The following is a 57,671-nucleotide window of genomic DNA, read 5'->3' as shown; positions in this document are numbered from 1 at the left end:
TCAACGCGATCTTTATGTCGCTGGGGGGGGACGCTCCGATCACCTGGCTGACTCTGCCGTTCTGGAACAGTTTCTTTCTGATGCTGGTGCTGATCTGGATCCAGACCGGTTTTGCCATGGTGATCCTGTCCGCAGCCCTGCGCGGCATTCCCGAGGAAACGGTCGAAGCCGCGATTGTCGACGGGGCCAGCCCGATGCAGATCTTTTTCAAGATCAAAGTGCCGCAGATCAAAACCACCATCCTTGTGGTCTGGACCACCATCACCATCACCGTGCTCAAGGTGTTTGACATCGTCTTCACCATGACCAACGGCCAGTGGGAAACGCAGGTTCTGGCCAATTACATGTTCGACAAGCTGTTTCGCGCCAATGACTGGGGCGTGGGGTCGGCCTCGGCCATTGTGATCATGATCCTGGTTCTGCCGATCCTGGTCTGGAATGTGCGCAATGCACGCAATGAAACGCGCTGAGGCAGGGAGAAAGATCATGGACAATATCGCCGGAACCAAATCCACCCTGACCTGGGTCACCCATATCTCGGTTGCGCTGCTTGTGGCGCTTTGGGTCTTCCCGACACTTGGGCTGTTTGTATCCTCCTTCCGCACCGCCGATCAGATTTCCACCAGTGGCTGGTGGAAGGCGATGTTTCCGTCTGAACAGACTTTGACCCTGCGTGCGGCCGCGGCAGATCAGCAGGTTCAGGAGGGCACCCTGTATGTGATAGAGGGCAACCTGCTCGCTGACACCCCCGACGCCACCATCCACAGCTGGGGCACCTCATCGCGGGCGGTGGATGCCTATCAGCCGGGGGACACCGCCGAGCTGCGCAAGGGCGGCACCATCACGCTGAACGCGGATGGCAGCTACCGCATGGAAAACACCGAAGCCTTTGGCGGATCGCGCGGCCAGCGGGTCTTTCTTGGCACCACCATCGCACCCGAACTGACCCTGCAGAACTATCGCAATGTTCTGTTCAACCCCGACAATATCGAAGGGATGAGCCAGGCCTTTTTCAGCACCCTGACCGTGACCATCCCGGCCACCATTATCCCGATCCTTGTGGCGGCCTTTGCGGCCTATGCGCTGGCGTGGATGGAGTTTCCGGGCCGCGCGCTATTGATTGCCATTATCGTGGGGCTATTGGTTGTGCCGCTGCAACTGGCGCTGATCCCCTTGCTGAAACTCCACCTCGGTATTGGCATCGGCAAAGGATACATGGGCGTCTGGCTGGCGCACACGGGGTTCGGCCTGCCGCTGGCGATCTATCTGTTGCGCAACTATATGGTTGGCCTGCCGCGTGACATTATCGAAAACGCCCGTGTGGATGGGGCGACCGAATATCAGATCTTCACCCGGATCATCCTGCCGCTCAGCTTCCCGGCACTGGCCTCCTTTGCCATCTTCCAGTTCCTGTGGACCTGGAACGATCTTCTGGTCGCCAAGGTCTTCCTGGTCGATGCCACCGGTGAAACCACGGTCATGACCCAGAAACTGGTTGAGCTTCTGGGCACCCGCGGCGGCAACTGGGAAATTCTTGCAACCTCCGCCTTTGTCTCCATCGCGGTGCCACTGGCGGTTTTCTTCACTCTCCAAAGATACCTGGTCCGCGGGCTTCTGGCCGGTTCCGTGAAATAGGAAACATCAATGAACATGCAAACATCCCTTCAAACGGCTCAGGACGTAGATTGGTGGCAGGGTGGTGTGATCTATCAGATCTATCCGCGCAGCTTTCAGGACAGCAATGGCGACGGCATCGGTGACCTGCGCGGCATTACCGAGCGCCTGCCGTATGTGGCTTCGCTTGGAGTGGACGCCATCTGGATTTCGCCCTTCTTCAAATCGCCGATGAAGGATTTTGGCTATGATGTCAGCGATTACCGCGATGTCGATCCGATGTTCGGCAGCCTTGGCGATTTTGACGCGCTCCTCAGTCGCGCCCATGAGCTGGGACTGAAAGTGATGATCGACCTCGTGCTGTCCCATACCTCGGACCAGCACCCGTGGTTTGCCGAAAGCCGGTCCAACCGCACCAACGCCAAATCCGACTGGTACGTCTGGGCGGATGCGCAGCCCGATGGCACGCCGCCTAACAACTGGTTGTCGATCTTTGGTGGCCCCGCCTGGCATTGGGATGCGCGTCGTCAGCAGTATTACCTGCACAACTTCCTGACCTCGCAACCGGATCTGAATTTCCACAATCTCGACGTCCAGCAAGAGCTGTTGGACACCGCGCGTTTCTGGCTGGAGCGCGGCGTCGACGGCTTCCGTCTGGACACCATCAATTTCTACTTCCACGATCAGGAACTGCGCAGCAACCCGCCGCTGCCGATCGAGGAACGTAATGGCAGCATTGCCCCGATGGTGAACCCCTACAACAATCAGAACCATCTCTATTCCAAGAGCCGTCCTGAAAACGTGGCCTTCCTGGAACGCCTGCGGGCCCTGACCGATGAATATGACGCCCGCGCCTGTCTGGGAGAGGTCGGCGATGCGCAGCGTGGTCTGGAAATCATGGGGGAATACACCCAGGGCGATAACCGGATGCACATGTGTTATGCCTTTGAATTTCTTGGCCCGGAACGCGCAACAGCCCCTTGGATCAAGGAGGTGTTCGACCGCCTGAATACCGTCGGCAAAGGGGCCTGGGCCTGCTGGGCATTCTCCAATCACGATGTTGTCCGCCACGGCACCCGCTGGCAGCTTAGCGATGCCGCACAGCGGGCTTATGTCGCGCTGCTGATGTGTCTGCGCGGCTCGGTGTGCCTTTATCAAGGCGAAGAGCTGTGCCTGCCCGAGGCCGATGTCGCCTTTGAGGATTTGCAGGACCCGTACGGCATTGAATTCTGGCCCGAATTCAAAGGCCGCGATGGCTGTCGGACCCCTATGGTTTGGACGTCTGCCGAAGACAATGCAGGTTTCAGCGATGCAAAACCCTGGTTGCCGGTAAGCGGTGAGCAGCGTGAACTGGCGGTGGACTGGCAGGAACAAGCGCCGGGTTCGGCCTTGCGCCACTATCGCAAGGCAATTGCCCTGCGCCACGCCCATCAGGCGCTGAAAACCGGAACGCAGGACCATGTTGATGTGGCCGAGGATCTGTTGACATTCCATCGCACCTCGGACGGTGAAGAGATTTTCTGTGCGTTTAACCTTGGGGATAATAACGTCATGCTGAACCTGCCGCAGGGCAGCTGGTCAGACGCGTCAAATGGTCTGGATGGTGCGGTGAAGCCATCCGGTGATCAAATCACGCTTGGCGCCTGGGAATATTGCATCGCGGTCCTGGGAGGGGACAAAGGGAATGGCTGAACTCAAACTGAGCGGCGTGGAAAAATCCTATGCCAACAGCGTCAATGTGCTGGAAAACATCAACCTTGAGATCGACAAAGGGGAGCTGATCGTCTTTGTCGGCCCCTCGGGATGTGGCAAATCCACGCTGTTGCGGATGATCGCGGGTCTGGAAAAGATCACCGGCGGCGAGCTGACAATTGATGGCCAGGTGATGAATGACACCCCGCCAGCACAGCGCGGGATTGCCATGGTGTTCCAGTCCTACGCGCTTTATCCCCACATGACCGTGCGCGACAACATGGCCTTTGCCCTCAAAATCGCCAAGAAATCCAAGGCGGAAATTGACGCAGCCGTGGAAAAAGCCGCCAAGGTCCTGCAACTCGACAGCTATCTGGACCGCCTGCCCAAGGAACTGTCCGGCGGGCAGCGCCAGCGTGTCGCCATTGGTCGCTCCATCGTGCGCGACCCCAAGGTCTATCTGTTTGACGAACCGCTCTCGAATTTGGACGCGGCCCTGCGTGTCGCCACCCGTATCGAGATCGCCCGGCTGAAAGAGGCGATGCCAGACCGCACCATGATCTATGTGACCCATGATCAGGTCGAAGCGATGACATTGGCCAGCCGCATCGTGGTCCTGGCCAACAAGGCCATTGCCCAGGTCGGCACTCCGCTGGATCTGTATGAGCGCCCGGAAAACGAGTTTGTGGCCCAATTCATCGGCTCACCGGCGATGAACCTCTTGCCGGGCAAGATCACGGCAACCGGTACACAGACAACCGTGACCCTTGAAGGGGGCGGGGTGGCGGTCTCTGACATTCCCACCAATGATGCAGACCTTGGTAAAACCGTGAATATCGGCGTTCGCCCCGAAGACCTGTTTGAAGCCGACAGTGAGGCCCTGTTCGAGGCCCGCGTCGACATCACCGAAGCCTTGGGAGAGGTCACGCTGCTCTATTTCGACACCGAGGCGGGCGCGACCTCACTGATTGGCAAACTCGCCGGTAACCGCAAGGAACTGCGCGGCCAGACCGTGCGCATGGCAGCCACCCCGGACAAGGTGCATCTGTTCCACAACGGCCTGTCAATGCGGCCTGCCCGGGGGTGAACACTGGCTGCTGATTTCAGCCTCAGAACCCATCGTCCAAGATCGTCTTTGACCCGTCGGTAAACCGGGACAAGCGGAAAACGCCTGCATCAACACAGGGTGCGGCGCCAGTGATCAGCTCTGCCATCAATCGCCCGGCAGCGGGTCCGATGCCAAACCCATGGCCGGAAAAACCGGTGGCAATAAAGAAACCCGGTGTGCTTTCGACGGGTGAAATCACCGGCAGCGCATCTGGGGTGACATCAATCATCCCCGCCCAGGTCTGGGCAATCGTGGCCTGTTCAAAGATCGGAAAATGTCTGGCCGCCGCCGCCTGGATCTTGCGCGCGGTGGCGGCGTGCGGCGTGGGGTCCAGAACCCGGTGACGTTCAAACGGTGTAATCTGGTCCAACGACCAGCGTCTTGCATAGCCTGCTTCTTCCACAAACCGAGGGCCGAGCCGCAGGCGCAGGTCCTGCCATTGATGGCGCAAGGCCGGTAAGAAGGGGCGTGCCAGACGGAAGCTGTCAGGCACGATATCTGCATGGCTGATGCTGCCATCCGCCAGCGTATAGCCGCCGTCCTGACGTTTACGCATGGCAAAGTCATCTGTGCCAAAGGTCACCTCGGGGCCTCCTTCCAGGGGAGCTGTGCGCAGCACAGTGTTCAGCACCCGCAGCTGTGGTAAGTCTATTCCCATATTGCCGGAGAACAGTCGGGACCACGCCCCGCCTGCCAGAACCACCGCATCACACCCAATCGAACCGCGCTCTGTCACCACTGCGCTGATGCGCCCAGCTGCAGTTTCCACGCCGCGCACCGCGCAGTGGGTCAGGATTGCAGCGCCATGGGTGCGTGCTCCTTCTGCAATGGCGGGGGTGGCTTTCTGCGGTTCGGCCCGACCGTCCATCGGCGTGTGAAACACCGCATGGGGCAGGGTGCGCGCGCCAGGAAACAGATCCGCCAGCGCCTCTCCTCGTACGATATGGCCGGGCAGTTGGAACGGGGTCAAATGCTCGGACCAGCGTTCAAACCGGGCAATCTTGGCGTCACTCGCACAGGCATAGGCAATGCCCGCCCGTGTATATCCCAGATCGTGCCCGGTGCGCTTTGCCAGGTCGGGCCAGATCCGCAGCGCTTCGGCCATCAACGGGATTTCGCGCCGGTCCCGCCGGGAAATCCGCACCCACCCCCAATTGCGAGAGCTCTGCTCGGCACCGATCTCTCCCTTTTCGCACAAGGCAACAGACTGGCCGCGTTCCGCCAGCTCCAAGGCCGTGCTGGCCCCGATAATACCGCCCCCGATAACAACCACATCCACACGGGGCGGCAGCTGCGCATCTCCGCGCACCGGGATTACAGAAGTACCAGGCATCGGCCTACCTCATATTGCTTGCAAGATCAGCACTCTGCCCATTCACGTGTCTGCAAATGGTCGACTGCGCCAAAGGCTTAGCGCGGCAGAAGCGAAGCCGACAAGAACGATGTGACCCCGTGCGGGGTGAAACTTGGTCGGAGCCTGAATTGACAGCAGCGACAAGAAGCAGGCAGCGGCGGAGATTACTCCCGCACTTCGTCGGGCGCGACGCCCCACAGCTTGTCCTTGCGGGCCCAGCCACGATAGCCACCGGCGGTCACTTGGCACCAGTCCAGATTGCATTCCCCCAGCCGGGCAATCACCCCAAGCTCAAAGGCGGCTGTGACCTGTGCGCGGGGATCGGGACGGGAAAAAACCTGCGTCATATCCTGTTCGATCAAAACAGTGCGCGCACCAGACAGCAGCGCGTAATGCACCCAGCCGCCGGCGCCATCACGGTCGCGCACCCGGCGCCAATGGCCATATTCCGCAGTGATTTCAAGCGGCATACCACGGCCTTTGAACACCCAGTCGATCCGGTGGGTCAGCGATGGCCCCCGGCGCACATTGCCTTCGGATGCTTTCATCGACACAAATCTGGGTAAGGGCAGGTTGGTGACCGGGCCGCGTTCCATTGCCGCACCCATGCCCGGCAGCGCTGCCAAAAAAATCACCACACACAAGAAAACAACCGCGAACCCACGCACCGCTGTGGGACGTCCAACTGTTGGTTTTGTCACTGCCTGCTCACTCTTTTTGGTGTTCTGCATTTGGCCTGCTTTGGCGCGCAGCATTCTGAACCGTCGCTTTGCCTGTCTTAGCCTATGACCTTCACATAAGCGATTTGGCGTAAAAGCTGCAACCAAAACAACTTGGGTTCTTGTGCCTGCCTGCGTCCTCGTTCACCATGCCACAGGAGGCCTGATGGTGGAAAGCGGAGGAGAGCTCAAAGTGCCCAGAGAACGACTGAGTGTTGTTGTTACGCGACGGTTACCAGAACCGGTGGAAACCCGACTAAGCGAGTTGTTCAATGTCACTCTGCGCGAAGATGACACGCCGATGACCCGGCCCGAGCTGATCGAGGCGGCGCAAACTGCCGACGTGCTGGTGCCAACGGTAACAGATGTGATTGACGCCGCTGTGCTGGGGCAGGCGGGAGACCAGCTGAAACTGATCGCGAATTATGGCGCGGGCGTTGACCATATTGACGTGGCCACGGCCCGCCAGCGCGGTATTCTGGTATCAAACACCCCAGGCGTTCTGACCGATGATACGGCCGATATGGCCATGGCGCTGATTATGGCCGTGGTGCGCCGCATTCCCGAAGGCCTTGCGCTGATGCAACAGGGCGATTGGGGGGGATGGGCACCCACCGCGCTTTTGGGCGGCCGCCTTGCGGGGCGCCGCATCGGCATTCTTGGTATGGGGGGCGTGGGGCAGGCCGTGGCCAAACGCGCCTCTGCCTTTGGGATGCAGATCCACTACCACAACCGCCGCCGCCTTCACGGCGATATCGAAGACCGGCTCGAGGCCACCTATTGGGACAGCCTTGACCAGATGGTTGCCCGGATGGATGTGATTTCGGTCAATTGCCCGGCGACGCCGTCGACCTATCACCTGATGAATGCGCGTCGTCTGAAGCTGATGAAACCGGACGCGGTGATCGTCAACACCTCTCGCGGCGAGGTCATCGACGAGAACGCCCTGACCCGTATGCTGCGCGCGCATGAGATCGCAGGCGCGGGGCTTGACGTTTATGAGAACGGCCACCAGATCAACCCGCGCCTGCGGGAGCTTTCCAACGTTGTCCTTCTGCCACACATGGGGTCCGCCACACGCGAAGGCCGGATCGAGATGGGAGAGAAGGTGCTGTTGAACATCAAAACGTTTGAGGACGGCCACCGCCCACCGGATCTGGTGGTGCCCGCAATGCTGTGAAACGGTAATCAACCGGACCGGCTGGTGAGAGTTTGCCTCACCAGCCGGTCCGTCATCTTTTCGCGAAGTGCAGCGGCTTGATCACGCGGCGTTTTGGGCCGCGATATCCTTGACGCTCATGCGCACCATCGTTTGGTTGAGCAGCACATAAGCGATTTCGCCAAAGGTCGCAGGACCGGTGAAGCCGCCTGTTTTCTTTCCTTCCAGCTCGCCGTACAGGTAGTTGAGAATACAATTGCAGCTGAATTCATCCGCACCGCCTTCGCCGACAAGGCCGGAGAATTCGGACGCATAATCACCCGGCGTTTTCGCAATACGATACTCTGCGCCTTCAATGACGGGTGCGTAAAAGTCCACCTTGTTCTGGTCTGCGTCAACAGCCTGGAACGAAACATTGATCATTGCGCCCGCATAATTCGCCACCAGCGGCATGCGGGTATCGACGCCTTTGTCGGTGAGATAGGCAGCAAAATCCACCTCTTCGCCGTTCACAAGCGCTTTGGTTGTGGAGAAACCGGTGGTCTTGAAGGTGATCAGATCGCCTGCGTCATCTTGTTTGAACAGGTTGATGATGTCGATGTCTGCCGCCTTATCGACGCCGACATCCAGGTGCATCAAAACCACACCATCCTCGTAGGACTGCCCAGATGCTCCGTCAAAAACCTTGGGGCTTTGTGTGCCAAGATTATCAAGGTGGACGCCGGTCACCCAGCCCATAAGCGGCTGATCAAAAAGCCCGTTGTAGCCAGCTCCGTCGATTGCAAAGGCCTGATGCGCTGCAGACATGGCGGGGATCAGAATAATGGATGCACCATTGTCTTGATACCCTTCCGCCAGGTGAGGCAAATCCTCGACAGAGAGATAGCGCGTATTGGCGCCTGCCATTGCTTCAAATTCCGTTACAAAAAGATTGTCCTGGTCAACCTTTCCGCCTGTTTCGGACAAAAAGTAAACGCTGGTGCCGCCGATCCAGTTTCCTTTGGGCAGTTTGCCCAATGCGCTTTCGTCCCCTGCGATTACATAAAATCCGCCATTCTCAATTGCAGCCGAAGTCTCGGACACCGTCATCATTTTGTTTTTCATGGTTTGATCTCCTAGATGCTTTTGAGGTCGTTTACAGCGAATGTGTTTTTCGCAAAAAAGGCTTGCAGCTCTGATACTGCCTTTGACAACGTCCCGGGATCACTCGCAAATTCCCGTCGAAGGCGAGAAACCAGGATCTTCGTGGCAAGACCCGCGCCGGACAGATCGCTTGATGATTTAACCACCCGTTCTAAGTCCGAAAGAGAAAGGCTCATAACTCGTAACTCCGCTTACACAACTGACTGTTCTTTAGATGTCAAACCTTAAGGCTCAGTGAAGATTGGCCCTTAATGGGCGATTAACGGGCATCTTGAGATACTCTGATCAAGATCCCCACCCAATTCTCGTGACAATTCTCTGCAAACGCGTGCGCATGTCGCGGATTGCCCGACAGAGGAAATGTCCCATGCGCTGTCTGCCCTTGGGCCGGTTGCGCTGTTGTTCGCCGTTTGAACCGTCCCTTTTGACCCTGCGAAGGTTAAGTTACGCCGGAAAAATCTCCACCTGTAAGTGTCCTGTAAGTGTCGCGCTCCAAAAAGGCCCGGATCGCAACTGGAATGGAGTTCATTATGCGTCTCTTTGGTTTGGCTGTCGGGTTTGTCGTCGCGTGCGCGGCCCCTGTCAGCGCCCTCTCGATCCCGTCCTCGGGCAGCCTGAGCTTTGATGTCATCCGCAAAGGGAAGGATATCGGCGATCACACCTATCGGTTTTCCGGCGAGGCGGGCTCTTTCACCGTTAAGGTCGCAACCGATATCGCCGTAAAGGTGCCGTTGATCCGCACCACAGCCTACAGCTTCAAACACGCAAGTGAAGAGCAGTGGAAAGGCGGAAACTTGCAGGAGATCAGCTCGAACACCAATGATGACGGGGAGCCGCATCAGCTGAAATCTGCGGGCAAAGGGACCTTGCCAGCCAGCCTTTGGAACGATGACATCGTGCGCAGTGGCAAGTTGATGAACACCATCGACGGCACAATTATGAATGTGCGGGTGGCGGATCTGGGCACTGAAACTGTGTCAACCAAACGCGGTTCCGTTGCGGCGCATCACTATCGGATCTCCGGTGATCTGGCCCGTGATCTTTGGTATGACGTTGATGGCAATCTTGCGCAGGTCGCCTTCAAGGCCGATGATGGGTCAACCGTCATGTACATTCGGAAATAGGACGTTTCGGCCAGATGCGGCTTTTATATATTGAAGACAACGAGAAGCTGGCGCTCAACACGAGCGCCAGTTTGCGTGATGCGGGGTTTGTGGTGGACGTGGTTCATACAGCCGGCGATGCGTTGCATGCGGCCAGAAGTTTTGACTATGACACGGTTATCCTTGACCTTGGCCTGCCGGACGGTGATGGGCTGGAATTGCTGCCCAGGATCAAGCAGATCAACAGCCAGACCCCGGTGATCATCTGCACGGCCCGCGATGCGCTGGAGGACCGGATCAAAGGTCTGAACACCGGCTCCGATGACTATCTTGTCAAACCCTTTGCGGTGTCGGAACTCGTCGCGCGGACCCATGCCGTGCTGCGCCGTCCGGGTGGGGCGCTTGGGATGACGCTGTCGCTGGGCAATGTGACCTTCGAGACGGCAGACCGCTCTGTTGCGATTGATGGGGTCGCCAACAGTTTTTCCAAACGTGAGCTTGCCTTGCTGGAGCTTTTCCTGCGCCGTTCAGACCGGGTTGTCACAAAGGACGCCATCGAAAACGCGCTGTATGGTTTTGATGATCCGGCAACCCCCAATGCCATCGAGGTGCTGACCCACCGGGTGCGCAAGAAACTGGCCGAAAAAGGCGCCTCTATCGAAATCCACAATCTGCGCGGCATCGGCTATATACTCAAGGAATGTGCGTCTTGAGGTTTTGGACCTTCCTGTTTGGTGCCAAACGCTCCCTGAAACGGGGGCTGCTGCTGAATATCATTACGGCGCTGATCCTGTGTATGGTGGCCGGTGGCGTGGTGTTGATCCGCGAGTTCAAAGAGCATCTCTCAGAAAATCTGGAAGAGGCGATGGTCGACGAGGCCCGGGAGGTCCTCGGACAGATCGACCCCACTCTGTCCGGGTTTGGCCTGGATCGGGAGGCGCTGCGTTTCAAGGGGGCAGAGGGCAACTTCCGCTATACCGTTTTTACCGCGGACGGCCGCCCTGTGGCGGGCGGCGAAACATCGGACCCTATCTGGCAGCAGCTTGCCCAGATGGAGCTTGGCACGCCCAGCCCCATCGCGTTGCCGGGGGATCGGATCGGCCTTGGTCTGCGGGCAATCATCATGGATCAGGACATCTATGTGCTGGTGTCGACGTTCCCAAAGTGGAGCAATGAGACGCAGTTTTCCAAACTTCTGCACGAAATCGAAGAAGAGATCTGGTGGGGCTTCCTTGGGGTTGTGATGGTTCTGGGCGCGGCCCTGTTTGCGACCCGCCGTTCGCTGGCTCCCCTGCGCGCCCTGTCCGAGCAGGCCCGCTCAATCGGTCCCCTTGCCGCAGGTCGCAGACTGGAAGCCGCCACCGTGCCAACCGAGTTTCTACCCTTGATCCAGGACGTCAACCAGGCCTTTGACCGTCTGGAACGTGGCTATCAGGCGCAGCGGGATTTTTCCTCTAATGTGGCCCATGAAATTCGCACGCCAATTGCGGTTTTGAAGTCCAGCATTGAACGGATTGATAATCCGGATCTGAAACACACATTGTCGCAAGACGCGGATCAGCTGGACCGGATATTCAGCCAGCTGATTGATCTTGCGCGCTCCGAGGCCGCGCCGATGACGGTTTTTGAGCCCGTGGATTTATACGCATTGGCCGCCGAAACCGCAGCCACATATGCCTGTGGCGCGGTGCGCCGTGGTCGCAGCCTTTCTGTCACCGGGGCAAAACACGCCCGGTTGAACGGCAACGCCGACCTTTTGAATATCGCGCTCAGCAATCTGATCCGCAATGCGCTTCACTACACTGCCGAACACAGCGAGGTGGAGATCGAGGTCCTGTCCGATCCCGTCGGCTGGCGGGTCCTTGATCGGGGACCGGGGGTGGCCGACAGTCTGAAACCGGCCCTGTTTGAACGCTTCAACCGAGGCAGCCAGGCCCATACAGGCGGCTCTGGTTCGGGGATTGGGCTGGCCATCGTGAAATCTGTTGCTGAATGCCACAATGCCTCGGTGCTGATCGAGGATCGCGCCGGCGGTGGCAGCGTATTTTCTTTCATTGCCAACAAGGTATCTTAAAACTCAGGTGATGTTTTCTGACTCTGTAAGTCTGTTGTAAGCCAGACCCGCGATGACACCTCAACACGTCAAACCATGGCAAGTTGAGGTCGAGTATGAAAATCGAATTTTTAAGCGGCACATGCGCCGGGCGCACCGGGGCGCAAACTCATATACAAAGTGTGTATTGGAACACCTACCGCGCCAGGATCACCGAATTTGCCCCGCTCCTGGTGGTTGCACGGCGACTTGACGGCGAAATCCTCTGTGCTGCGGGTATTCGCACTGCGCGTGACGGCTTTTTCTCGGACGCCTATCTGAACTCGGATTTTTCAACGGCCTTGCAACAGCGCGCCAATCTGGAGGTGCCCGCAGATCAGATCATGGAGGTTGTCTCTCTGGCCTCCAGGACACCGTTTCCGGTTCTGCCCATGCTTGATCGGATGATCGAATGGGGGCGGGCAAATGGCATGACCTGCGGTGTGTTTACCGCGACCAAGCCACTGCGCCAATTGCTGCGCCGCACCGGGCTTGCCTATACAGAACTGGCTCCCGCACAGGCTGCTGCACTGGCGTCCAGCGTGGCACCCCCCCAAGATTGGGGCAGTTATTACACGACCGACCCACGGGTCTGCGCCTTTAGCGAAGTCGGGGCGCAGCCTGCCAGATTGTCTCCGCGCGGACGTGGTGCGGAAATCGCAACGGTGGCCTCGTGATGAAACAGGTGTTTGATGCGCTGCGCCACCACGCCACCACGCGCCCCGATGATATCGCCTTTGAAGACGATGCGGGTCATATCAGCTGGCAGGACCTCGCCTCCCGTGTTGAACGTCTCGCCCGTGATCTGGATGAGGTGACCGGCACAGTTGCAATCGGTCTTGCGGGTGGCATTGACTACGTTGTGGCGGATCTGGCGCTGACACTCTGTGCCAAACGACAGGTTCCCCTGCCGTTCTTCTTTAGCTCGGCCCAGAATGCCCATGTTCTGATGGACGCCCAGGTGGCTGGCGTTGTGACAGACAATGCCGCACTCTTTGCGGATCTGCCTCACCTGCGGCTGGTGGATGTCGCAGAGACGCCGCCAAATCCTCTTGCCTTGCGCCCTTATGGTGGCGGGGCTGAGCGGGTCATCTACACCTCGGGGTCTTCCGGCACCCCAAAAGGGGTTGTTCTCGGGGACCGCCAGCTGAGCGCATCTGTTGCCGCGCTGAGCCGGGTTGTCAGCGCAGACGCGACGGACACACATCTGTCGATCTTACCACTCGCCCAATTGCTGGAACAGATCTGCGGTATTTTCCTGCCCATTGTGGCCGGAGCCAAAACCGTGTTCCGGTTCGACGCGACCAAGGCGATCTTTGGCGCACCAATCACGCCCTTGGTTGCAGCCTTTGAGGTGGTTCGCCCCACAACCAGCCTTTTGGCGCCTGCAGTTATGGGTCGTTGGGTGGAGGCGTTGGGCGCGCGGGCGGCCCCCGACAGCCTGCGTTTTGTCGCGGTTGGCGGGGCCTCCAGCGCGCCGGCCCTGATCCACAGAGCCATTGCCGCAGGCATCCCGGTATACGAAGGCTACGGGCTGTCCGAATGCTGCGCAGTTGTGGCGATGAACCGGCCCGGCGACAATTATCCCGGAACGGTGGGGGCGGTGCTTGACGGGTTGAAGGTCACTCTGGACGGTGGCGAAATTGTCGTTTCCGGCCCCACGGTTATGTGCGGCTATCTGAACGGCGCTGCGGCACCGGATGTCTGGCGAACCGGGGATATCGGGCATTTTGACAAGGGTCGGCTGGTTATCGATGGGCGCAAGGATGCGCTTCTGGTGACCGGTGCGGGGCGCAATATCTCACCCGAGTGGGTGGAGCAGCGCGTCAACGCCGACCCGCGTATCCTCTGCTCTGGCCTTGGATTGCGGGCGCAGGACGGTGCGCTGGTCTTGGTCGTGGTGGCGGCTGCCCCGATCGAATTGGCGGCCATTGAACACCACCTCGCGGATCTTCCGCCCTATGCCTACCCGAATGCCGTGATCCTCACCGATCCGTCGGAACCTGGACTGCTGTTTCCGGCCGGAACGCCCAACCGGGCCGTTGTCGCCCAGATTATCAATTCCCGTCCGGCCGTTACGCTGACCGCCCCGGCAGGATGGCCCGCGGAAAAGCCCCCAGAAAATCCCGCAGAAAGGATCTTGTCATGACAGATTCAAAAACCGTCCTGATTACCGGCGCCGGCAGCGGCATTGGCCGCGCGCTGGCAATCGAGGCCGCCTCCTTCGGGGCAAGCATGCTCCTTGCAGGCCGCACAGAGGCCACGCTGGAACAGACCAAATCGGCCTGCACCGGGACCGACGTGCGCTGTGTCGTGGCGGATGTGACCACATCCGAAGGTCGCGCTGCAATTGCAAAGACCGTTGGTGAGAGGCTGGACATTCTGATCAACAATGCAGGCGTGCTCAGTGTGGGACACATCGGCGATATGTCGGACGCGGAGCTTGAACGGATGACAACCACCAATCTGGTCGCACCCATGGCCCTTACCCGCGACCTGTTGCCCGCCTTGCGGCACGCAAAGGGGCGCATCGTCAATGTCGGCTCGGTCTTTGGGGATATCGCATACCCGTTCTTTGCCGGATATTCTGCCACAAAATTCGGCCTGCGCGGCTTCTCTGATGCGCTGCGTCGCGAATTGTCAGGCACAGGCGTCGGCGTCACATATGTTGCCCCGCGCGCCACACGGACCGCAGCCGAAAGCGCCTTTGGCACTTTGGTGGAGCCGATGCAGATGACACTGGACACCGCCGATGCGGTGGCCGCCCAGGCCTGGGATGCCATCCTCAAAGGCAAACGCGAGAGTTTCCCCAAAGGGGCCGAGCGGTTCTTTGTCAAAGTGCAGCGCCTGTTCCCATCGCTTGTTGACCGATCCGTCGGCGCACAGGCCCGCGATCCCAAAACACTGGCGGCGCTCAAACCGTCGACCTCCTCATAACGCCCCAAAATCACAGGACATCTCTTATGAGCTATAATGTTATCCGCGCCGCCGAGGCGGGCACAGCCTCCGTTACCCCGGCTATTCTGGACCAGGTCAAACAGCACCTTGCCAGTGATGGCTGGACACTTCTGCGCGGTTTCCAGATGGATATGCCCGCCTTCAGCGCCATCACCTCGCAGCTGTGCAAGACAATCACCTTTGATCCGGCCCGGCAGAATACCGACAAGACCACCCAAAAGGTCGACGCCGGTCTGGGGCCGATCGGATTGCATATTGAAAACGGCAACACACCCGTCTGCCCTGATATCGTGGCCTTTTACAGCACCAAAGCCGCCTTTGAGGGCTCACAAACCACGATCTGCGATGGTCGCCGCGTGTTTGAGGCCTTTTCTGATGCGCAGCAGCAACGCTGGTCACAACGGATGACCGTCACCCGCACACTCCCCGAGATCCTGTGGAAGCGCTACCTTGCAAACGAGCACCCGGCCATCAGTGAACCCGAAGAGGTCACGCATGACCATATCCTGCAATTCAAAGCCTCTGTCCCGGATCAGGAATTCACGCTGAATGAGGACGGGTCGCTGGAATACCGCATCAAAGTCTCACCTGTGCGCGGCTCTTCCCTGTCCGGTGGGCGCGCTTTTGCAAATGCGATCCTGGGGCCGTCGCATAATTATGAACCGCCGGTCTACACTCTGGATGACGGCAGCACTGTGTCCCCGGCTGAGGTCGAAGAGCTGCGCCACATCGCCGAGACATGCACGGTTGAGATCAACTGGCAGGATGGGGATGTCGCCGTCATAGACAACACCCGCGTAATGCACGGTCGCCGCGCCATCAAGGATCAGGACCGCCAGTTGTTTATCGGCATGGGGCGGCTTTGACGGGCATGTCCCAATCGCGCAAGGCGGGTCCGTCACCTCGTCCGGCTGTTTCCTGACAACCGGACCAAATCCCGCGTGACAATTCCCGTTTTCCGCGCTCTTCTGTGTGGACCACCCCAAAGAGGAGATTTTCCATGCGCCGTCTATCCATCAGCGCTTTTGCCTGCCTGCTGGCGGCTCCCGTCCTTGCGCAACAGGCAGCCGATGCGGTTGCGCCTGAGGCGGCAACGGACGGGAGCTTTGCCCATGCCTCTCCCGCCGTCCAAGCAGCCCTGGCGGCCAAACATGCAGGCGAAAACGTCACGGCTGAAAACTGGATGATCGCCGCCGCCAACCCGCTGGCGGTGGAGGCCGGGGCAGAGGTTCTGCGGGCGGGCGGCACGGCAGCGGATGCGATGGTGGCGGTGCAGACCGTTCTGGGGCTGGTTGAACCACAATCCTCGGGCCTGGGCGGCGGGGCGTTTCTGGTCTGGTATGATGCGGCCACCGGGGCGCTCACCACATTGGATGCGCGCGAAACAGCGCCTTTGGCCGCCACCCCGCGCCTGTTTCAGGATGAGGCGGGCGAGCCGTTGAAATTCTTTGATGCCGTTGTTGGGGGGCTTTCGGTTGGCACACCCGGCACGCCTGCGCTGTTGCAGGAAGCACACCGCCGTTGGGGGCGCGCCAATTGGCCGTCGTTGTTTGACGCCGCAACCGAACTGGCCAGCGACGGGTTCACCGTTTCCCCCCGTCTGGCGCAGCTGGTGGCCAAAGATGCGGACCGTCTGGCGCGCTTTCCCGCAACCGGGGATTACTTCCTGCCCGGTGGCGTCCCGATCGCCGCTGGCGCCACCCTGAAAAACCCCGATTACGCCGCCACGCTGCAGATGCTGGCCAGTGGCGGGGCGGATGCGTTCTATACCGGCCCCCTCGCAGCGCAAATCGTTGAAACCGTGACCAACGCCCCCGGTAACCCCGGTGTGCTGTCAGCCACAGATCTTGCGATCTACGCGGTCAAAGAACGCGCACCCGTTTGCGCCACCTACCGCGCTTTTGAGGTCTGCGGCATGGGTCCGCCGTCGTCGGGCGCGCTGACCGTGGGGCAGATCCTCGGCATGCTTGGCCAATATGATCTCGCGGAACTTGGGGCTGAAAACCCCGAAAGCTGGCGGCTGATCGGTGACGCCTCGCGTTTGGCCTTTGCCGACCGGGGGCGTTATATGGCCGACAGTGATTTTGTGCCTATGCCGACAGAGGGGCTGGTCGACCCCGCCTACCTGGCAGATCGCGCCAAACTGCTGGCAGGTGACGACGCGCTGCCCGAGGTTGCGCCGGGCCAACCGACATTCGACCATGCGCTTCTGTGGGCGGATGATGACGCAATCGAGTTCCCCTCGACCTCTCATATCTCCATTGTTGATGCCTATGGTAACGCCCTGTCGATGACCACAACCATTGAAAACGCCTTTGGCGCGCGCCTGATGGTGGGGGGCTTTCTGCTGAACAATGAGCTGACGGATTTCTCCTTCCGCAGTCACCGCGACGGTGTGGCGATTGCCAACCGGCTGGAACCCGGCAAACGGCCGCGTTCGTCGATGGCGCCGACCATTGTGATGCAGGACGGCAAACCTGCGCTGGTCATCGGCTCTCCGGGGGGCAGCCGCATCATCGGCTATGTGGCAAAATCCATCATTGCCTGGGCCGATTGGGACATGCCCCTGCAACAGGCGCTGTCCCTGCCGCATCTGGTGAACCGCTTTGGCACCTATGACGTGGAAGAGGGCACCGCAGCCACCGCGCTGGTCCCGGCCTTGGAAGCGCAGGGGTTTGAAGTCAGCGCCCGCAGCCTGAACTCGGGTCTGCACGCGATTGAGGTGGGGCAGACGCTCAAAGGGGCCGCCGATCCCCGCCGCGAGGGCATCGCGCTGGGGGAATAGCCCACAGAGGAGCCGAGGGGGAAATAGAACCTGACCCGCGCGCCTCCTATTGACACCGATGCTTAACATGCGATCTTTCCCGGACGTTCCAGACCCGGGGGAGATCCACATGGCCGACATCACCACATTACCGCGCAACGAGGTGGGCATTGCAGCGGTCATCTCTGCCCTGGCGGACCTGTTCCAGGATCGCCTGCAAACCGGCCAGTCCATTCGCGAACAGCATGGCCATACCACCACATGGCTGGAAAACCAGATCCCCGATGCCGTGGTCTTTGCCCGCAGCACCGAAGAGGTTTCAGCGGTTGTCAAACTCTGCGCCCAGCACAAGGTGCCGGTGATCCCCTTTGGCACCGGTTCCTCGCTCGAGGGGCATCTGAACGCACCCGCCGGCGGTATTTCTGTGGACCTAAGCCAGATGGATCAGATCAAGGCGGTTCATGCCGAAGACCTTGATGTGGTGGTCCAACCCGGCGTCACCCGCGAACAGCTGAACACCCACCTGCGCGATCAGGGGCTGTTCTTCCCCATTGATCCCGGTGCCAACGCGTCTTTGGGCGGCATGGCCGCCACGCGGGCCTCGGGCACCAATGCGGTGCGCTATGGCACGATGAAGGACAATATCCTCAGCCTGGAAGCCGTGATGGCCGATGGTACGATTATCCGGACAGGCGGGCGGGCCAAGAAATCATCGGCCGGCTACGACATGGCGCGGCTTCTGATCGGATCCGAGGGGACGTTGGGCATTATCACCGAGCTGACCCTGCGCTTACAGGGCATCCCCGAGGCAATCGGATCCGCGCGCTGTTCCTTCCCCACGGTTGAAGCTGCGTGTCAGGCGGTGATGATGACCATCCAATACGGTATCCCCGTCGCCCGGATCGAGCTGTTGGACACGCTGAGCGTTCGTGCCGTCAATTCCTATTCCAAACTGGACCTCCCCGAAACGCCGCTGTTGCTTCTGGAATTCCACGGCTCTGATGCAGGCGTGGCGGAGCAGGCCGACATGTTCGGCTCCATCGCCGAAGAATTCGGAGGCTGCGATTTTACCGCCACCTCTACGGCCGAAGAGCGCAGCAAACTCTGGCAGGCGCGCCATGATGCCTATTGGGCCAGCCATTCCCTGCGGCCGGGCTGTCAGGGCCTGTCCACAGATGTCTGCGTGCCCATCTCACGTCTGGCGGAATGTGTGGGTCTTGCCCGTGCCAAAGCAGAAGAGCTGAACCTTCTTGCGCCCATGGTTGGCCATGTGGGGGATGGTAACTTCCATGCGCTGTTGTTGCTGGAACCGGGCAACCGGGAAGAACAGGCGCGGGCGGATTCGTTCCTCAGCTGGCTTGCGGACACCGCAATTGCCATGGAAGGCACATGTACCGGTGAACATGGGGTCGGGCAGGGCAAACGCGCCTATGTCCAGCGCGAGTTGGGCGAAACCACACGTTTCATGGCAGCCCTGAAGGGCGCGTTGGACCCGGATAACATCATGAATCCGGGTAAGATAATTCCCGACTGATTTTGTTTTCGTGAATATATCGTCAAATTTCAGGAGGGGAAAACTTAATAATTTGACCGTATTATGCGCAAAGCATTGCGATATTTACTTATTTCATAGGCATCCTGAGGTTGTGTTTTGATGTAGCTTAACCTTCGCCCAACCTTTTTGAGGAAGGCTGGCGTGGCAAGATCAGCAACAGCCATCAATGACGAGTGTGACATGAAATTTTCCTCCTTCGCCTCCGCGGCAGCGATCGCCATTGCCGCGACCGCCTTTGCCGGCGCGGTACAAGCCAATGAATACGCCCCAGCAATGGAGCAGTTTCTGCAGTCTCAAATTCGCAATTGGGCACAGTCCGATGTGCTGGTTGCTGCCATTAACGCCCAGAATGCCACAACCAGCTCCTATGATCAGGCAATGATCGACCAGCTTGATACGCAATGGCGCGCTGAGGTTGGCATGAGCGACACGCCAACAATCACCCCGGTTCTGACCAACGATGCAGCAGGTTTCCTGCGTGAACAGGTTAATGCTGCAGCCGGCGTCATCACCGAAGTTTTCATCATGGATTCCCACGGTCTGAACGTGGCAGCCTCTGCCACCACATCGGATTACTGGCAGGGCGACGAAGCAAAATTTTCACAGACCTATGGCGTCGGCGCGGATGCCTATCACCTGGGTGATATTGAGCTTGATGAAAGCTCCGGCCACTACCAGGGGCAGATCTCTTTGACGATCACTGATCCAGCCACAGGTCAGTCCATCGGAGCCATGACCGTTGGCGTCAATGCTGAAGCCCTGATGTAAAACGTTTTCCATATCCCTCGGGCGGCGTTCGTATGTATTGTGTTTGCGTGTCCCCTCCGATCTTCCCTTTCAGGCGGAGGGTTGGCCCACGAAAGTGACCTTCCAAAGGAACGTCGTCCCACTTGGGGCACCCGCAGCAGCGGATGCCCCTTTTTCCTGTTGCCAGACTATTCACGGCCTATTCACGGCCTATTCACTGCCCGGCGAAATGATTGTCCGGACGCGGAGTCGCCCGGGTTTCAGCCGGCAAGATCGGATATGTCACCTCTGGCAGTTCACCGGTCAACGCGCCAAGGAAGGCCACCAGCTGATCCGCCGTCTCATCCGAGATTTCCTCGCCCAGTTGCGATTCCGCCATGATCTGCACGGCCACCTTCAGATCCCAGACCTTGCCGGAATGGAAATAGGGGGCCGTCAGCGCGATATTGCGCAAGGGGGCCGCGCGGAACACATATTCATCATCCACGGTCTGGGTCACAGCAAAACGGCCCTTGTCCCCGACCGGCAGAACCTCAGCCCCGGGTTTTTCAATCAGACCAAAGGGGTAATAGCCGTGGCCGCCAACATTGACGCCGGAATGGCAGGTGGAACATCCAAGCTCCATAAACTGTTCCAGCCCCGCCAGTTCCTGGGCATTCAGCGCATCGTCATCCCCGTTGAGCCAGGCATCAAAGGGGGCCGGTGTGATCAGCGTCGCCTCAAAAGCCTCAATTGCTTTGGCGAAATTGTCAAAGCTTACAGGCTCCGCCTCGCCCTCAAACGCCTCTTGGAACCAGCTTACATATTGCGGCATCGAATTCAGCGTTTTCAGCACATTCTCTGGTGTATTGGCCATCTCAACCCCTGCCTGCACCGGACCTTTGGCCTGTTCCGCCAGATCTGCAGCCCGCCCGTCCCAGAATTGCGCCTCGTTAAAGACCGAGTTCAGCGCAGTGGGCGCATTGCGCGGCCCATGCTGCCAGCCATGCCCAATTGAGGTTTCCAGATTATCGTCCCCGCCGGTGGCCAGATTGTGGCAGGAGTTGCAGGAAAACACACCTGAAGCTGACATGCGCGGGTCAAAGAACAGCGCCTTGCCCAGGGCGATCTTGGCCGGGGTAATCGGGTTTTCCTTCACCGCCGGAACGGTGGAGGGCAGGGCGCGGAACGTGTCCAACGCGTCTTCGCGCAGGTCAGCCCATGCGCTGCCCGCGCTTAGGGCCAGTACCGCGCAGGCCCATGTCAAATGCTGTGCCATATCAAATCTCTCCTAAGTGGCGCGCGCCTCTGCCCCCGCGCTACCAAGGTGGCAACACCTCTCCTTTGACTTAGATCAATTCTAAACTGGCGCTGAATGCCTGTCGTGAGACTTGACGTAAGTACATGAAAATGTGCTGGAAATACATGATTGCAAAGCGCCATGAAAATAAGGAGCGCAGGGCTGCCGCGGGTCTGTTCACTGCGCTGTTGCGTGCCCTGCGACCGGTGCGATCACATTCGCTTTACTGTGCTCAGATAGGCTGCCTTTTGATCGCGATCCGTGACGGGACTGACACCCCCGACACACCTGGAACAGGAGCCCGGCTGGCACCCGGGCCGCACAGAACGACTTCCATGCGCAGGGGAAACCCTGTCCAGCTCCGCCCGTGCGCGGGCCCGCCCACATTATGTCTTGTCCCTGCATGTCACAGCGTTCAGGGCAAACCAGACAGACAGCACATACAGGACGTCAACCCCCCATCGTCATCAGGCGGATGGGCCAAGCGCCGTGCCGGGTCCATTTCAGACCTGTGCGGTTCAATCCTGCTGCGACGCCAGTCTTGCGCTGCCTATCGGGGTTTTGTCCGGCCTTAATCCGCCGCCGGGCCAAGGTGTTCCGCGATCAGCTGCCAGCGATCCCCGGTCTTTACCAGAACCGAAGTCCCGCGCCCCGCACCGGAGGCCGGGCGGTCTGCGATCAGCCCTGACCATGAAAAGTCAAAGACAAAGGCCGCGCTTTCGGCTGCTTTCATCAGCCAATGGACGTTGGACAGTTTGTAATGCTCGTTCTGGATGGCGTTGAAATTCCGTTCAAACGCGGCCTGGACTGCGGCCTTTCCCTTGTGAACGGTCCCGTTGGAAAAGGTCACACAGGCCTCTTCATGTACCAGCGGCGCAACAGAAGACCAGGTCTGCGTGGCCAGGGCGGCTTCATAGGCTTTTACAAAATCATCTGGCTGCATCTGGGATCCTCGGGACAGCGGGACGGGTTTAACACCTGAAACGATACGGGCAACTATACGGACCAGAATGCGGATCTGTCGTCATGGCACAAGGCAGGAATTCATTCCCGCCCCCTCGCAAGGTCGGTTTTGTTCTCTGTTGCGTCGGATGGATTTGCGGCGTGGTCAGGGGAGTTTGCCATAAGATACATCAAAAGGATTCTCATATATCGCGGAGTGCGGCAGAATGAAGACGCAAGTCAAAGCCCTGGTTGTTGGCGGAGGTGCCGTCGGGACCTCAATCGCCTATCACCTGGCCAAAGCAGGCTGGGATGATGTTATGCTGATTGAACGGGATGAACTCACGTCCGGTTCCACCTGGCATGCGGCGGGGCTTTTGCCTTTGTTCAACATGTCTTATGCGACCACCCATATCCACAAATACTCGGTCGACTTCTACAAGACGCTTGAGGAAGAGACCGGCCTGAACGCAGGTTTTGCGGTTGTGGGCAACCTGCGCATGGCGCAGACGCAGGAGCGTATGGATGAGTTCATGCTCTATGCCTCCACAGCTGAAACCTGCGATGTCGCCTATGAATGGCTGACCCCGGATCAGATCAAGGAGCGCTGGCCGCTGATCGAAACATCCGACCTCAAAGGTGCGCTGTATCACACCGAAGACGGTTATATTAACCCCGCCGACGTGACCCAGGCGATGGCCAAAGGCGCGCGTCAACGCGGTGTTGAGATCGTGCGCAAGATGCAGGCCGATGCCTTCCACTGGACCGGCACCCATTGGGAAGTCACCTGCACCAAAATGGTCGAAAAAGGCGGCAACCTGGTACCATCAGACGAGCAGGTGGTGATCACCGCCGAACATGTTGTGACCGCCTCTGGTAACCACGCGCAGCGCACTGCCAAATTGCTGGGCATCAAAATGCCTGCGATTCCCGTGGAACATACGTTCATCGTCATGGACAAAGACCCCGCACTGGTCGAATGGCGCGCCGCTGGCAACCCGGAACACCCGGTCATCCGTGACGCGGACAAGGAATCCTATGCCCGCGAAGAAAGCGGCGGCTGGATCCTTGGGATCTATGAAAAAGGCGCACCCGCGCGCTTTGAACATGGTGTGCCCGACAGCTTCCGCGCCGATCTCTTCCCGCTGGATCTGGACCGGATCGCGGAACAATATATGGCGATGACTGAACGCGTGCCGTCCTGTGCGGAATCCGGTCTCAAGGATGATTTCAACGGCCCGATCTGCTATACGCCGGATGGCAACCCGCTGGTGGGTCCCGCACCGGGTCTGCGCAACATGTGGCTGGCCGAGGGCTTCTCGTTCGGGATCACCGCCGCGGGCGGCACCGGTTACTACCTCGCGCAGATGATGGTCGAGGGCGAGGCCGAAATCGACATGGCGTCGCTGGACCCGAAACGTTACAGTTCCAACTGGATGACTACCGAGTTCGCAGCCCGCAAAAACGAAGAGTGCTACGAACACGTCTACATCCTGCACCACCCGGACGAAGAGCGCCCGGCAGCCCGTCCCCTGCGCACCTCGCCTGCCTTCGACCGTCAAAAAGCGCGCGGCGCGCAATTTGGCTGGGTCAACGGTTGGGAACGTCCGAACTATTTCGGCCCGCTGGATGCGCCCGCGCATTTCGACGAGGAAAACCGCTCCTTCCGCCGCGGCGGCTGGTGGCAATATGCGGTGGATGAGGCCAAGGCGATCCGCAATGGTGTTGGTCTGATCGACGCCACCGCCTTTACCAAACATGTGGTCAAAGGCCCCGGTGCGACCCAGTTCCTCGACTGGTTCACCTGTAACAAACTGCCCAAGGTTGGTCGCATCAACCTGACCTATGCGCTGACCGCAGCAGGCACCACCCGGACCGAATACACCATCGTCCGCAATGGCGAGAACAATTACTACCTCGTCTCTGCCGGGGCCTGGACCGAATATGACGCAGACTTCCTGCGCAAAGCGGCCGAGGACAAGATGGAGGAGTTCGGCTATATCGAGATCCAGGATGTCACCACCCAATGGGGCGTCTTTGCCATCGCCGGACCCAAATCCCGCGACGTGCTGAAAGAGGTGATCGTGGATGCAGATCCCGAAACCGCCCTGTCGAACAAACGCTTCCCCTGGCTCTCGGCGCGTCAGATCGAACTGGGCATGTGCCCCGTCAACGCGATCCGCGTGGCCTATACCGGGGAACTGGGCTGGGAGTTGCACCACCCGATCGAGATGCAGAACTACCTGTTCGACCTCTTGGAAAAAGCCGGTGAGAAACACGGGATGAAGCTGGTCGGCGCGCGTGCGCAAAACTGGCTGCGTCAGGAGAAGTCCTATCGTGCGTTCGGCACTGAGCTGGGCCGTGACGCGACACCGCAAGAGGCTGATCTGCCGCGCTTTATCGATCTGGAAAAAGACTTCCACGGTAAGGCTGCCATGCTGGAAACCGGTGTGCGTTTCAAATGCTGCACCCTGCTGATCGACGGGCCGGACGATGCTGACCCCTGGGGGCGCGAGGCGCTCTATACGCTCGATGGCACCCGCGTGGGTCGTCTGACCTCGGGTGGCTATTCGGTGGCGTTTGGGAAATCCATCGGCATGGGCTACCTGCCGCCGGACCTGGCCGTCGAAGGCACCAAGCTGCAGGTCAAAATGCAGGACAAGCTCTGGGATGCGGTTGTCACCTGCGACAGCCCCTATGACCCGAAGAACGAAACCATCCGCCAAAACGGTTGATTTCGCTCCTGTTTCTGTGCGCTTCGGTTGAAGACAGTTGTTGCGCAATAGGAGCCTTTGTGAAACCCATTGAAGCGCGCCGATCTCGTATGAGGTTCGGCGCGTTTTCAATATTAAACGGACAAGACCATGAGATTGACTTACGTTGCCGCGCTCCCAGTGATTTTGGCGATGGGTGCCTGTAGCCCGTCGCACACAAAGGCCGTGGCTGCCGACAAAGTTTTAGTGGATATTCGTGATACGAATAGCATCAAAGGGCGTTATGACCCGGCCGGTTTCACGTCGCAGAATGTGCGTAAAATGGCTGCCTCGATTTGCAAAGGTGATAAACTGGGAACCTATGTCGAGACTGCAGTAGACGGGCAGATTGTGTTTGAGGTCGGTTGTACCAACGGCAATAAATTTGGCAAAACGGCCGGGGTATTCTTTCAACGCACCGGACCGAACGCCGTTCGCTTTGCTGCGACACACAGTGTAAATGATGTGTTGGTTCAGACCAGAGGTGATCTTTCGCTCTGACACTGTTGCAGATCCCAGCGACCTTTCAGATGCTGGCAGGTCACAGGCGATGGGCGGGCCGAATTCGCGGCAAGGCCGGTATGGGCAGGCCCGCCCCCTTCTTCTGAACTGGGCAGCTTATAAATTGGGCAGGTCTTCTGCCATTACATCATATCGCTCCATCACCTCAGCCACATGGGGCAGGGCGGCAGGGCCCGCGATCTGTACCATCAGCGACATCAATTCTTCGAGCTGATCCCGGTTGAACCCGCAATACTGCAGAACCCGCAGCTGCGGATCAAATAGATCGGGCTGGTCGGTTGCGACTGCAAGCGTCAGGACCGCCAGCGCCTGTTCATAGGGACCAATACCTGGAGGCGGCGCTGTCAGACTGGCATCCACAAGCTCTTGAATTGTTTTGTGCACGCTGTCTGTTGGCTCGGCAGGTGGCGTTAAGGTGCTGATCAACCGCAGATGCGCCCCGGGGGCGCCATTTGGCCGTTTCACAGTGATCTCCCGTCAAGTTTTAATCGTTATTTTCACAATATCGTGTGTGTATATGCTGGCTGGATCTTTGATCTGCATCAGCCTGTACGGAATTACGTTGGGTCAGCGCGTTCTGCCACCAGAAGCAGGTTGTTTGCCGGCATGTCGATGGGTTCCATCACCGCAAGGCCAAGTGTTTCGAGCAGAGCCCAGATGGCCATATCGTCCTTATAGCCAATCTCGGGGTCATGGGCGCGCAGGCCAGCGTCAAATTGCTGGTCGCCCTGGCTGGTGAGGCGACCGTGGCGGCGGAAGGGACCATACAACAGGATCCGCCCTCCCGGCGCCAGTGTTTGGCAGGCTTCGCGGATCAGGGTTTCGGCTTCATCGTCGCTGATCAGATGCAAGAGGTTGACCAGAAGGACCAGGTTATGGGCGGGCAGCTCAGCCGCCCAGCCGGCTGCTGTTGCATCGATCTGCAAGGGCGGCAGGATATTGTCGCTGCCTTTGGTCTTTGTATAGGCGCGGATACTGGCCAGACGGGCCGGGTCCACATCGCTCGGCTGCCAGCTGAGCTGGGGCAGGGCGGCGGCAAAGGTGATGATATGCTGGCCGGTGCCACTGGCCAATTCCAGCGCGCGCCCGCGCTGCGGGGCCAGACGCAGGATCTGGGTCAGCAGCGCTTCCTGGTTGCGGGCGGCGGCAGGGGCAAACATACGGCCCTCGGCGTCAATCTCCGCCACAGAGGCGGAGCCTGGTGCAGATCGAAAGGGCATCGCTCTGGGGTCCTCCAGTTGGGTTCGCAAAACATCTGCCTGGCAAGAAGCCAAACCGGCAGGCGCTCTCTTCTTGGGTGCCTTGCGGGGGGCAATGCGCCGCCGCGGCTTTGATGCTAAATAAAGTCCAGACGGATTTCGCCCTGTTTCATGCTGCCTGATAGTGCCACGGGTTCCTTGTTGTGCAAAGGGCGCAGGCATCACACTCTCGTTGTTGGCAAGCCTCAGCCTGAATTCTGCGCAATCGAGCTGTGTCACTTCCTGCAGGGGGCGCAAATACTCCCGCGCCCGAAAGGTGCCTTGCCTGTGGCAAGACTCCGTGTCGGTCTTGGGCCAGGCTCGGCGCTTTCGCGCCGAGCCTGGCCCAACGGGAGCGGAGCCGCCTTCTGGCAGATCGCGCGACGGGCGGGAGAACACCGCTTGTGACAGGGCTGGCAGCGGTGTTGCGCGCAGCAAAAAGCCCGCCAGAGGGGCGGGCTTTTCACGAAACATCAGGTCAGGACCGGCCTATTGCGGGATATCGCCGCTCAGACCTTCCACATAAAAACTCATACCGGCCAGAGTGCCGTCATCGGCCACTTCGCCCTCTGCCAGCCAGTCGCTGCCGTCTTGCTTTTTCAGCGGACCGGTGAACGGGTGGTAGTCGCCGGAAGCGATCGCCTCTTTCAGCGCCAAGGCTTCGGCTTTCACCTCTGCTGGAACCGCATCGGAGATCTCACCAATGCCGACCATGCCCGGCGCAATCCCGTCCCAGGTGTCAACGCTGGTCCAGCTGCCGTCGATCACAGCCTGGGTGCGCGCAATGTAATAGGGGGCCCAGTTGTCAATGATCGACGAAACCCGCGGCAGGGGGCCGTATTCCGCCATGTCAGAGGCCTGACCAAAGGTCACAACATTGCCCGCTGCTTGCGCCGCGGCCTGAGGCGCGGTGGAATCGGTGTGCTGCAGGATCACATCCGCGCCCTGTTCGATCAGCACCTTGGCCGCATCGGCCTCTTTTGCCGGATCAAACCAGGTAAAGGCCCAGACGATCTTGAATTCTACATCCGGGTTCACCTTCTTGGCGTGGATATAGGCCGAGTTGATGCCACGGATCACTTCCGGGATCGGGAAGGACCCGATATAGCCGATCACGTTGGATTTGGTCATATGACCCGCGATGGTGCCCTGTACGGCGCGCCCTTCATAAAAGCGCGCGGAATAAGTTGACACGTTGTCCGCGCGCTTGTAGCCGGTGGCGTGCTCGAATTTCACGTTGGGGAATTTCTTTGCCACATTGATGGTCGGATCCATATACCCAAACGATGTGGTAAAGATCAGATCCGCGCCTTCCAGCGCCATCTGGGTCATGACGCGCTCACTGTCGGGACCTTCGGCAACGCTCTCGACATAGACGGTTTCGACCGCATCACCGAAATGCGCCTCAACCGCCTTGCGGCCCTGATCGTGCTCATAGGTCCAGCCGCCATCGCCAACCGGGCCCACATAGACAAAGCCGACCTTGGTCTTGTCATCCGCGATTGCCCCCGTTGCCAGGCCCAGAGCCATGGCTGCGCTGGCCAGAATTGTATTGAGTTTCATCAAAGGGTTCCCCCGTGTTGTTGTGTCCCTGACTGGGCAGGGTTTGAGCGGTCCGCCACATGGCCGGACCCATTGAAAAATGCGCCCCTACCGCGACGCATGAAAGGCGCGGCCAAGGGCAGCGGGTGCGCTGCTCTTGTCCGCAGACAGAATAACCAGGACCACGATGGTGATCAGATAGGGCGACATTGCCAGATACTCGACCGGGATGGCAACGCCGGCTGCCTGCAGATTAAGCTGCACCACGGTGACACCGCCAAAAAGATAGGCACCCAGCAAGGCCCGCCAGGGTTTCCAGCTGGCAAAGACCACCAGCGCCAGCGCAATCCAGCCCACGCCCGCGGTCATGCCTTCGGTCCATTGGGGGACGCGAACGAGGCTGATATAGGCCCCGCCCAGACCCGCACAGGCGCCCCCAAAGAGGATCGCCAGAATGCGGATGCGCACCACTTTGTACCCCAAAGCATGGGCCGCATCATGGTTCTCGCCCACTGCACGCAGGACCAAGCCTGCGCGTGTGTATTTCAAAACCGCCCAGGTGGCGGCCACCAGTGCGATCCCGAAATAGACCATCAGATCATGGTTGAACAGGATCGGGCCAATCACCGGCAGATCGGTCAGAACCGGGATGTCGACCTTGGCCGTGGCCGGGGGTTTCACGCCCACATAGGTCTGCCCCATCAAAGCCGAAAGCCCAAGCCCAAACAACGTCAGCGCCAGTCCCGAGGCCACCTGATTGGCCAGGGCAAACTGCGTCAGCACCACAAACAGACAGGACAAAAGCGCCCCGGCAACGGCGGCGGCAAGGAACCCCACCGCAGGCGACCCCGTCTCAACCGTGGCGGCAAAGCCCGCGATCGCGCCGGTGATCATCATCCCCTCAACACCAAGGTTCAGAACGCCGGATTTTTCAACGATCAGCTCCCCAATGGCGGCCAACAGCACGGGCGTGGCTGCGACCATCAGAAAGGCGATCAGCTGGACCGGGTTAATTGCAGAAAGATCCATATTGGTCACCTCGCCAGATTTGAAAACACAAGCAAAGTGCTCGGTAGAAGGCCCAAGAAAAGCGGGAGTGCGCGCGTTAGTAAGCTGGAACCCGAATAGTTTGGGCCACTCAGTGCTTCTGCCATCTTGTTGGCGGGATAAAAGGCCAACCAAACAACTGCTGTCGCCGTGGCAATCGCATAACCCTGATGTTGCATCGTAAGTTGAAGGAGCGACACAAGGCATCCAATCACGATTGGGAAGAGCAAACCTAATCCGAAGTGGACCAGCGCGCCGCGTTTATCATCCGTGACTTGTTCCCAACGCACCTTCATCACGCCACCTCGCTGGCACCCAGACGGATGCGGAAATTGGTCAATACGTCAAAGGCCAGAAGGAAGAACAACAGCATCCCCTGAAACACCTGTATGGCAGCAGAGGGAAGCCCCAGATTGGACTGGGCGATATCACCGCCAATATACGTCAGCGCCATCAACGCGCCGGCCAGCAGGATGCCAACGGGATGCAACCGGCCAAGGAAAGCCACGATAATCGCGGTAAACCCATAGCCTACGTTGAAATCAATGCTGACCACACCGGCAGGGCCTGACACCTCAAACAAACCGGCAAGGCCAGCCAAAGCGCCCGAAACCCCCATGCAGAACAGCACCAACCGGGTTGGCGACACCCCGGCGAACCGGGCCGCACGCGGCGCATCACCCGTCAGACGGATGTGAAACCCGGTCATATGGCGGTTCACCAGAACATAGGCAAAGATCACCGCAATCAGTGCCGCCGCAGCCCCCCAATGCATGCCTGATCCAGCGATCAACTCGCCATTATGGGCGCTGGCATATTGCTGCAGGTTGCGCGAGCCCGGAAAACCGTATCCCTCGGGGTTTTTCAACAGCCCCAAGGACATCGACGCCAACAGCTGTTCCGCCACATAGACCAGCATCAAGGACACCAGAATCTCATTTGTGCCAAACCGCGTCTTCAACACCGCCGGGATCATGGCCCAGGCCCAGCCGCCCAAAGCACCGGCCAGAACCATCAACGGAAAGATAAACACGCTTTCTGTAGGGTAAAACGCCAGACCCACCCCCGCGCCGGTGAGCGCGCCAATAATATACTGCCCTTCCGCGCCAATGTTCCAGATCCCCGCCTTGAAGCCCAAGGACAACCCAATGGCAATAAGCACCAACGGCGCGCCCTTTACCACCAGCTGCGGGCGGTAATAAAAGGAAAACTCGCCAAACAACGGCTCCCAGAAAATGATGCGGATCGCCTCCACCGGATCTTTGCCAAGGGCCGCAAACAACAAGCCCCCCGCGATCATCGTGGCCAAGACCGCCACCACAGGGGTCGCCATCGACCACAGGCGCGAGGGCTCGGGTCGTTTTTCAAGTCGGATCATTGCCCCACCCCCATCCGGCACATGTTCTGCGCCGCCGATGTTTCATCTTTTTTCAAATACTTCCGCCGGAGGCTCCCCAAAGCCGCCCCTTGGCGCAGGCGCAGGTTACACATGCGCAACCTCCATCCCATGGGCCCCGCCCATCATCAGGCCGATCTCATCCACCGTCAGGCCATCGGCACTGCGTGGCGCGCTCAGCCGCCCTTCGTTCAGGGCCGCAAAATTGTCCGAAATCTCCATCAGCTCATCCAGATCCTGGCTGATGCAGATCACCGCTGCGCCCTTGGCGGCCAGATCCAGCAATGCCTGCCGGATCGCAGCGGCGGCCGCAGCATCCACACCCCAGGTGGGCTGGTTCACCACCAGCACATCCGGGTCCTGTAACACCTCGCGGCCAATGACAAATTTCTGTAGGTTCCCCCCCGAAAGCGACCGTGCGGCGTTTTCCGTGCCGGGGGTGCGCACGTCAAAGGCCTCAATCACCTGTTTGGCAAAGCGCCGCGTGGCGCCCCAGTTGATCAAGCCTCCCTGCGCCAGACCTTCGCGAACCGAACCGGTCAACAGCGCGTTTTCCGTCAGGCTCATATCTGGTGCCGCCGCATGGCCCAACCGCTCTTCTGGCGCGGCCAGAACGCCCAGCTTGCGGCGTTTGGTTGGGTTCAGATGGCCGATCGCCTCGCCATGCAGCATCACCCCATTGGGCGCGCAGAGAACCTCTCCGGAAAGGACTGACAGCAGCTCATCCTGGCCATTGCCCGCCACCCCGCCAATACCCAAGATCTCGCCCTGATGCACGGTCAGCGTCACATCCTTCAGCGCGGTGCCAAAGGCCGAAGGGGCGGGCACCGACAGCCCTTTGATCGCCAGCGCCACCGGACCAAATTCGCGCCCCGACCGCTCAGGCGTTTTCAGCGCGGTGCCCACCATCATCTCCGCCATGTCACGTGCCGAAGTATTCCGCGGCACACATTCGCCTACATTCTTGCCCAACCGCAGGATCGTGGCGTGATCACATAAGGCACGGATCTCTTCCAGCTTGTGCGAGATGTAAAGGATCGAGGTCCCCTCGGACTTCAGCTTGCGCAGGGTCTGAAACAGGATCTCAACCTCTTGAGGCGTCAGCACGGATGTGGGCTCATCCATGATCAACAGCTTGGGATCCTGTAGAAGGCAGCGAATGATTTCAACACGTTGTCGCTCACCCGCTGACAGGTCTCCTACAGTGCGATAGGGATCCAGCGGCAGGCCGTAGGTCTCGGACACGTCGCGGATGCGCTTTGCCAGATCGCGCATCGGGGGCGGGTTTTCCATCCCCAGCGCGATGTTTTCAGCCACGTTCAGCGCATCAAACAGAGAGAAATGCTGGAACACCATGGCAATCCCGTCGGCGCGCGCGGCGCGCGGCTCAGCCGGTGCATAGGGCGCGCCGTTCAGCACCATCTCACCGCTGTCGGGTTTCACCAGACCATAGATCATCTTGACCAGTGTCGATTTGCCCGCGCCGTTCTCTCCCAAGAGCGCATGGACCTCGCCCGCGCCAATATCAAAGGAGACGGTGTCATTGGCCACCACGCCGGGATAGGCCTTGGTCAGGCCCTTCAGGCTCAGCAATACGTCACTCACGCGCGTCTGTCCTCTCTATTCCCCTGCCGGATGAGGTCCGGTCTGTAGTCTTGTTGCGCAGCCCGTTTCAGAAGCGCGGTCGCAACGCCAATGGCGATCATCTGCGGGTGCTTGCCCAGGGTTGGGTCGCCAATGGGGCAGGTGATCCGGCTGATTGCAGCCGGGTCGTGGCCCATGGCTGCCAGCCGGTTTCTGAACCGCGCCCATTTGGTCGCAGATCCGATCACCCCGGCAAAGGCAAACCCCTGTCCAAGCAATGCGTTGCATAGCGCCAGATCCAACGCATGGGAATAGGTCAGGATCAGGTGATGGGCATTTTGCGGAGCATGGGGCACCAGAAGGGCAGGATCTGGGACCGGAACAGCGGTGACATGGCGCGGGACCTGCTCCGGGAACCGCTCTGGCCCGGTGTCGATCCAGGTGATCGCCAGATCGGGTAGCGGAGAAAGCACATCTACCAAGGCACGCCCCACATGGCCTGCGCCCCAGATCCACAGCGCCGTGGTGGCGCGCAGCACCGGCTCCACCAGCCAGCCGTCAACCAGCTGGGGCGCCGGGCGTCTGCCCTGTGCGCGCGCGTCCGCCAGCAGGCGGTTTACACGCAGCGGCATATCTCCGGTTGCCTCGACGGGGCGGGCAATGATCTCTGTGCCCAATTCCGCCAACCGCGCCGCGTCATAAACCTCGCTCACCAGAGTCAGCGCTCCGCCGCAGCATTGGCCCAGATCCGGCCCCAGCGCGCGACGGATCACAACGGTTGGCGCGCTCTGACTGCGGGCGGCTGCGGCCAGTTCAAACTCCAGCGCGCCGCCGCCGATGGTGCCGGACTGGCCCGTGTCCCAGACCAGCATGGCGGCCCCCTCTTCGCGCGGAGAAGACCCTTTGATGGCGGCGATCACCACACGAGTCACACGCCCATGGGCGGCCACGGCCTCACGCAAGGAGGTGACATCAAAGCTCATGTGGCACCTGTCACGCGGTTGATGGCGTGCCAGACTTCCTCGCTTGTTGCGGGCGCATCCAGCGCCGGATAGCGCCCATCTCCAAAGGCAGTCACCGCATCGCTCAGCGCCAGATAGGCCGAGATCCCCAGCATGAACGGTGGCTCCCCCACCGCTTTGGAGCGGTAAATGCTGTCTTCACGGTTCTGCCCATCCCACAGCGCCACATTGAACACCTCAGGGGCGTCCGAACAGGCAGGGATCTTATAGGTCGACGGCGCATGGGTGCGCAGGCGGCCCGCGTCATCCCAGACCAGCTCCTCGGTTGTGAGCCAGCCGACCCCCTGAACATAGGCCCCCTCGACCTGCCCGATGTCCAACGCCGGATTGAGCGACGCCCCGGCATCATGCAGGATATCTGCGCGCAGGATCCGGTACTCGCCGCTGCGGCGGTCCACCACGACCTCGGTCACGGCCGCGCCATAGGCAAAGTAAAAGAACGGCCGCCCGCTGCCCTGAATGCGGTCCCACTCCAGGCTGGGGGTCTTGTAAAACCCGGTGGCCGACAGGCTGACGCGGCCAGTGTAACACGCCATCGCGGCCTCAGCGAAACTCAGGTCTTTGCCGCCAATCCGCACGCGACCCTGGGCAAACACCACATCCGCCGGGTCTGCCTGATGCAGTTCAGCCAGATAGTCGGACATTCGGTTGCGGATGGTGTCACAGGCCGCTTTGACGGCCATGCCGTTCAGATCCGACCCGGAGGAGGCCGCCGTGGCCGAGGTATTGGGAACCTTACCGGTATCCGTCGCGGTGATCTTGATCGCGCCCAGGTCCACGCCAAACCGATGGGCCGCAACCTGAGCCACCTTCTGAAACAGGCCTTGCCCCATCTCGGTGCCACCATGGTTCAGATGGATCGAACCATCCTGATAGACATGTACCAAAGCGCCGGCCTGGTTGAGATGCGTCAGCGTAAAGGAAATGCCGAATTTTACCGGTGAAAACGCCAGTCCGCGCCGCAGACTGTCCTGTCCCGCGTTCCAGGCGGCGATCTCGGCCTTGCGCACGCCATAATTGGCGGATTTCAGTAGTTGATCGGTAATCCCGTGCAGTTCAAAATCGGTGACTTCCATCCCATAGGGCGTGACCCGCCCTTTCATCTTTTCGGAAATACTTCGGGGGGAGGCCGCAGGCCGGGGGGCTGGCCCCCCACTACTGTCGCCATGCGCCGCGCTGTCCGTGGGGGGCAGGTAGTAATTGCGCCGCCTCAGCTCGACCGGGTCAAGGCCCAGATCATGGGCCACATGATCCATCACCCGCTCCACGCCCAGCATCCCCTGCGGCCCCCCAAATCCGCGATAGGCGGTGGCGCTTTGCAGGTTGGTCTTCAGCCGGTGCGAGGTGACGCGGAAATGTTCGAAAAAATAGGCATTGTCGCTGTGCAGCATGGCGCGATCGGCCACGGGCAGGGAAAGATCCATCGCCCAGCCGCAATTCACCAGATGGGTAAAATCCACTCCAAGGATCTTGCCGGCCTTGTCATAACCCACGGTATAATCCACCCGAAAGGCGTGGCGCTTGCCGGTGATCACCATGTCGTCATCACGGTCATAACGCATCTTGCAGGCTTTGCCGGTCTGGCGCGCTGCTATGGCACAGGCCACGGCCAGCGCGTTACCCTGGCTCTCCTTGCCTCCAAAACCACCGCCCATCCGTCGGGTCTCGACCCGGACGGCGTGCATCGGCAGGCCAATGGCTTCGGCGACCTTATGCTGGATCTCGGTCGGGTGCTGGGTGGAGGAATGGACGTGCATGGCGCCATCTTCCTGGGGCAGGGCCAAAGCGGCCTGACCCTCCAGATAAAAATGTTCCTGCCCGCCGATCTCAAACGTCCCGCTTACGGTATTGGGAGCGGCGGCAATGGCGGCGGCAGCGTCACCGCGGGACCAGATACGGGGGCCGTCCTCGAACCGGCTGTCGGCGGCAAGGGCCGCGTCCGGCGTCAGAAGCGCGGGCTTTTCCACATAGGAGACTTTGGCCCGGCGTGCGGCCACCCGTGCGCTGCGATGAGATGTGGCCACCACCAGGAACATCGGCTGGCCAACGTAATGGACCGTGCCCGTGGCCAGGAGCGGCTCATCATGGTTTGAGGGGGAGACATCATTGTCAAAGGGCAGGTCAGCCGCCGTCAGCACCGCCAGCACGTCCGGTGCGCTGCGCACAGCGGAGAGGTCCAATTCGGTGATGTCTCCATGGGCCACGGTCGACAGGCCAAAGGCCAGATGCAGGCAATCGCGCGGGGTGGGGATGTCATCCACATAGCGCGCGGCGCCGGTGACATGGAGCCGCGCGGCGTCATGGGGCAGGGCGCGTGCAACACTCACGGGCGCACCTCCAGAACCGATTTGGGCTGGCTGGGGGCGGATTGGGCCATATTGGGCTGGTCCGGCAGGTCGGCAAAGGCGCGCTCTAACATCTGGGCGGCGGTGCCCAGCCGGTACTGCGCAGAGGCGCGCATATCCGACATTGGTGTGTAGTCGCGCGCAAATTCCGCCTTTGCCTGTTCAATGGTGGCCATGGTCCACGGCTGGCCGATCAGGGCCTGCTCCACATGATGCGCGCGTTTGGGGGTTCCGGCCATGCCACCAAAGGCGATGCGGGCCGCGGTTACGGACCCATCGCGCAGGCTGACATTGAACGCGCCGAGGACGGCAGAAATATCCTGATCAAACCGTTTCGAGAGTTTGTACACCCGCAAGCAATCCGCCTGTTTCGGCAGGGTGATCTTTTCGACAAATTCACCGGGGGCGCGGTCCTGTTTGCCATATTCGATAAAGAAATCCTCAAGCGGCAGGGCGCGACGGCTGTCACCGTGGCGCAAGGTCAGGGTCGCCCCAAGCGCGATCAGCGGCGGCGGGCTGTCTCCGATCGGGGAGCCATTGGCGATATTGCCGCCAAGGGTTGCTGCATTCCTGACCTGCTGGCTGGCAAAACGGCGCAGCATTTCACCCAAGGACGGGTGGTGCGGCGCCAGCACGTCCCGCAGGCGGTTCATATCAACCATGGCACCAATTTCAAACGCCGTTGCGCTTTCGGTGATCTGTTTCAGATCCTGGCAGCCGTCAAGGAAAATCACCGGGTCGAGGTCTTGCAACCCTTTGGTGACCCAGAGGCCGACATCGGTGGCTCCGGCGATCAGGGTTGCAGTTGGGGAGGCGAGATAGGCGGCCGCCAATTCATCTCCGGAGGTGGGATGCTCTGTTTGAGCTTTGCCGGAGGGGGGCGCTGCCGCAGGTTTGTCAGAAGGGGGCGCTGCCCCCCGGTCTTCGACCTCCCCCCGAAGTATTTCGGAAAAGATGAAAGGGGCCGGTGACAGATGTGGCGGGGGTGGTGTGGCCTCGCAGGCTTTGGCAGCGCGCAGAATGGGGGCGTAGCCGGTACAGCGGCACAGGTTCCCGGCGAGTTGATCTGCGTGGTCGGTGGCGCCATTGGTGTGAGCCGTTGCCATCGACATGATGAAGCCCGGTGTGCAGAAGCCACATTGGCTGCCATGATGGGTGATCATCGCCTCCTGGATAGGGTGCAGCGTGCCGTCGGGAGCGGCGAGCCCTTCGACTGTGGTGACGGATTTGCCCTGAAGCTGGGGCAGGAACAGGATGCAGGCGTTGAGGCTGCGCGCGCCGCGCGCGTCGCGGACCATCACGGTGCAGGCGCCGCAGTCGCCTTCGTTACAGCCTTCCTTGGTGCCGGTCAGGCCACATGTGTCCCGCAAATAATCCAGCAGAGTGGTTGTGGGGGAAGCCTCCGCCACCTGGATTTCTTCACCGTTCAGGAGAAAGGTGAGCGTCATTTGGTCTACCCGTCGCGTTACCCTGTCTGCCCTGGGCGCGTCCTGTGATCCTGTGATCCGGACGCGGCTCGGTGCCGGGCCTTCGATGCGACGTAGAAGGGGCGGCGGGCTTTTTTCATCTTGCTGCGAACAGGTTAGAAAGGGTGTGGTGCCTTTCGCAACAAAAACTTGAGGTCACCTTGGGATTGGCGCCAAAAACTTGGGCAGGGCGGAAGCTGTTGAAAGCACATGGGGAATAACGTCTGTCTTTGGTGCCTGGAGAATGCGGCTTTTGCGGATGGGAGAATGAATTTCAAACCAAGTTTGAAAATTGTGCCTGATTTTTCGCCGTTGGCCGATAAACGCACCTTGTAGCCTGTGGATGAAATCCCCCTTGGTCCGGGGGCATGGGATGGGGTAGGTCTGGGGCATGACAGCTCCTCGATTCATCCACCTGCGCACCCATACCGAATATTCCCTGCTGGAAGGGGCCGTGCGGCTGAAGAAGCTGCCAGACCTGTGTAAGGCCAATAATATGCCCGCCATTGCGGTGACGGATACCAATGCGATGTTTTCCGCGCTGGAGTTTTCGGTCACGCTGTCGGGGGCGGGTATTCAGCCGATTGTGGGCTGTCAGGTGGATCTGACGTTTGAGGCCGCCGAGCCGGGCGGGAAGCCGAAGCTGCCGGCTCCGGTGGTGCTGCTGGCCCAGAACGAAGAAGGCTATGAGGGGCTGATGCGGCTGTCGTCCTGCCTTTATGTGGACAAGGGCGGGCAGTTGCCGCAGGTCACTCTGGAGGAGCTGGAGGCCAATGCGCCGGGGCTGATCTGTCTGACCGGCGGGCCTTTGGGGCCGGTGGGGATGTTGTTGCAACAGGGCAAACGGCCTGAGGCCGAGGCATTAATGCAGCGGCTGAAGGCGATGTTCCCGGATCGCCTCTATGTGGAGTTGCAGCGCCATCCGGGCGAGGACGGCCAGCCCGAGGCGGAGCGTCTGACGGAACGCCCGATGATCGAAATGGCCTATGGGATGGGGCTGCCCTTGGTGGCGACCAACGATGTCTATTTCCCAAAATCCGAGATGTATGAGGCGCATGACGCGCTGATCTGTATTGCCGAAGGCGCCTATGTGGATCAGGTAGATGGGCGCCGTCGCCTGACGCCACAGCATTATTTCAAAAGCCCCGAAGAGATGATCACGCTGTTTGCGGATCTGCCCGAGGCGATTGAAAATACGGTGGAAATTGCGCAGCGCTGCGCCTTTATGGCCTATCGCCGCGACCCCATCCTGCCGAAATTCGCCGATGATGAGGTGGCCGAACTGCGCCGCATCGCCAATGAAGGCCTGCAGAAACGACTGGCGGTGATCCCCCATGCGGTCACGGTCGAAGAATATCAGGAACGGCTTGATTTCGAGCTGGGTATTATTGAGAGCATGGGATTCCCTGGCTATTTCCTGATTGTTGCGGATTTTATCCAATGGGGCAAGGATCAGGGTATCCCGGTGGGGCCGGGCCGGGGGTCGGGCGCGGGGTCGCTGGTGGCTTATGCGTTGACGATCACCGATTTGGATCCGTTGCGCTATAGCCTTCTGTTTGAACGGTTTTTGAACCCGGAACGGGTCTCGATGCCGGACTTCGACATCGACTTTTGCATGGATCGCCGGGAAGAGGTGATCAAATACGTGCAGCAGAAATATGGCCGCGACAAGGTGGGGCAGATCATCACCTTTGGTGCGCTTCTGTCCAAGGCCGCTGTGCGCGACATTGGCCGGGTGTTGCAGATGCCATTTGGGCAGGTAGATCGCCTGTCCAAGATGATCCCGGTTGAGGGCGTGAAGCCCGTGTCGATTGAGAAGGCGCTGGTGGATGAACCGCGGCTAAAGGAAGAGGCCCGCAACGAACCCGTGGTGGACCGGCTGCTGACCTATGGCCAGCAGGTGGAGGGGCTTTTGCGGAATGCATCGACTCACGCGGCGGGTGTTGTGATCGGCGATCGGCCCCTGGATGCGCTGGTGCCGCTGTATCAGGATCCGCGATCCGATATGCCCGCGACCCAGTTCAATATGAAATGGGTGGAACAGGCCGGTCTGGTCAAATTCGACTTTCTGGGTTTGAAGACCCTGACGGTGATCCAGAATGCGGTGAACCTGATCTGCCAGTCCGGGCGGGATATTCACGTCAGCGCCGATGGTCGCCAGCTTTATGATCCGCCCGAAGGCGCGGTGAATGAGATCAACGCCATTCCGCTGGATGACAAGGTCACATATGACCTCTATTCCGCTGCCAAAACCGTAGCCGTGTTCCAGGTGGAATCCACGGGTATGATGGATGCGCTGAAGCGCATGAAACCCACCTGTATCGAAGATATCGTTGCCCTTGTGGCGCTTTATCGTCCTGGCCCGATGGAGAACATCCCGACCTATTGCGAGGTCAAGAACGGGCTGCGCGAAATCCAATCCGTTCACCCGCTGATTGACCATATTTTGGAGGAAACCCAAGGGATTATCGTCTATCAGGAACAGGTGATGCAGATTGCCCAGGTGATGGCGGGCTATTCCCTGGGGGGCGCGGACCTGCTGCGTCGGGCGATGGGTAAGAAGATCAAAGAGGCGATGGACGCCGAGCGGCCCAAGTTCGAAAAAGGCGCGGCCGAAAACGGGGTTCCGGCCAAGAAAGCGTCCGAGGTCTTTGACCTTCTGGAGAAATTCGCAAACTACGGCTTTAACAAATCCCACGCAGCCGCCTATGCGGTGGTCAGCTATCAGACCGGCTGGCTGAAGGCGAACCACCCGGTTGAGTTCATGGCCGGTGTCATGAACTGCGATATCCATCTGACGGAAAAGCTGGCGATCTATTTTGAAGAGGTCAAAAAGGGTCTGAAGCTGCCCTATGTGCCCCCTTGCGTGAACCGGTCACTGGCGACGTTTAACGTTGTGAAGGGTGAGCTGGTCTATGCGCTGGGCGCGCTCAAAAACGTGGGCGTTGAGGCGATGAACCTGATCGTGGAGGGCAGGGGAGGGAAACCCTTTGCCACGCTTTATGATCTGGCGCGCCGGGTGGATCTCAAAAAGGTCGGCAAACGCCCGCTTGAGATGCTGGCGCGCGCCGGGGCTTTTGATCAGCTGGACAAGAACCGTCGGCGGGTGTTTGACAGTTTGGAAGGGCTGGTGAATTACTCTGCGGCCATTCAGGAACAGAAGAATTCAAACCAGGTGTCGCTGTTTGGAGAGGCCGGTGATGACCTGCCAGAACCGCGTATGGCCGGGGTGCCGGACTGGTTGCCTGCGGAGAGGCTGTCCGAAGAGTTCCGCGCCATTGGGTTCTACCTCTCAGGCCATCCACTGGATGACTATATGCCCGCGCTCAAACGCAAGGATGTGCTGACGCTGGATGAGGTCACGGCCAAAGCCGAGCGAGGGCCTTTTATGGCAAAGATGGCCGGCGTGGTTGCGGGCCGTCAGGAACGCAAATCCGCCCGAGGCAACCGTTTTGCCTTTGCTCAACTGTCGGATCCGTCCGGCGCTTTTGAGGTCACGCTGTTTTCCGAAGTTCTGGAGAAAAGCCGTGAGTTTCTGGACACTGGCTCCAAGGTTGTGATCACGGCCGAAGCCACGATGGAAAGCGACCAGCTCAAGCTGTTGGTGCGCTCGGTTGGCCCCGTCGACAGCGCCATTGCCGATGCGGGACGGTCGTCACTGCGGGTGTACCTCGACAGCGCAAGCGCCGTACAGACGGTGGCAACCGTGCTGGAAGACGCAAAAAAGGCCGCGCGAAACGCCAGCCCCGGAGAAATCTATGTCTACCTTCAGGATCCGGGCCTGCCCGGGGATGTGGAAATGGAGCTGGGGCAGATGTTCCCCATCAACCCCCAGATCAAAGGCGCTCTCAAATCGCTGGATGGGGTGATGGATGTTGAGGAGATTTAGGGGCTTTGCCCCTCTTGGCTGCGCCAATTCACCCCAAAGTATTTAGGAAAAGATGAAAGCCGTCCATAACGCGGCGCTCTTTCATCTTTTTAAAAGTACTTCGGAGCGCGAGGCAGAGCCTCGCAAAAAATGGCCGGAAGGCGCACAGTGCAATTCTAAGCGCTTTTCGGCACCGGCATGCGAGCGATGTCTTTGCCAAGTTGGATGGCGGATTTCACCTCGCGTTTGATGGGTTTCCAGATCTTACGCATCAGCTGTTTGATCTTGTTCAACGCGCCCATCACCTGGGTGACATCGGCGATCCATCCAAGGACCAGCTTCAGGATGCCGCGGAACTGGGCAAGGATGGCCAGGGCGCGGTCGAGGGGCGCGATTTGGTCCCAGAGTTGGTTGACCCAGGCAAAGACCTTGCGAAAGAGGACCACAAAATTGCGGAGTTTGGTTTTCAGAACACGGATAAACTTCGCACGATCTGACTCCAGCTTGCGTTTGAAGCCGGTAATAATGTGTTTCAGCATGGTCCAGAGCTGTTTCAGTCCGGTAGAGATATTGTCGAGCAGGTTCAGCACAAAACGACCGGCGCTGATGAGCGTGTCGACTGCGGCCTTCCCGACGGTTTGAGCCAGTTTCTTGGCGGCTGAGATCACGTTTTTCAGAAAGTTTCGCAACGGGGCCGCGCTGGCGTAGATGCGCGTCCACAGTTTTTTGTAGTAGAATGTCACCCGTTGGAACAATGAGTTCAGATGGTCTTCGACCTTGTTCATTGGATCATTGGTTGGTGCCATGACCCGGCCCCCCTTTATACTTTTTAAACAAACATAAAAAAGAGACTGCCGCAGGAGCGCGCAGACAATCAAGGGTTTTCAAAAAAAGAGAGCGGGTGCGCAACTGATCAATAATGGGGCGGGCGCTCATCGCCAAAAACCACGCCTCCGGTTCCTTCGCTTTCGCGGCGGGCTTCACGCTCCATCAACATATGCACGCGTCGGTTGAGGAGGTCAATGTCGGCCTGCTGGCGTGTGACGACGTCGCTGAGGTCATCCAAGGCGCGTGTCAGGTGGGCGATCTTTTCCTCAAGGTGCTGCATTTTCGTGCTCTTTGCCAAGTGTAGGAGTGTCAGGAGTGTAACCAATTGACGTAGGGGAAGTTTTTCACATCTTTTCCCCTTGTTTGACGCATGAATTAGGTTCTATTTTCCCGGATGAGGCGAGTGGCCCCAAATTTTGTTTGTTTCGTGAGACGGTATACCATAATGTTCCGCGCGACCATAGGCATTGCGCTAGCCTGAGGGCATCGGCGGACGAGTTTGGGTGGCGGTCGCTGGTTTTTGCAAGAAGGCAGTGCTTGGGAGGTGTGGGTCCAAGCTGTCTGCTTAGAAAAAGCAGGGTCAGGAGACCCAAAGCATGCAACAAGCATGCTGAAACAGGCAGGGGGTCCAATATGGGCGGACAATTGGCGTTAAAACAGATTCCGGCTTCGCCGGTCGTAAGCAATAGGCCGCAATATGTAAGGATGGCTGATACGCTTACGGATCGAATCCGCAGCGGAACCTATCCTGTGGACAGCCTGCTTCCGACCGAGGCTGAACTGTGCCTTGAATTTGCCACCAGTCGTCACACGGTCCGCGAGGCGCTGCGGTTGCTGACCAATTCGGGGTTGATTGCCCGCCGACAAGGTTCGGGCAGTCGGGTGCTAAGCCGCTCGCAAGAACCGTCTTATGTGCATTCGATCGGCTCCTTTACCGATATCCTGCAAGAGGTGAGCGAGGCGAAATTTACCGCCACTGTGATTGAGGCCGTCGATGCCAATGATTTCAGCTGCCCTTTTATGAATCTTTCCGGGTCGGGCAAATGGCTCAAGATCACCGGGGTGCGCAGCGACGCCCGGACCGGTAAAGCCATATGTCATTCGATCATGTTTGTAGAGGCTTCGATGCGTGGCGCGATTGAGACAGCTGCGCCGGGGACGGATTTGTGCCAGATGGTGAGCGAACTTCTGGGTGAAGAGGTCAATGAGGTCATGCAGGAGATCACCGTTGCCCCGGTTCCGCAGGAAGCGGCCACAACCGTTGGGCTGGAGCCCGGGGCGCTGACCGTGAAATTTATGCGCCGCTGCACCGACTCCCAGGGGCGCATGCTTGTCGGATCTGCGAATTTCTATCCCGTAGACCGTTTCTCTTATCGTCTGGACCTGAAGCGCGGGGACTGAACGGACGTCTGAAACAGGCGCGTTTCAACGGTCATCCAATGCGGGTGGCCGTTTTGCTTTTTTCAGCGGGACATTTTGGGGCAGCGGTCACTTTGGGCCGGCAAGTCTGAGCAGGGGCAATCTGTCACGCGGCGGCGTGACACATCTGGATCCTGCCTGGTCTTGTGCCACTCTCCAGCGGGTGGCGGAAAGTTCGCCTGTGTGCCGACCTGTGTGCCGATCTGTGTACCGGGCAGATGGGGTTCGCGACGCATTAAAACCAACGATAACAAGAGATGGCCCACAGGAGGGCAGGGGATGGAACTGCGATGGATCTGGCGCTGATCTGGGGCAGTCTGATTGTGGTGATGCTGTTCGGCTATGTCCTTCTGGATGGGGTCGGGCTTGGCGTTGGCCTGTTGTTGCCAACCGGGCGCAGGCGCCGGGGGCGCGATGCCATTCTGGCCACAATGCCCGCACCGCCATCGCGCGCTCTGGCGCTTTTGGGCTGCGGTTGCGTTCTGATTTTGACGCTACGACCTGAAGCGGCGCATCCGATCTGGCATGGCGTGGCCTTGCCGGGCTGCGTTATGGCGCTGGGGTTTGGGGTGCGGGCGTTTTCGGCCTGGGGGCGAGGTAAGGCTGCGCTTTGGGTTGGAGTGTGCGACGCACTGTTCTTTGCGGCTTCGGCTGTTATCGGGGTCAGCCAGGGGCTGGTCCTTGGATCGGTGATCGAGGTGGTCCGGACGCCGTTCCCTCATATCATCGACCAGGGGATGGGGTGGCTGACTCCGCTGTCCCTATTGGCCGGTGTGACCGCGCTTCTGGGCTATGCGCTGATTGGCGCGGTCTGGCTGCGGTGCAAGATCGCCGGAGATCTGGAGCGGCGTATGCGGCGGTTTTCAACCGGTCTGGGGCTTGGAGTTCTCGCGCTGATGGTGATGCTGCTATTGATGATCCCGGCCGGGTTTGAGACCTGATGCACCGCATCAGGCCGTAAAGAGCGTAAGGGTTTGACCTCGTCCTGAATTGCCGTCAAGACTTGCGCCGGTAACGATCCGGCATAGGAGGCTGCGATGCAGGCGATGGCTCAAGTTGCAGCACAGGAGCGGCGTGACAATCTGGTTGGCAGCCTGTGGATGGTGCTGGCGATGTTGTGCTTTGCGGTCGAGGACTCCTTCCTCAAGGCGGTGGCCTATCACTTGCCGGTGGCGCAGGTTCTGGTCTGCTTTGGCGGCCTTGGCATGTGCTTCTTTGCCGGGATGGCCCGGTTGCAAGGTGCACGGCTGTGGAGCGCGGAGGCGCGTGCGCCTGCGATGCAGATCCGCATGGGGTTTGAGGTCCTTGGCCGTCTGTTCTTTGTTCTGGCGATTACCATGGCTCCGTTGTCGGTGGTAACGGTGATCCTGCAGGCCACGCCTTTGGTGGTGGTGGCCGCGGCGGCGCTGTTTTTTGGTGAGCGGGTCGGGCCCAGGCGGCTGGCTGCAATTGCGCTTGGCTTCATTGGCGTTCTGGTGGTGCTGCAACCGGGGGCAGACAGTTTCACCTGGAGCGCGATGCTGGGGGTCGTGGGGATGCTGGGCTTTGCGGGACGGGATCTGGCAAGCCGGGCCGCCCCAAAAGGGCTGAGCGCGGCTGTGCTGGGATTTTATGGCTATGCGGCGATCCTGATTGCTGGTCTGGCCTATACCCTGTGGGAGCAAACACCGTTTCTGTGGCCGGATGCCCTGTCGGTGCAGGCGCTGATCGGCGCGACGCTGGTGGGGGCTTTGGCCTATGTGTCCCTGATGAAGGCCATGCGTACGGGGCAGGTGTCGGCGGTGGCTCCGTTTCGCTATTCCCGGCTGCTGATTGGCATTGCCATTGGGGTTTTGTGGTTTGGCGAAGCGCTGACCCCGGCGATGCTTGTGGGGTCGGTCCTGATTGTCTGCGCCGGTCTGTTCCTGTTGTGGGGCGGGCGGCGGTCAAACGCTTAGGGCGATCTGCGCCACCGGATCCCGGCAGGGGCTGGCGCAGATCTTTCTTTTGGTCAGACCTCGACTTCGACCTTGCCGATCGGGTTTGAACAGCAGGCCAGGATATAGCCCGCGTCGATGTCATCCTCGGAAATGCCGCCGTTGTGGACCATGTGGACCTCGCCCTTGGTCTTTTTGACCTTACAGGTGCCACAGACGCCAAAGGTGCAGCCCGACGGGATATTAAGCCCGGACGCGCGCGCGGCAGCCAAAATCGTGTCGGTTTCGGTGACTTTGGCGGTGACGCCAGAGAGCGCAAAGGTCACTTCGGCCTTGGTGTCATCATCGGGGATCACGTCATCCAGAAGCGGCTGTTCGGCCTCTGTTTCAACGGGCGCGCCAAAGCTTTCCTGGTTGTAGCGCTCCATGTCAAAGCCAAGCCCTGCAAGGGCGTCGCGCACGGCCTGCATGAAGGGCTCTGGCCCGCAGCAATACACCTCGCGGTCCAGGTAATCCGGTGCCATCAGACCCAGCATCAGCTGATTGAACTGCCCCTGATACCCCGTCCAGGGGCGATAGCGGTCCGGTTCTTCGACCACGAACTTCAGATCAAGCCCAGCTGTGCGGCTGGCCATATGTTCAAGCCGCTCACGGAAGATGATTTCGGACGGGCGTTTGGCGCAGTTGATAAAGACCACGTCCAGATCGCCGCCTTCATCCCACATGCAGGTGGTCATGGACATCATCGGAGTGATGCCCGAACCCGCAGAGATAAACAGGAACTTCTTGGACGGGCTTTGGGCATTGGTAAAAAGACCAGCAGGGCCGATGGCCTTCATCCGCATGCCCGGTTGCAGATTGTCCAGCATCCAGCGGGTGCCGATGCTGTTGGCCTGCGCCTTGGCGGTGATGGTGATGGACCGGGGGCGCGAGGGGGACGAAGAGATCGTATAGGTGCGGTGCACCACGCCGCCGGGCTGGCCGGGAGCGGGGATTTCCAGCGTCAGAAACTGGCCCGGATCATAAGAGAAGAGCGCACCGGAGGGCGCGCGAAAGCTGAAACTGGCGGTGTTGGGCACCTCTGGCACAACCGAAACACATTCCAGCATCTCACTGTCCTGCCAGAAGGTGGGGGCGGGTTTGGAGGGGAGGGTGGTCATATCGTCATTCCGCCGCAAGGGTCTGAGGGGCCACACGTCGGGCCAGGGTTGCGCAATACCACTCCACGAACTGCAAGACGCCGCTTTCCTGAATTTGGGAATAGGGGCCGGGTTCATAGGCGGGGCTGTTGATGCCCATCTGGTTGTCTTCCACCACCTGGCGGTCTTCGTCATTGGTGGCAACCCAGACCTCGGTCAGGCGTTTGAGGTCGTAATCCGCCCCTTCCACCGCGTCTTTGTGAACCAGCCATTTGGTGGTCACTTCGGTTTCGGTTGCACTGATCGGGGTCACGCGGAAGACGATAGAGTGATCGGGCAGGAAGTGGTTCCAGGTGGTCGGGTAATGGAACTGCAACAGCGCGCCGGCATCGGCAAAGGGCACCCGCCCCAGCCAGCGGCGCACCGCGGTCTTCCCGTCCATCGTATAGCTTTCGGCGCCTTCTTTCAGAGGCATACGGGCCACGCGGAACTGGCCATCGTCGCTGATATGGAAGTTTGACGCAAGGCCGGCGGTTTCGCAGCGGTCAAAATGGGCCTGAAGGTTTGGCGGTGTTTCGCCACCTTCACCAATGCCGGTGACGCTGGGATCATCCGGGTAGGTGCGGCAGAGGGCGGGGTGGTTGCCGCCACAGTGGTAGCACTCGCGGTTGTTTTCCCAGACCAGCTTCCAGTTGCCGTTTTCCACGATGGTGCTTTCAAAGGCGACCTTGGCATTGCTCAGATCGTGGGGCTCCAGATAGGGGCGGGCCCGGTTGGCAAACGTATCGAAATCCGGGGCCTCATCGGCCAGGCAGATATAGACAAGGCCCGCCAGTTCCCGGCAATGAACAGTCTTCAGCCCATGCGCCTTGGGGTCGAAATCCGGTCCCATGTCGCGCGCCCACAGAAGCGAGCCGTCCAGCTCATAGGTCCATTGGTGGTAGGGGCAGACCAGTTTGGGGGCGTGGCCTTTGGCGGCTTTGCACAGGATGGACCCGCGGTGACGGCAGGTGTTGTGGAAGGCGCGGATGTCCCCGTCGGTCCCGCGTACAAGGATCACCCGGAATGCACCCACCTTATGGGTGACATAGCTGCCGGGTTTTTCCAATTCGCAGGCGGCGATGGCAAACAGCCATTCGCGATAGAAAATGCTTTCAAGATCCGCCTGAAACACATCGGGATCTGTGTAAAACGCTTGTTCCAGGGCATGGCCGCGGGTTCTGCGCGCCAATAATGTGTCGATCTTGCTCACGTCTGGCTCTCCTGCCGCGCGGGGCGGTTGTGGCTTGGGCAGATGGCAACAGGGGTCCGTCCGACGGCGCGGGAGGCACGCTTTCGGTCACAGGAGCCCCCACCGCCACCCGCGGTTTGACATATCTGCAAGGCTGGTTTCCGGACTTGGAAGAGGCCTTGGCCCAAGATGCGGCACCTTCCCGGGATCCTCCTCCCAGTGGTCGTGGCCGCGTCTGTTCATCCTTACCGTTGCGGGGGCAGCGCCGGAGTTGCACCGGCTTCCCAATTCTCCGGCGACTCTGCACAAGCCACCGGCACCTTACGCGCTCAAACTAGCGTGCGTTGCAGATCCAACTTCGCCACAAGCGACAAAATATGAAAAGAAACAGACCTTCCGGAGTAAAGTTTGCGCGGCGCAGGGATCTCTCTGCCCTTGGGCGGCTGTGGTTTAAGGCTTGCCCGAACGTCCCTTGGGCGTAGACTTCGGGGCAGCGAAAGCAGGGAGGTGGGGGAGATGTTTTCAGGGTTTGACACGGTTGAGATTGATCTGTCGACCGCCCGTATCCATGCGCGGGTGGGCGGCGTGGGTAAGCCGCTGTTGCTGATGCATGGTTATCCGCAGACCCATGTGATGTGGCATGGGATTGTAGATGCGTTGGCGCGTAGCCATCGGGTGATCGTGCCGGATCTGCGCGGGTATGGCCAGTCCCTGGCGCGGGATGGAGATTTTACCTTTCGGGCGATGGCGAGGGATCAGGTCGCGGTGATGGCCAGGCTGGGCCATGACCGGTTTGATGTGATTGCCCATGATCGCGGCGCACGTACGGCGCATCGGATGGTTCTGGATCATCCCGAAACGGTGCGCTCGGTTGCGTTGCTGGACATCCTGCCAACGCTTGATGTGTGGAAGACAATGGATGCGTGGCTGGCCAGACGCTATTACCACTGGATGTTTCTGGCGCAGCCCGGCGGCATGCCCGAGCGGCTGATCAATGGCGATCCTGTTCATTTCCTGCATTCCGCCCTCCTGGGCCTGTCGGGGGCGAAAGAGATGTTCCATCCTGAAGCGCTGGCAGCTTATGAGCGGGCAGCGCAAAACCCGGATGTGGTAGCGGCCTGGTGTGGAGATTACGCGGCGGCCGCATCGGTTGATCTGGACCATGACCGCGCGGATCTGGGCCGGACGAGCGACATGGAATGTCTGGTGTTATGGGGGCGCAAAGGGGTTGTGGCACATCACATGGATCCGGTTGAAGCCTGGAAGACCTGGTTTCCCAAGGCCAGGGGACATGCAATTGACGCCGGGCATTTTCTGGTAGAGGAGCGCCCACAAGAGGTGCTAGCCGCGTTACAGACGCATCTGAACGCAGTGCCAGCGGTCAGTTGGACCAGTTGTCGCCCTTGACCTCGTTCCAGCCGGGAAAGACTGCGGACTGGGGCGCGACCTTGGTGGCGCGAAGCATGTCAAAACTGCGTTGCAGCTGGGCATCTGTCATGTCGCGGGCAATCACCACGATCCGCGATGTTGTATCCCCTTCGGGCCAGTTCTTCAGCGGCACAGGCGCATCAAAGATGTGTTGAACCCCATGAAAGACAAAGGGAATATCCATCCCTTTGAGGAACACGATACCTTTGACACGCAGCAGGTCGCGCCCTTTGAGCGCCACCAGCGTGTCGAGCCATTTGTCAAAAACCGCATCCTCCAGCGGGGTGTCCAAGGTGATCGAAGCCGTGTTGATCCGGCTGTCATGGGCTGAGAAATGCTGGGTTGGCGCGGGCGTGGACAGGCCCGAAAGATTGGCCAGAGGATCGGCACTGGTCGCGGCACCATCGGTATGGGACACCCAGGCCAGCGCGTTTTCCGTGGTCGCGCCGCGCCGCATGCCCGACAGGCCCCAAAGCATCTGCGGGGATTGGATCACTTCGTTGACGTCAACCAGTCGCGCCGTGGGATTAAGGCTCTGGAGGCGGGCTTTCAGCGCATCGGCCTGCTCTGCAGAGACCAGATCGGTTTTGGTCACCACAACAAGATCCGCCGTAGCGACCTGTGACACTGCTTCGAATTGGTCATCCAGCGTGGATTGGCCGTGGGCGGCGTCCACCAGGGTAATGACACCGTCCAGCAGGGATACGCGCGACAGGTAGCGGTCAGACAACAGGGTCTGGCGCACCGGGGCCGGATCGGCCAGACCCGTGGTTTCGATCACCACGCGGTCAAAGTCCAGCTCACCCGAGGCGCGCCGGGTGATCAGCCCCGCCAGTGTTTCCGCCAGATCCCCCCGGATCGAACAGCAGATACAGCCTGAAGACATCAGAACCACCTCTTCGCTGCTGTCTTCGATCAGGTCGTGGTCCAGTCCAACTTCGCCAAATTCATTTACGATCACCGCGATTTTGCCCGAGCTCGCGTCCGAGAGGACCTTGTTCAGGAGGGTCGATTTCCCGGCGCCAAGAAAGCCGGTCAAAAGGGCAACAGGAAGGCGGCTGTCGGACATGAGGGCTCCTGCTTGGGGCTGGGACGACGGGGATTGAAAGCTCAAAAAGTGATATGTTGTAACGATGTTCGGGTCAAGGGAGTTGGGGGCAAGGTAACTGTGCCCAGCACAGCGAAGACCCGGCCGCTGTTGGGTGGCCGGGTCTGTTTGGTCGGATCAGGTCAGGGTGGGACCGGGATCAATCCTTGCGCCAGGCATTGGCTGCAAACGCATCATCCAGCGGCGTATGGGTGATGTGGTTGGTATAGTTCGACAGCACTTTGAGGCTGGTGCCCACCAGCACTTCCAGCACATGCTTTTTGGTGAAACCGGCTTCCAAAAAGGCGGAAATATCGCCGTCGCTGGGATAGCCGCGGGTTTCATTAATGATGATGGCGAATTGGCGCAGCGCTTCGAGCCGGGCGTCCGCAATCGGGGTGCCGTCGCGCAATGCGGTGATCACGTCCTCAGCCACGCCCCCCATCTGGGCCAGGGTCGTATGAGCGGCCATGCAATAGGTACAGCCGTTCAGCCGGTTGTTGGCGAGCAGAACAATCTGGCGCTCGGTCTCGGTAAAGCTGGTTTTGTCATTGATTTTCGACAGGGTCAGATAGGCCTCCAGCAGAGCCGGGGCTTCGGACATGTTGCGGTAGAGGTTGGGCAGAAAGCCATAGGCCTTTTCGGAATCGTCCAGCATTTTCTTGGCGGCTTCGGGGGCAGATTCGATTGTGTGCAATTCAAAGATCGACATCAGGTCGGGCTCCATCAAAACAGAAGGTCAGGACCGCGCGGCTGGAATGTAGTTCTATACCGGTCGGTCAAAATGGCAGATAGGCATACTGTACCGATCGTTCAAGAACCGGGGGCGATAAAATAAAACGATCGGTCAAAAACTGCCTGAGGTGCTGTTAAAAACGTGCACGAGTGGTTTGTTTAACGCCGAACCAGTTTCCGGGCCTGACGGCGCAGGGCGTTCAGATCGCTTTCGCCAAAGACGCCGCGGGCCAGGACGCGCAGACCGGTTTCCAACGCCAGCAGGGCTTTGGCGGTGTCGGCGATTTCAAAATCCGCAGGCAGCAGGTTTTGCGCGCAGGCCAGTGTCAGCTGGTCGATGAAAAACCCCTCGAACTCCTGCAGGCCTTGGCGCACCAGGGCTTGGACCTCATCAGAGTGAAACTCGATCTCAAGCGCGGTATTGACCAGGAAACAGCCTTTTCTTTCCGTGTCATCCAGGCTTTGGCGGACCATTTCCGCAAAGAGGTCGTCAATCGCGGCCAAGGGATCAGGGTTCCGGGCCATCTTGGTCAGGGTCGCGCAGCGGTGTTCGATATTGTATTTAAGAAAGACCTTGAGGAACAGATCCTGCTTGCTGCCGAAGGAATGGTAGAGGCTGCCTTTGTTGATCCCCATATGGGTGGTCAGATCGGTGATCGAGGTCGGCGCATAGCCTTTGCGCCAGAACAGGTTCATGGCACGTTCAACGGCGTGGTCTTCGTCAAATATTTTGCTGCGGGCCATGCGGGCGTCTACCTCTTCTGCGCAGAGAGATATAAGCCATCGCCCCCCATGCCGACAAGGACAGCCGTCGCGGCGGCAGAGCGTGCATAACGGATCGGTTGCTGGCGTGAGGCAAAAAAACCAGCCGCACGGGGTGCGGCTGGCTTGGCATGTTTTCGGCGTGGGGGTTAGACGATGCTGTCGAGCCCATCCAGATCCAGACCGATGATCAGCGGATCGTGGTCGGATGCGGCATAGGGGCCACCGGCAAAGAAGCCGGAGTTCTTGAACGATGTGTCATAGTTCAACAGGTCCGGTTCATCTGCGTTGATGTGCCATTCGGTTGCACCTGTGACCGCAGCCGCAAGTTCTTCATCTGCCAGACCGTGATCCAGCGCGCCGCGCTGACCGTCAAAGACAAAGCTGTATGCCTCGTCCTGACCGATGAATGTGTCGATCAGATCTGTCAGGCCGTTGTCGTCGGTCAGAACCTGCACCGGATCTTCCTGTGCATAGGCGTTCAGATCGCCCAGCAGCAGGTAGTTGGTGGTACCGCCGCCGTTGTAGTCGTTCTCCAGCCAGTCGGCCAGTTCAGCTGCCGCATCGGCACGGACCTGGTTCCAGAAGCCCTGACCATTGCCCTGATCAAAGTTCGGGTCCGCAATCAGCGCGTCGATCTGTGCCTGGGTGATGGCGGTGCTGCCACCGTCCAGCGCGGCCTGTGCGTCATCCACAACATCCTGCAGGTTGCTGTCGCCTTTGGATTTGAAGTGCGAAGAGACGAGAGTGAAGGTCTCACCGGTCTCGATGTCTTCAAAGGTGGCGGCAACAGACGGGCGGTTGCGCTGGAAGTCACCGAGCTGGTCATCGGAGGATGCAACCGCGTTCAGAGGCTCTGCCAGCGCAAAGGTGGTTGCGGCTGAGGCTTCCTCGAACACGATGAACTCGCTGTGGACCAGGCGCAGTTTTGCGGTGTCATAGATGATGCCGGTGGTGATGGCGTCGGTGCCCAGGAATTCGCTTTCCAGACCTTCGGTCGGGTTCACGAACCCATAGGTTCCGATGGAGCCTTCGGCGCTGTTCAGCTCGTCCACCAGCGTGGCAATTGCGCTGTCGTCCCCAAAGCCGTTGTTCTCGATTTCCTGGATCGCAAAGGCTTCGGCGCCGGTGCCCTGGAACATCTCGACCAAAGCGTCGGTCTGGCGCTCCAGCTCTTCGGCGTTGTCCGCACCGCGCGGGTCCAGCGTGCCGCTGGGGCCAGTGCCGTTGCCGCCCTGATCCAGAGTGGTGAAGTAGTTCAGCACGTTGATGGAGGCGACCTGAATGTCTCCGCCCACATCCGCCGGCGCGGCTTCGCGTGCGCCAGAGTTGGTGGCTTCGTCAATTTGCAGCTGCTCGCTGACATTGACCTGATAGTTGCCGAAGGAGAAGGTCAGGACACCTTCGACCGGGGCGGTCAGTTCGGAACCCAGACGCAGGGTAGAGCCGCCTTCGCCAAAGAAGTCACCGGCATCCAGGATACCGTTGCCATTGTCGCCAGGGCCACCCGGCAGATAGGCGTATTCATCCGGGTTTTGCTGGTTGGACCCGTCATCCAGCAGCAGGCGCGCGTTTTCATTGGCCGTGGTAAGGGCCGCGATTTCATCCGCTTCGGTTTGCGCGTCAAACAGCTGGGTGGGCTGATACTGCACACCGGCGCTGATTTCGATCTGACCAAACCGGTCGAGGTTGAAGTTGGTGATCACGGTCAGCGGATCAACAGTGCCCGAGCTGACAGAGACCAGCATGCCTTCGATGGCTTCATAGTTCTGGGCTGTTTCCGGATCCAGAATGATCTGGGCCGCGGTTGGCGTCGGAACCACGTCGTTGATAATTTCAACTGCCGTAACAGTGTCGATCTGCGTCAGGCCAAAGAACTCATCAACGGTGCCGGTGACTTCCACCAGATTGCCCAGTTCGACCGCAAAACCGCCGCCGGTGAAGACAAAGATACCTTCGGAGGTCTGCGCGCTGTCGTCTGCATCCGTGTCTTCTTCCTGCAGCCAGAAGCCGTCGCTTTCGATGCGGGTCACCACGGCCGAGACGCGGGTCTGCGCGCCCACAAAGGTGCTTTCCGCGCCGCTGCCCTGGATCTCGCTGATCAGCTGGATGTCGGGCTGTTCGCCACCGGTGCCGCCGTCGCCGCCGTCACTGTTTTCGCCGCCCGAGGTGTTATTGGCGGGCGCTTGCCAGTTGCCGTCCGCATCCCGTTGCAGGGACTGGCCAATCTCGGTGCTGCTGCTTTCGGCAACGCCGATGTCTGTGGACGTCTCGCCATTGGCCAGACCTTCGGTTGCGGTAAAGCTGCCCTCGTAAGAAATGAATTCAACCAGCTCACCTTCCAGACCAAGCGCCAGGCCGTCAGGACCGTTCTGGATGCCGTTGGCGGGCAGGTCCAGGACATAATAGTCAAAGGTGCCATCGGTGGTCTGGGTCATGTCGGCGGTGGAGAAAGTGCCGTAGACCACGCCGCCGTTGCCGTTGACCAGTTCGAGCGTAACATCTGAAACATCCGCACCTGCGTTGACGCGGATTTCCACAAACTCGCCTACGTCGCCACCGTCGTTGTCATAGTGGAATTCATTGATGCGCAGATCGGTGACCGCTGCGTTGCCGCTGATATTGGCTTCGCCTGCAGTGTTGCTGAAGGGTTCAAACCATGCGTCATCTGCACCGCGTTGCAGGGACTGGCCGATTTCGGTGCCGCTGTTTTCAGCAACGCCGATGTCAGTGGAGGTTTCACCTGCGGCCAGACCAGCGCTTGCAGTAAATGTGCCTTCGTAGGAGAGGAACTCGACCAGTTCACCGTCCAGACCCAGCGCCAGACCGTCAGGGCTGCCATTTTGCAAACCATTGGTGGGCAGCTCTACGACATAATAATCATAGGTGCCGTCGGTGGTCTGGGTGAAATCACTCATGTCCAAGCTGTTGTAGACCGAACCGTTCGAGCCGTTCAGCAGTTCCAGCGTGACACCGGACGCATCTGCGCCTGCGTTGACGCGGATCTCGACAAATTCACCGGTGTCAGTGCCTGTGTTGTCATAGTGGATCTCGTTGATACGCAGATCGGTGATCGCAATTGTTGCCGGAGTATTGGCCGCGCCTGCGGTGTTGGTCTCGGCCAATGCGCGCCAGCTGCCGTCCAGTTCCCGCTGCAGGGATTGGCCAACTTCGGTGCCGCCGTTTTCGGATACGCCGATGTCGGTGGAGGTCAGGCCAGCCGCGGTGCCATTGGTGGCGGTCAGCGTGCCTTCGTAAGACAGGAATTCGATCACTTCGCCGCCGTTGGACAGCGCCAGACCATCCGGAGAGCCGTTCTGGATGCCATTGGTTGGGCGGTTCCAGACGTAGTAGTCAAAGGTGCCATCGGTGGTCATAACCAGATCCGCCAGCGCGGTTGTGGCATAGGTTGCACCGTTGGAGCCGTTGTACAGCTCGACAGTTACCTGCGAGATATCGTCGCCTGCGTTGACGCGGATCTCAACAAATTCGCCTGCATCGGTGCCGGCGTTGTCATAGTGGATCTCGTTGATGCGGGCGGTGACCAGTGGGATTTCAACAACGTCCTGAACCTCGACGGATACGTCTTGGCTGGTTTCGCCGCCGTGTTCATCGGTCACGGTGACGGTGATCTCGTAGCTGTTGTTGGTGTCCTGATCGTCAGGCGCTTCGAAATCGGGGGCCGCGACAAAGGTCAGCGCGCCGGTGTTTTCGTCGATGTTAAACAGCGCGGCGTCGGTGCCGGAGATCGCAAAGGTCAGGTCCGAGCTGTCCACATCGGTGGCTGCAACGGTTGCAACTGCCGTGGTGTTTTCCAGAACTGTGAGTGTGTCAGGCAGCTCCAAACGGGGTGCGTCGTTTTCACCGTGGATGGTCACGGTGACGGTTGCGGTGTCGGTGCCGCCTTTGCCGTCGTCAACGGTATAGGTGAAGGTGTCGGTTGCGGTTTCACCCGCTTGCAGGCTGTCAAACAGCGTGCCGGGCGTGTAGGTCACGATGCCGCCTGCCAGTGAAACGGATGCGCCCGCCGCCGAAGTTGCGTCCACGGCGGTGACTGCGATCACATCGCCGTCGAATTCCTGATCGTTCACCAGAAGGTCGCTGGCAGCAAAGCTCACACCGCTTTCGCTTGCATCCACGGTGTCATCGCCGGCGAGAACCGCATTGTTGGTGCCATCCAGAAACAGGGTATAGTCATCGGCTTGAAAATGCAGCGCCTCGACTTTGAACAGGGTGTCACGACCTGCATCTGCAACACTGTCGGTCAGCGATTGAATGCGTGTGGTGCCAAAGCGGGTGGTTGAAAAACTGTAGTCGTTGATGCCACCGGCATAAATTGCGGTGTCAAACCCGCGACCGCCAAAAAACGTGTCGTTTCCGCGCCCGCCAAAGAAACTGTCGTTTCCGCCACGGCCAAATGCGACATCGATACCGTCGCCGCCGGTCAGGACATTGTTGCCCTTGTTCCCAAATTGAAAATTCAGGCGAGAAAGCCCAGGAATACCAAGTCCAATTGCCATTTTATGTGCCCCGTTGTCGAATAACGCATGAAAGTGTTTCGTGTGGCAGGTGCACCATAACCGATGACAGAACGATGACGGTCGTGACGTTACCGAAAAATTTTCGACCGTTTGGCCAAATTTCCGCTGATGGATATGCCTGTGTATCCACCGCAACCGTTTGGGGCTGCAGGCTGCGGGGAACTGTGGGGCCGGGCGGGTGTGGGATTACAAGGGAAGAGCCGGGGAGCGACCGGATGATTCGATCTCCCACCCTGCGGACCAATTGCCGTCCTGGCGATCCAGAACCAGATAATTGCGTTCTGCCACATAGCGATAGCGTTGTCCGGGGATGCGCCGGATGCGGACCGGATGGTTGGGAAGGGGATCCTCTCCCAGCCAGGACAGAGCCCCTAGAAACCGGGCCCAGCCGGCCGGTGGTGCACGATGAGAAATGCCCGAGGCCACCAGTTGATGCAGCACACCGCCGTCCGAGGCGTCCAATGTTGCACGGGTTGCCAGGTGGATTTCCCCGGACAGAACCGTCACACTCTGATGGGTGCGTTTTTCCATTTGCAGGACCAGATCCAGCATGCGCCGCCAGCTGTCCCGATGGGCCCGGCTTTGCCATTGGTCGCGCAGATCGTCCTCGTATTTCTGCATCGAAGGGATGGCGACCATAATTGCTTCGAGGATGGAAAGCCGAGGCCCCAGCAAGGGAACGCTCGACATCAGAAAGCTGTGTCCGTTGAAAGGCTTTGCGGCGGCCTCTGACATCATGGCCCAACCCGATGGCCCCATGACCTCGCGCCGGGTGCGTTGGCTTCGCAGATCCGGGGCCAGGATGCGGAACCCCTGTCCTTCGACCTGCCAGCCCAGATGGTGCCCGCGTGGGTCCGCAAAACGGTCCGGCAACGCGCCTTCGCAGGTTGCGGCCTGAAAGGTCAGGAACGCCTCGCGCGCGACGGTGAACAGGGTTTGCCCCACCGGAGAATAGGTGCGTGATCGCCTGAGCGAGCCCCAGCCATCACAGATGTCGTGATCATCCCATTGCATCAGCGATGGCACGCGGGCGGCGATCCAGGCAAATTCCGGCGCCGCATAAAGGCTGGCATAGCGTTCAAAGAACTTGTTGCGCAGGTGGTGATAAAGGTCATCCAGATCCGCGCGGGAGGGGTCCTTGGGAAGATCCTCAGGCCAGCCTTCGCTGAGCGGGTGCCCATGTGTGGCCTCATCCGCATAGACCTGATCGCCGCCATGCAGGAGGAGCGAATACGGGCGTTCCCGGTGCTGGTCCGACAGGCGGGCCCACATGGCATTGCGTTCTGCCGGGACGCGGTCCAGATCGCCGTGTTCCTCGCCATTGCAGGAGACAAAGGCGATTTGCAGATCTTCGGTCAATGGGCCCGCAACAGCGTAATCACTGCCATTCCAGTGATAGCAGCCGCTGCCATCGGTGGGCAAAGAGAAGCGCGCCACAAGGACACGGTGGTTTGGGTATTGTGCGATCTTTTCAAATGCCACAGGGGATCCGCCACACGTCAGGGGCGGCAGGTCCGTTTGTGTACCCGCGATAAACAGTGCCGAAAGCTGCATCTGCAGCCCATCTTGAGCC

General features: G+C 59.6%; 46 protein-coding genes and 1 riboswitch (2 of these 47 only partly in view). Of the genes, 22 read left to right on the top strand and 24 right to left on the bottom strand.

Translation table 11 applies throughout. The features are described from left to right. The 4 genes in view from ACXAEW_RS02405 to ACXAEW_RS02390 are tightly spaced (at most 16 nt apart) and all read left to right on the top strand, a layout consistent with a single transcriptional unit that may run on beyond the window. Window positions 1-470, top strand: the final stretch of a protein-coding gene (locus ACXAEW_RS02405; RefSeq protein WP_474939792.1) for a carbohydrate ABC transporter permease. It extends 538 nt beyond the left edge of the window; the window shows 470 of its 1,008 coding nt (coding positions 539-1,008); the start codon falls outside the window, past its left edge; the stop codon is at window positions 468-470. A gap of 16 nt (window positions 471-486) precedes the next feature. Then, on the top strand, window positions 487-1,635 hold the full coding sequence (locus ACXAEW_RS02400) for a carbohydrate ABC transporter permease (RefSeq protein WP_474939791.1): 1,149 nt from the start codon (window positions 487-489) through the stop codon (window positions 1,633-1,635). Window positions 1,636-1,644: 9 nt separating this feature from the next. Next, window positions 1,645-3,306, top strand: a complete 1,662-nt coding sequence (locus ACXAEW_RS02395) for an alpha-amylase family glycosyl hydrolase (protein WP_474939790.1) — start codon at window positions 1,645-1,647, stop codon at window positions 3,304-3,306. Continuing rightward, entirely contained in the window at window positions 3,299-4,393 is a 1,095-nt protein-coding gene (locus ACXAEW_RS02390; protein ID WP_474939789.1) for an ABC transporter ATP-binding protein, read from the top strand. Before ACXAEW_RS02395 ends, ACXAEW_RS02390 begins: the two co-directional genes overlap by 8 nt. Window positions 4,394-4,415: 22 nt before the next feature. Here the strand turns inward: ACXAEW_RS02390 and ACXAEW_RS02385 are convergent, their stop codons facing one another. Together ACXAEW_RS02385 and ACXAEW_RS02380 are read right to left on the bottom strand one after the other, a co-directional pair. Beyond that, the gene (locus ACXAEW_RS02385) at window positions 4,416-5,747 is read right to left on the bottom strand and encodes an NAD(P)/FAD-dependent oxidoreductase (RefSeq protein WP_474939788.1); all 1,332 of its coding nucleotides are present in this window, start codon (window positions 5,745-5,747) and stop codon (window positions 4,416-4,418) included. A 185-nt stretch (window positions 5,748-5,932) separates the two neighbouring features. Next, window positions 5,933-6,376, bottom strand: coding sequence for an SH3 domain-containing protein (locus ACXAEW_RS02380; RefSeq protein WP_474942982.1), 444 nt, complete (start codon window positions 6,374-6,376; stop codon window positions 5,933-5,935). A gap of 304 nt (window positions 6,377-6,680) precedes the next feature. Here ACXAEW_RS02380 and ACXAEW_RS02375 point away from each other — a divergent pair, with 304 nt between their 5' ends. Continuing rightward, entirely contained in the window at window positions 6,681-7,667 is a 987-nt protein-coding gene (locus ACXAEW_RS02375) for a 2-hydroxyacid dehydrogenase (protein WP_474939787.1), read from the top strand. A gap of 81 nt (window positions 7,668-7,748) precedes the next feature. Here ACXAEW_RS02375 and ACXAEW_RS02370 read toward each other — a convergent pair whose 3' ends face one another. Next, the gene (locus ACXAEW_RS02370; RefSeq protein ID WP_474939786.1) at window positions 7,749-8,750 is read right to left on the bottom strand and encodes a DUF6976 family protein; all 1,002 of its coding nucleotides are present in this window, start codon (window positions 8,748-8,750) and stop codon (window positions 7,749-7,751) included. Between the two features lie 11 nt (window positions 8,751-8,761). After that, window positions 8,762-8,965, bottom strand: a complete 204-nt coding sequence (locus ACXAEW_RS02365; RefSeq protein ID WP_474939785.1) for a hypothetical protein — start codon at window positions 8,963-8,965, stop codon at window positions 8,762-8,764. A gap of 354 nt (window positions 8,966-9,319) precedes the next feature. Between ACXAEW_RS02365 and ACXAEW_RS02360 the strand changes: the two genes are divergently transcribed. From ACXAEW_RS02360 to ACXAEW_RS02315, 10 genes are all read left to right on the top strand, one after another. Then, complete coding sequence (locus ACXAEW_RS02360; RefSeq protein ID WP_474939784.1) at window positions 9,320-9,913, top strand: DUF6134 family protein; 594 nt, start codon at window positions 9,320-9,322, stop codon at window positions 9,911-9,913. Between the two features lie 14 nt (window positions 9,914-9,927). Beyond that, window positions 9,928-10,605 (top strand): response regulator transcription factor, encoded by a 678-nt coding sequence (locus ACXAEW_RS02355; RefSeq protein ID WP_474939783.1) that lies wholly within the window; start codon window positions 9,928-9,930, stop codon window positions 10,603-10,605. Next, window positions 10,602-11,966: a sensor histidine kinase gene (locus tag ACXAEW_RS02350; protein WP_474939782.1), complete on the top strand. Its 1,365-nt coding sequence runs from the start codon at window positions 10,602-10,604 to the stop codon at window positions 11,964-11,966. The genes ACXAEW_RS02355 and ACXAEW_RS02350 overlap by 4 nt, the downstream gene beginning before the upstream one ends. A 95-nt stretch (window positions 11,967-12,061) precedes the next feature. Next, the gene (locus ACXAEW_RS02345; protein WP_474939781.1) at window positions 12,062-12,661 is read left to right on the top strand and encodes a thermostable hemolysin; all 600 of its coding nucleotides are present in this window, start codon (window positions 12,062-12,064) and stop codon (window positions 12,659-12,661) included. Then, on the top strand, window positions 12,661-14,133 hold the full coding sequence (locus ACXAEW_RS02340) for an AMP-binding protein (protein WP_474939780.1): 1,473 nt from the start codon (window positions 12,661-12,663) through the stop codon (window positions 14,131-14,133). The genes ACXAEW_RS02345 and ACXAEW_RS02340 overlap by 1 nt, the downstream gene beginning before the upstream one ends. After that, a complete protein-coding gene (locus ACXAEW_RS02335) occupies window positions 14,130-14,921 on the top strand; it encodes an SDR family NAD(P)-dependent oxidoreductase (protein ID WP_474939779.1) in 792 nt (263 codons plus the stop codon). The genes ACXAEW_RS02340 and ACXAEW_RS02335 overlap by 4 nt, the downstream gene beginning before the upstream one ends. 26 nt (window positions 14,922-14,947) lie before the next feature. Beyond that, window positions 14,948-15,808 carry a TauD/TfdA family dioxygenase gene (locus ACXAEW_RS02330; protein ID WP_474939778.1) on the top strand — a complete coding sequence of 287 codons (861 nt, stop codon included), beginning with the start codon at window positions 14,948-14,950 and terminating at the stop codon, window positions 15,806-15,808. A 134-nt stretch (window positions 15,809-15,942) separates the two neighbouring features. Further along, entirely contained in the window at window positions 15,943-17,727 is a 1,785-nt protein-coding gene (ggt, locus tag ACXAEW_RS02325) for a gamma-glutamyltransferase (protein ID WP_474939777.1), read from the top strand. 109 nt (window positions 17,728-17,836) lie between these two features. Beyond that, window positions 17,837-19,240, top strand: coding sequence for an FAD-binding oxidoreductase (locus ACXAEW_RS02320; RefSeq protein WP_474939776.1), 1,404 nt, complete (start codon window positions 17,837-17,839; stop codon window positions 19,238-19,240). A 201-nt stretch (window positions 19,241-19,441) separates the two neighbouring features. After that, window positions 19,442-20,029 (top strand): hypothetical protein, encoded by a 588-nt coding sequence (locus ACXAEW_RS02315; RefSeq protein WP_474939775.1) that lies wholly within the window; start codon window positions 19,442-19,444, stop codon window positions 20,027-20,029. Between the two features lie 193 nt (window positions 20,030-20,222). Here ACXAEW_RS02315 and ACXAEW_RS02310 read toward each other — a convergent pair whose 3' ends face one another. Continuing rightward, window positions 20,223-21,266 carry a cytochrome-c peroxidase gene (locus ACXAEW_RS02310; protein ID WP_474939774.1) on the bottom strand — a complete coding sequence of 348 codons (1,044 nt, stop codon included), beginning with the start codon at window positions 21,264-21,266 and terminating at the stop codon, window positions 20,223-20,225. 592 nt (window positions 21,267-21,858) lie between these two features. After that, complete coding sequence (locus tag ACXAEW_RS02305) at window positions 21,859-22,230, bottom strand: YybH family protein (protein WP_474939773.1); 372 nt, start codon at window positions 22,228-22,230, stop codon at window positions 21,859-21,861. 226 nt (window positions 22,231-22,456) lie between these two features. Between ACXAEW_RS02305 and ACXAEW_RS02300 the strand changes: the two genes are divergently transcribed. Together ACXAEW_RS02300 and ACXAEW_RS02295 are read left to right on the top strand one after the other, a co-directional pair. Continuing rightward, window positions 22,457-24,964 carry a GcvT family protein gene (locus ACXAEW_RS02300; protein WP_474939772.1) on the top strand — a complete coding sequence of 836 codons (2,508 nt, stop codon included), beginning with the start codon at window positions 22,457-22,459 and terminating at the stop codon, window positions 24,962-24,964. A 129-nt stretch (window positions 24,965-25,093) separates the two neighbouring features. Then, entirely contained in the window at window positions 25,094-25,483 is a 390-nt protein-coding gene (locus ACXAEW_RS02295; protein WP_474939771.1) for a hypothetical protein, read from the top strand. Window positions 25,484-25,600: 117 nt separating this feature from the next. Here ACXAEW_RS02295 and ACXAEW_RS02290 read toward each other — a convergent pair whose 3' ends face one another. The 9 genes from ACXAEW_RS02290 to xdhA all read right to left on the bottom strand — a co-directional run bounded on the left by ACXAEW_RS02290 (window position 25,601) and on the right by xdhA (window position 37,126). Next, on the bottom strand, window positions 25,601-25,969 hold the full coding sequence (locus tag ACXAEW_RS02290; RefSeq protein ID WP_474939770.1) for a hypothetical protein: 369 nt from the start codon (window positions 25,967-25,969) through the stop codon (window positions 25,601-25,603). 92 nt (window positions 25,970-26,061) lie between these two features. Beyond that, a complete protein-coding gene (locus ACXAEW_RS02285) occupies window positions 26,062-26,724 on the bottom strand; it encodes a DUF938 domain-containing protein (RefSeq protein WP_474939769.1) in 663 nt (220 codons plus the stop codon). Window positions 26,725-27,231: 507 nt separating this feature from the next. Further along, window positions 27,232-28,305: a BMP family ABC transporter substrate-binding protein gene (locus tag ACXAEW_RS02280; protein ID WP_474939768.1), complete on the bottom strand. Its 1,074-nt coding sequence runs from the start codon at window positions 28,303-28,305 to the stop codon at window positions 27,232-27,234. 87 nt (window positions 28,306-28,392) lie between these two features. Beyond that, window positions 28,393-29,313, bottom strand: a complete 921-nt coding sequence (locus tag ACXAEW_RS02275) for an ABC transporter permease (protein WP_474939767.1) — start codon at window positions 29,311-29,313, stop codon at window positions 28,393-28,395. A gap of 313 nt (window positions 29,314-29,626) precedes the next feature. After that, a complete protein-coding gene (locus ACXAEW_RS02270; RefSeq protein ID WP_474939766.1) occupies window positions 29,627-30,709 on the bottom strand; it encodes an ABC transporter permease in 1,083 nt (360 codons plus the stop codon). 105 nt (window positions 30,710-30,814) lie between these two features. Then, window positions 30,815-32,332 (bottom strand): ABC transporter ATP-binding protein, encoded by a 1,518-nt coding sequence (locus ACXAEW_RS02265; RefSeq protein ID WP_474939765.1) that lies wholly within the window; start codon window positions 32,330-32,332, stop codon window positions 30,815-30,817. Beyond that, a complete protein-coding gene (xdhC, locus tag ACXAEW_RS02260) occupies window positions 32,329-33,294 on the bottom strand; it encodes a xanthine dehydrogenase accessory protein XdhC (protein WP_474939764.1) in 966 nt (321 codons plus the stop codon). Before xdhC ends, ACXAEW_RS02265 begins: the two co-directional genes overlap by 4 nt. Beyond that, on the bottom strand, window positions 33,291-35,660 hold the full coding sequence (gene xdhB / locus ACXAEW_RS02255; RefSeq protein ID WP_474939763.1) for a xanthine dehydrogenase molybdopterin binding subunit: 2,370 nt from the start codon (window positions 35,658-35,660) through the stop codon (window positions 33,291-33,293). The genes xdhC and xdhB overlap by 4 nt, the downstream gene beginning before the upstream one ends. Beyond that, window positions 35,657-37,126 (bottom strand): xanthine dehydrogenase small subunit, encoded by a 1,470-nt coding sequence (gene xdhA, locus ACXAEW_RS02250; protein WP_474939762.1) that lies wholly within the window; start codon window positions 37,124-37,126, stop codon window positions 35,657-35,659. Before xdhA ends, xdhB begins: the two co-directional genes overlap by 4 nt. A gap of 409 nt (window positions 37,127-37,535) precedes the next feature. Here xdhA and dnaE point away from each other — a divergent pair, with 409 nt between their 5' ends. After that, on the top strand, window positions 37,536-41,033 hold the full coding sequence (gene dnaE, locus ACXAEW_RS02245; RefSeq protein ID WP_474939761.1) for a DNA polymerase III subunit alpha: 3,498 nt from the start codon (window positions 37,536-37,538) through the stop codon (window positions 41,031-41,033). Between the two features lie 155 nt (window positions 41,034-41,188). Here dnaE and ACXAEW_RS02240 read toward each other — a convergent pair whose 3' ends face one another. Then, complete coding sequence (locus ACXAEW_RS02240) at window positions 41,189-41,818, bottom strand: hypothetical protein (protein WP_474939760.1); 630 nt, start codon at window positions 41,816-41,818, stop codon at window positions 41,189-41,191. 107 nt (window positions 41,819-41,925) lie between these two features. Then, window positions 41,926-42,120 (bottom strand): SlyX family protein, encoded by a 195-nt coding sequence (locus tag ACXAEW_RS02235; RefSeq protein WP_474939759.1) that lies wholly within the window; start codon window positions 42,118-42,120, stop codon window positions 41,926-41,928. A gap of 425 nt (window positions 42,121-42,545) precedes the next feature. Here ACXAEW_RS02235 and ACXAEW_RS02230 point away from each other — a divergent pair, with 425 nt between their 5' ends. The 3 genes from ACXAEW_RS02230 (at window position 42,546) to ACXAEW_RS02220 (ending at window position 45,196) form a co-directional block, all read left to right on the top strand. Next, on the top strand, window positions 42,546-43,241 hold the full coding sequence (locus ACXAEW_RS02230; protein ID WP_474939758.1) for a GntR family transcriptional regulator: 696 nt from the start codon (window positions 42,546-42,548) through the stop codon (window positions 43,239-43,241). A 275-nt stretch (window positions 43,242-43,516) separates the two neighbouring features. Further along, the gene (locus ACXAEW_RS02225) at window positions 43,517-44,200 is read left to right on the top strand and encodes a cytochrome d ubiquinol oxidase subunit II (protein WP_474939757.1); all 684 of its coding nucleotides are present in this window, start codon (window positions 43,517-43,519) and stop codon (window positions 44,198-44,200) included. A gap of 96 nt (window positions 44,201-44,296) precedes the next feature. After that, window positions 44,297-45,196 carry a DMT family transporter gene (locus tag ACXAEW_RS02220; RefSeq protein ID WP_474939756.1) on the top strand — a complete coding sequence of 300 codons (900 nt, stop codon included), beginning with the start codon at window positions 44,297-44,299 and terminating at the stop codon, window positions 45,194-45,196. Between the two features lie 53 nt (window positions 45,197-45,249). Here the strand turns inward: ACXAEW_RS02220 and ACXAEW_RS02215 are convergent, their stop codons facing one another. Together ACXAEW_RS02215 and ACXAEW_RS02210 are read right to left on the bottom strand one after the other, a co-directional pair. Further along, on the bottom strand, window positions 45,250-46,335 hold the full coding sequence (locus ACXAEW_RS02215) for an FAD-binding oxidoreductase (protein ID WP_474939755.1): 1,086 nt from the start codon (window positions 46,333-46,335) through the stop codon (window positions 45,250-45,252). A 4-nt stretch (window positions 46,336-46,339) separates the two neighbouring features. Then, complete coding sequence (locus ACXAEW_RS02210) at window positions 46,340-47,566, bottom strand: aromatic ring-hydroxylating oxygenase subunit alpha (protein ID WP_474939754.1); 1,227 nt, start codon at window positions 47,564-47,566, stop codon at window positions 46,340-46,342. 114 nt (window positions 47,567-47,680) lie between these two features. After that, window positions 47,681-47,884, bottom strand: a riboswitch (cobalamin riboswitch). A gap of 177 nt (window positions 47,885-48,061) precedes the next feature. On the opposite strand from ACXAEW_RS02210, the gene ACXAEW_RS02205 reads away from it, so the two are divergent. Continuing rightward, a complete protein-coding gene (locus ACXAEW_RS02205; RefSeq protein WP_474939753.1) occupies window positions 48,062-48,952 on the top strand; it encodes an alpha/beta fold hydrolase in 891 nt (296 codons plus the stop codon). Here the strand turns inward: ACXAEW_RS02205 and ACXAEW_RS02200 are convergent. The 5 genes from ACXAEW_RS02200 to ACXAEW_RS02180 form a co-directional block, all read right to left on the bottom strand. Then, the gene (locus ACXAEW_RS02200) at window positions 48,927-50,042 is read right to left on the bottom strand and encodes a CobW family GTP-binding protein (protein WP_474939752.1); all 1,116 of its coding nucleotides are present in this window, start codon (window positions 50,040-50,042) and stop codon (window positions 48,927-48,929) included. The two genes, ACXAEW_RS02205 and ACXAEW_RS02200, sit on opposite strands and share 26 nt — an antisense overlap. A gap of 178 nt (window positions 50,043-50,220) precedes the next feature. Then, window positions 50,221-50,772 carry a carboxymuconolactone decarboxylase family protein gene (locus ACXAEW_RS02195; protein ID WP_474939751.1) on the bottom strand — a complete coding sequence of 184 codons (552 nt, stop codon included), beginning with the start codon at window positions 50,770-50,772 and terminating at the stop codon, window positions 50,221-50,223. Between the two features lie 182 nt (window positions 50,773-50,954). After that, a complete protein-coding gene (locus tag ACXAEW_RS02190; protein ID WP_474939750.1) occupies window positions 50,955-51,539 on the bottom strand; it encodes a TetR/AcrR family transcriptional regulator in 585 nt (194 codons plus the stop codon). A 167-nt stretch (window positions 51,540-51,706) separates the two neighbouring features. Further along, window positions 51,707-56,077, bottom strand: coding sequence for an ExeM/NucH family extracellular endonuclease (locus ACXAEW_RS02185; RefSeq protein ID WP_474939749.1), 4,371 nt, complete (start codon window positions 56,075-56,077; stop codon window positions 51,707-51,709). Window positions 56,078-56,284: 207 nt separating this feature from the next. After that, window positions 56,285-57,671, bottom strand: partial view of an alkaline phosphatase D family protein gene (locus ACXAEW_RS02180; RefSeq protein WP_474939748.1) — the 3' portion only. 62 nt of this gene lie beyond the right edge of the window; only the last 1,387 of its 1,449 coding nucleotides appear in the window; the start codon falls outside the window, past its right edge — the gene reads right to left on this strand; the stop codon is at window positions 56,285-56,287.

The sequence above is a fragment of the Epibacterium sp. ABZ3_068 genome (genome assembly GCF_056159265.1).
The sequence above is the reverse complement of the archived record's forward strand: the minus strand, read 5'-3'. Positions and strand labels throughout refer to the sequence as shown.

What these genes read in the sequence shown, in the direction of transcription:
- ACXAEW_RS02205 (WP_474939753.1), top strand. Translation starts at nt 48,062, where the DNA reads ATGTTTTCAGGGTTTGACACGGTTGAGATTGATCTGTCGACCGCCCGT.
- ACXAEW_RS02225 (WP_474939757.1), top strand. Translation starts at nt 43,517, where the DNA reads ATGGCCCACAGGAGGGCAGGGGATGGAACTGCGATGGATCTGGCGCTG.
- ACXAEW_RS02240 (WP_474939760.1), bottom strand. Translation starts at nt 41,818, where the DNA reads ATGGCACCAACCAATGATCCAATGAACAAGGTCGAAGACCATCTGAAC.
- ACXAEW_RS02285 (WP_474939769.1), bottom strand. Translation starts at nt 26,724, where the DNA reads ATGCCCTTTCGATCTGCACCAGGCTCCGCCTCTGTGGCGGAGATTGAC.
- dnaE (WP_474939761.1), top strand. Translation starts at nt 37,536, where the DNA reads ATGACAGCTCCTCGATTCATCCACCTGCGCACCCATACCGAATATTCC.
- ACXAEW_RS02330 (WP_474939778.1), top strand. Translation starts at nt 14,948, where the DNA reads ATGAGCTATAATGTTATCCGCGCCGCCGAGGCGGGCACAGCCTCCGTT.
- ACXAEW_RS02220 (WP_474939756.1), top strand. Translation starts at nt 44,297, where the DNA reads ATGCAGGCGATGGCTCAAGTTGCAGCACAGGAGCGGCGTGACAATCTG.
- xdhA (WP_474939762.1), bottom strand. Translation starts at nt 37,126, where the DNA reads ATGACGCTCACCTTTCTCCTGAACGGTGAAGAAATCCAGGTGGCGGAG.
- ACXAEW_RS02335 (WP_474939779.1), top strand. Translation starts at nt 14,130, where the DNA reads ATGACAGATTCAAAAACCGTCCTGATTACCGGCGCCGGCAGCGGCATT.
- ACXAEW_RS02200 (WP_474939752.1), bottom strand. Translation starts at nt 50,042, where the DNA reads ATGTCCGACAGCCGCCTTCCTGTTGCCCTTTTGACCGGCTTTCTTGGC.
- ACXAEW_RS02355 (WP_474939783.1), top strand. Translation starts at nt 9,928, where the DNA reads ATGCGGCTTTTATATATTGAAGACAACGAGAAGCTGGCGCTCAACACG.
- ACXAEW_RS02360 (WP_474939784.1), top strand. Translation starts at nt 9,320, where the DNA reads ATGCGTCTCTTTGGTTTGGCTGTCGGGTTTGTCGTCGCGTGCGCGGCC.
- ACXAEW_RS02385 (WP_474939788.1), bottom strand. Translation starts at nt 5,747, where the DNA reads ATGCCTGGTACTTCTGTAATCCCGGTGCGCGGAGATGCGCAGCTGCCG.
- ggt (WP_474939777.1), top strand. Translation starts at nt 15,943, where the DNA reads ATGCGCCGTCTATCCATCAGCGCTTTTGCCTGCCTGCTGGCGGCTCCC.
- ACXAEW_RS02395 (WP_474939790.1), top strand. Translation starts at nt 1,645, where the DNA reads ATGAACATGCAAACATCCCTTCAAACGGCTCAGGACGTAGATTGGTGG.
- ACXAEW_RS02215 (WP_474939755.1), bottom strand. Translation starts at nt 46,335, where the DNA reads ATGACCACCCTCCCCTCCAAACCCGCCCCCACCTTCTGGCAGGACAGT.
- ACXAEW_RS02320 (WP_474939776.1), top strand. Translation starts at nt 17,837, where the DNA reads ATGGCCGACATCACCACATTACCGCGCAACGAGGTGGGCATTGCAGCG.
- ACXAEW_RS02275 (WP_474939767.1), bottom strand. Translation starts at nt 29,313, where the DNA reads ATGGATCTTTCTGCAATTAACCCGGTCCAGCTGATCGCCTTTCTGATG.
- ACXAEW_RS02300 (WP_474939772.1), top strand. Translation starts at nt 22,457, where the DNA reads ATGAAGACGCAAGTCAAAGCCCTGGTTGTTGGCGGAGGTGCCGTCGGG.
- ACXAEW_RS02280 (WP_474939768.1), bottom strand. Translation starts at nt 28,305, where the DNA reads ATGAAACTCAATACAATTCTGGCCAGCGCAGCCATGGCTCTGGGCCTG.
- ACXAEW_RS02195 (WP_474939751.1), bottom strand. Translation starts at nt 50,772, where the DNA reads ATGTCGATCTTTGAATTGCACACAATCGAATCTGCCCCCGAAGCCGCC.
- ACXAEW_RS02340 (WP_474939780.1), top strand. Translation starts at nt 12,661, where the DNA reads ATGAAACAGGTGTTTGATGCGCTGCGCCACCACGCCACCACGCGCCCC.
- ACXAEW_RS02345 (WP_474939781.1), top strand. Translation starts at nt 12,062, where the DNA reads ATGAAAATCGAATTTTTAAGCGGCACATGCGCCGGGCGCACCGGGGCG.
- ACXAEW_RS02185 (WP_474939749.1), bottom strand. Translation starts at nt 56,077, where the DNA reads ATGGCAATTGGACTTGGTATTCCTGGGCTTTCTCGCCTGAATTTTCAA.
- ACXAEW_RS02270 (WP_474939766.1), bottom strand. Translation starts at nt 30,709, where the DNA reads ATGATCCGACTTGAAAAACGACCCGAGCCCTCGCGCCTGTGGTCGATG.
- ACXAEW_RS02400 (WP_474939791.1), top strand. Translation starts at nt 487, where the DNA reads ATGGACAATATCGCCGGAACCAAATCCACCCTGACCTGGGTCACCCAT.
- ACXAEW_RS02190 (WP_474939750.1), bottom strand. Translation starts at nt 51,539, where the DNA reads ATGGCCCGCAGCAAAATATTTGACGAAGACCACGCCGTTGAACGTGCC.
- ACXAEW_RS02315 (WP_474939775.1), top strand. Translation starts at nt 19,442, where the DNA reads ATGAAATTTTCCTCCTTCGCCTCCGCGGCAGCGATCGCCATTGCCGCG.
- ACXAEW_RS02235 (WP_474939759.1), bottom strand. Translation starts at nt 42,120, where the DNA reads ATGCAGCACCTTGAGGAAAAGATCGCCCACCTGACACGCGCCTTGGAT.
- ACXAEW_RS02390 (WP_474939789.1), top strand. Translation starts at nt 3,299, where the DNA reads ATGGCTGAACTCAAACTGAGCGGCGTGGAAAAATCCTATGCCAACAGC.
- ACXAEW_RS02365 (WP_474939785.1), bottom strand. Translation starts at nt 8,965, where the DNA reads ATGAGCCTTTCTCTTTCGGACTTAGAACGGGTGGTTAAATCATCAAGC.
- ACXAEW_RS02230 (WP_474939758.1), top strand. Translation starts at nt 42,546, where the DNA reads ATGGCTGATACGCTTACGGATCGAATCCGCAGCGGAACCTATCCTGTG.
- ACXAEW_RS02370 (WP_474939786.1), bottom strand. Translation starts at nt 8,750, where the DNA reads ATGAAAAACAAAATGATGACGGTGTCCGAGACTTCGGCTGCAATTGAG.
- ACXAEW_RS02310 (WP_474939774.1), bottom strand. Translation starts at nt 21,266, where the DNA reads ATGGCACAGCATTTGACATGGGCCTGCGCGGTACTGGCCCTAAGCGCG.
- ACXAEW_RS02380 (WP_474942982.1), bottom strand. Translation starts at nt 6,376, where the DNA reads ATGGGTGCGGCAATGGAACGCGGCCCGGTCACCAACCTGCCCTTACCC.
- ACXAEW_RS02305 (WP_474939773.1), bottom strand. Translation starts at nt 22,230, where the DNA reads ATGCAGCCAGATGATTTTGTAAAAGCCTATGAAGCCGCCCTGGCCACG.
- ACXAEW_RS02295 (WP_474939771.1), top strand. Translation starts at nt 25,094, where the DNA reads ATGAGATTGACTTACGTTGCCGCGCTCCCAGTGATTTTGGCGATGGGT.
- xdhC (WP_474939764.1), bottom strand. Translation starts at nt 33,294, where the DNA reads ATGAGCTTTGATGTCACCTCCTTGCGTGAGGCCGTGGCCGCCCATGGG.